This window comes from Tolypothrix campylonemoides VB511288_2, from assembly GCF_045999855.1.
GTDB classification, from domain to species: domain Bacteria; phylum Cyanobacteriota; class Cyanobacteriia; order Cyanobacteriales; family Nostocaceae; genus Scytonema; species Scytonema bouteillei_A.
Genome location: NZ_JBFPMW010000022.1, coordinates 1 through 57,671, shown reverse-complemented (window position 1 = coordinate 57,671; position 57,671 = coordinate 1). Strand labels below are relative to the sequence as shown.

The following is a 57,671-nucleotide window of genomic DNA, read 5'->3' as shown; positions in this document are numbered from 1 at the left end:
GGCAAACCAAATCCTTCGTATTTTGATGGATAAACAAGTGCTACTGCACCTGAATAAGCAGCTGCCAATTCTCGATCGTCAAGCTGCAATATATGAACAAGACTACCTGATGTGTAAGCTCTAAATTCAGATTCTAGTAAAGAGCCTCTTCCCGTACATACAATCTCAAAACCGTTTTGACTGGCAAGCTGGGAAAAAGCTTTGAAGAACAACAGACTATTCTTATAACCATCTGCTGGACCTACTAATATAAAGTACGGTTTGGTAATACCATACTTTGTTTTGAATTTTTGAATATTTTCCTGAATTGCAGGGCAAAATAATTGTCGATCAACTCCATTATTGGCAATTGTGACAGACTGTAAAGAAACTTTTGGGAAAACCTTACATAAATCCCGTGCCGTATTTTCTGAAACGGCAATAAAGGCAGAAGCATGCCGAATTCCATAGTGCTTCTCTCTCCACATAGGATGGCTTAAATTCCATCCCATCAGTTCCGGAATCATGTCATGTGCCAAAAACACTGATGGTGTTGAGAGAGGAGTTGTGTAGTATGTAGAAATAAATAAGTCAGCGCCTACCTGCTCACAAACTTGCTGTAGCATTTCGCGGTCATTGTCTGTAGTACCGTAACCATATGCTGGCGCTTTAATATAACGAATACCGGAAATAGAAGGTGCTGTTCCCGCTCGATCAAGTAAAATGATATGTTTGCCAAATTCATTGTTTGCCCATTCTTCAAGCAAGCTTGTCCACACACGAGCAATTCCTGCTTTTTCTATAATCTGGAAGACAACGCCATCAACAAGAATTGTTGGAATTGCAGTTCTTAAACTAACGGGTTCTTCCTCTAAAGCTTGATAAAGTTTAGTGAGTGCAGATTGGCTTGTTGAGGTTTCTGGTTTTTGAGCGGCGTAGTTAGAGAGATGACCTAAAACTTCTTCAGAGTCATTTAATTTGACAAAGTCTATCAAAGAATCAATGACTTCTGGAGCGTCACTACAACTTATTCCTTCCCAAAGTTGAGCGATCGCAGCATCCATGTCACCTACAGCTAACATTCTTTTAGCAGTATTAAGAGCTGCAAAGGCATAATTTATTCTAGATCGATTGGATAATTGAGTTGCGTACTCTTGTGGTAAGTACAATTCAGTAATTTCAATTGCTCGTCTTGCATTGGCAACATTAGACCCAGACTTTATTAACTGAGAAGTATGTGAAGCAGAGTGTCTGCGGTAATATGCTAGTGGTTGAGGTTCAAACCAAACTGGATAATGTACTGCTATTCGCTTCCACATTTCCCAATCAGCCGTGTGAAATAATTCGAGATTAAATCCCCCCAACTTTTCATAAACTTGACGTTTTACAACAATTGAAGGTGTTTCAATTCGTTGTCCGATAGCAATCTTCTCTATCCAATTTGGAAGAATACCAGGAGTTTCCCTTTCTAGTGCAGATAACCATTGCCACTGACCATTCTCATCTACGAAAATGTGTCGGCAAAAGGCTGCTCCAACTGTCGGTTCTTTTTCCAGAGATTTTTGCAAGGTACTGTAAAACCCAGGCAAAACCATGTCATCGCCATGTAGTATGTGCAGCCAATGACCTTTAGCACGTTGAATACAGGTATTAAAGTTAGGTATAGGGCCACCGTTTTTTGGTTGGCGAAAGAAAGAAACTCTACCTTTGCCCAGTTCCCTTACAACTGCTTCGGGATCGTCTTTAGTAGAAAAATCATCCACGACCTCTATCTGCATTATGTCTGAACCAGGGTCTTGTGCTAAGACACTTTTGAGGGTTTCTACTAAGAAATTAGCACAGTTATATGTCGGAATCATAACAGACCAAAACGGTCTGTTAACTTCTTCGGGCACTTGGTTGATAGCGGGTACAAAAACTCTATCTAATGTCATAAAATACTGCCTGTAGTTTAAGGATTGCTGATATTAGTACTTATCTGTTTTGTCGCTCAAAGATAGAAGCATTAGGATAGGTTGCTACTTTTCTTTGTTGACAGGAATGCTTTCAGCACAAACGGCAATGATAGCTTCTTTGTTTTCAGTTACCAATGGAATTCTTTCTTGTATGCTAGAAAGTAAGCTTTCCCACTGTAATTTACTAAGGTGACCAATGAAAGAAATTTGTAATTCCTCATCAATCGCGATATCTTCATCCATCATTAAATTCATGACTACGCTGTAAAAAAGCAATTCTGCCTCATCTTCAGCAATATTGCTCGTGTCTACAAGTAATGTCATTTGAGTTCTGAGAGTATGAGTTGATAGATTTCTCAGGATTTCTATAAATTCCTGGCAAAGCAGTTCTTCTGGCTGGGACCAATCAGGAAATATAATGAAATTTATCTCTCTTAGATGCAGGCGATCGCGAAGAAGACTGAGTTCTCTTTCCCGTAATTTTTCTTGAAAGAAACTAGCTATTTCTTTAGAGTAAGCAATCTTATCCAGTAGCTGTGGTTCTTTCAATGATAAATGATGGTCAATTGTAGAAATTGCCATCTCAGATAGAGGAGTCGCTGTAGCAACTTGGATTCTAGCAAGTTGATGGAAAGACAATAAATAAATGCAGTTTGTTATAGCTGAAGAATCTCCAGTAATGACTAGAATATCTAAATCTGCGCTACGTATAACATCTACTTGATGGGCTAAACCTTCTGGCAAAACTATGAAGTCACTAGCACAGCTAGCACAGTATCTTTCTAAATAACTACCTTCCCTGCTTAAGGCATACAGAGTAACTTCAAATTCTCGGCTAAGATACTCATAGACTGGCAGTGTTTTCCACGTATTAGGTTTATCTGCAAAAGTCGCCGCTAAAATACCTATTTTAATTTTTTTTCTATCGGTAAAATGTTCGGCGAATTTATGTGTAACTTCACATTCCTTAAGATGTAAAACTTTTTGTAAAACTTTTTTGTATTTGATATATACATCTTTTATTGCATTTTCTGGTGGAACAAAGCTAGCTGTTTCTAAAATAGAGTTAGCAACATTTCGAGATATATAAACATCTGTCATTCTGTCAAACCAATCGTATAAGTCTTGAATCCATTGTTGTTGGTAAAAATGATACTTTTCGACTTCGGCTTTGTCCTTATAGAAGTAAGATGAGCCAAACAGAAATGTAAGGTAATCAGTAATGAACCAATGAGGAATAATAGACAGTTCAGATTTGAGACTAAAAGTAGCAGGTAGAAAATAGAGCATTTTTACAAGTATATTCTTAATAATCTTGCCTTGCTCGACATTCTGATTTTTCCCTAGATTTTGACTCTCTAGAAACTCCTGTTCCATATTGGTCTCGGATGCTTTTTGAATACCAATCCTAAGTAGCATTTTATGTGCTGTACCTAGTTCTCCTCGATATGCGTCTTGAAGGTACTCGTGTGGTAAGTTTAACCACTGTTCAGCAATTTTCTGACGAGCTTGTTGAAGCTTAGCTAGTGTAAGTTGATTATTAGGGTAGGCCTGAAACTCTTTAATATCTTGTGAAAGAATAGCAAGAAACTGTGCTTCAGATAAAAATTTATCTAATGCTACAAATGGCAACAAATGATTATTATATAACAATCTAAATAAAATAGGTAAAATCTGGTTTAATGACTCAAAAATTCTTGTACTGTGACTGCATTTGATAGCAGCACGAAGCTGAGCAATTACTACTTCTAAATTGCCTTTTTCCAACATTTCTTTTGTGTTTTCGAGGGCATCAAAAGCATGAGCTTCTCTAGCTGCGTTCGATAATTCAGTAGCAACAAGAGCTGGTAAATATGTTTCAGCAATTTCGATAGCTCTACAGGCTTCGGTAATATTGTCACCGGATTTTTTAAGACGAGAACTGTCTGAAGAGGAATGCAGACGGTAACAAGCAGAAACTTGAGGTTCAAACCATATAGGATAATTTAGGATAATGCGTTTCCACATATCCCAGTCGGCGGAATGAAATAATTCTGGATGAAAAGCCCCTATTTCCTCGTAAACGCTACGCTTTACTACAATAGAAGGGGTCATGATACGGTTGACAACAGCCATTGGGGCTAAAAAATTAGAAAGAATACCAGGAGTTTCTCTTTCTACTGGAGAAATCATTTCAGTCCAATGACTATTGTCGTCAACTATGATGTAGCGGCAAAAAGCTGCTCCTAAATTTGGTTCCTGCTCAATACCTTGTCGCAAACGTTCGTAAAATCCTTGTAGAACACTATCATCACCGTGTAATATGTGAATCCAATGACCCTTTGCCCGTTGAATACAAGTATTAAAGTTAGCTATTGCTCCACCATTCTTTAGTTGGCGGTAGAATGAAACCCGCCCTTTCCCAATTTCTCTAACAACTGCTTCTGGATCGTCTTTAGTCGAAAAATCATCTACGACCTCTATCTGCATTTGGTCAAGACCGGGGTCTTGTGCCAAAACACTTTTGAGGGTTTCTACTAAATAATTGACACAATTATAAGTGGGAATCATAACAGACCAAAATGGTCGATGAATTCCTGTCGGTACTGGAGCAATATTAGGGACTGAATCACGATTATAACTTATCATAAATACTGTTAAATTAATAACTCTAATTACACTTAATTTACAAATTTTTTATTTATAGAGAAAATCTATAAATAATTATTAAATATCTTAAATTTGAAGATGGTGCTTCTAGGTAATATTGATAATATTACTAAATCTTTACTACTCGACGATTATTTCCGTATAGTCTTCTTCCCAAAGATTTGTAAAAATATGGAATTCAGATGTATGGAAAAGTTGACTCGCTAATATTCTGCAAGACTTGCTCCAATAAACAAGCCGTCTTTGATTGAATCTGCAATTCCTTGAAAGATCCAACGACCATATCGACCAATTAGGTAAATATCATGTTCTTCTAATGACTGAAGTGCTTGTTGTTTCCACCGCGAACCAGCCCAAGACCAGGTATAAGCCACATCAATCCAGGTAGGATCTACAACTTCTACTTGCTGAATATAACCCCAACTACACAATTCTTCTACAACGGCTTGACTGTAATTTCTTATCTCTACTTCAGTTGGTTTTGTACCTCCACGGTAGGCTTTTTCAACGTAAATACTTACACGATCTTGGTTAGCTCTAGAAGAGATCGGAAGAAAAGATACATCTACGTTGCTGTAAAATCCTACACGATGAAAACCAGATTTGCTATGGGGAATGTATATCCAGTGTTCATTAGGACACTTACAGCCTTTTGTAGCTCCAATATTAAGAACTAGCACAGATGTGTAAGGATCTGGCTCTGCTTCAACGTGTAATCCTGTCATTAACATCATGCGATTCAAGGGCAAAGTCGATATCATTTTGTCATATCGGATTGTCAAACCACCAGAGAAAATGACTTCTTTAGTTTTTACATCGATTTGTTCAACTTTCTTACCATAACGAACATCACAAGATTCAGCTATTTTTTGAACTAATGTATTTAATCCTTCAGTAGGATAGAGATAAGTTGTGTTATATCCAACAGGTGTTGGGCTTTCAAAAGCTCCTTGAATAACACTTGACAAACTTACAGGTGACTTGTAAGCGTCTTGAGGAGTAATTTCAGTCCAAAGACCAGCTGTATAAAGTTCATGGAAAGGTGCAAAAAATAAATCGGTCAATGTTTTACCAAAGTTCTGATAAAGCCAGTCTGCTAAAGTTTTAGGATGACCTTGAACGTTAGAAGCAATTTCTATTAATGCTTGAGATGCAATATTTGTACCTAAATAGCTAAGGTGATTTTGTAAAGGATAGGGAACGTATATATCTCGATCCGGAAAGTAGACAGTAGATCTGCGATTGTATGACTTGAAGGGTGTAAGCGATCGCATAAACCTCAATACAGATGGGTCGCCACCAAAAATCCAATGTCCTCCGCCATATTCAAAGCGATAAGCTTTTCCATCTTCTGGGCAATGGTTTTGTCTCTGACCATCCTGGGGTTTAATATAGTAAGAACCACAGATACCTCCAGGTTGCTCGAGTGCTTCAAATACAGGACATTTAGAGGACATACCTGCTGCCAATCCAGTAACTCCTGCACCTAAAATAATAGTATTATATTTTTCCATAAGCACCTTTTCTAATAACAAACTGACATAACAATACCTAATTCAAATCCAAGGAATAAACCTACTTCTGAGTTGGCTTAATGTCCTTTATCTGGTTCTTTAACTGTTCTAATGATTGTTTGTAATCTTGCCGTTCAGGATACAGCTTGGCTAGTTTCTCAAGAGGTTGAATAGCGCCGTTAAGATCCTTCAACTTAATACGTGTTAATACTAACCCCTCAAGCGCCACTCGGTTTTCTGGTTCTCTCTGTAAAACCAACTCGAAGCCATCCGCTTGATGTTGTAATGAAGTTGCTTCAGTATGAATCTTTGCTGACTTAGGACTTTGAAAAGCTTGTTGTAGTGTAGGAACAACTGCAGCTATCCCAGATCCAGCAAAAGATAGGATGGATATCCACGTTACAAGTCTTTTTCTTCGGTCAATCTGCTTCTGGCGGACAATTACGTATTCTTCCCCCGAACTAGCCATGCTTTCCGTATGTGATGCGGCGGTTAATACTTAAGTACCGCAACCCTCCCGTTATGAGAGTACCCACCATCTCAGATAAACTAACATCGAGTCAGAATTTTTCACATTTTGTGTGAAGGTTGTGTTCTTCTGTTAACCTTGGCAATATTGTCGTTGACCTAACTCAGGAATTTCCCAAAAACTGATTGTGCTTTTTTTAAGCAATAAGTATCTTTGCCAGTCCTTGTAGTGAATGGCGAGCAAGATAACACAAAAATAAAAGATTTGAAGCCCTTTCTATACTACTACCATTGATAGATGCAAATGTTGCTGTTGCTACTTATTTTTTTACTTAATTTGGATTTTGTACTGAGATAAATATTCTTAAGTAGACAATCATCCGGAAATGCTCACATTAGAACTGATGAACAGAGGTACGAATTCGTTATCCCATGCCCAATTCCCCCTTCCCAATGTCCCTGGCCCCAAAGAAAAATTAAATTTTTATAAAGTTTCATTTTAGTCCTATCCAATCTCAGATGTTTGCGATATCCTTCTAGATAACGTTTGATTCACAGGCACTATCCCCAACTTAGTTGCGAAATTCTCAATTCTTCGCTTGAAGTCTGAAACAGTCCCTTAATATATAGGTTTGAAAAAACTGCATAAATTATGGTGAAAAGACCAGATACTGTTTTGCAAGTCGTACCACAGTGGAACATCTGTGCAAGTAGAGGAAGGCTGATTCTTTTTAGCTTGGCATCCCCGATCGTGGAGTAGAGGCAAATTTAACCGAGTTGGTGGTAATTACCGTACAAAACCGACTTAAACCGCACCTGATTAGGGTAAGCTATGATATAGTTAAAAGGTTAAGACTTGCTTTGCCAAAGTACGAAACTCTACGCGACGGAATAATTCCAAAAAGGAAAGCAGTTTTGATTAAGCATTTACCAAACCAAATCTGAAACTAATTGAGGTTATGAGTAGTAAGCAACAAGTTATTCACCCAATGGTGAAGTTGCAACGTAATGTGCATTCACTTGTGGAGTCTAAAATTATTAAGCCCACAGATAGCATTTGGAAAATCGCTTTGCTCTTCGGCAACGACTGGCAGCATTGGAAACAAGAACTGCTGGATTACGGCTTTAGCATGCAAGATCCAGTGAGCGAATTGCTGTCTGTAGAAGCATGGGATGAAGAGTAAGAATGATTAGTGGTTGGTAGATATTGGTTAATGGTTAGGATTGCACAACCAACAACTAACCACTAACCCTTATTGACACCCATACAACGCTGCTGCTAATTCTTTGGCAGTTTGATAGCGATCGCGCGGTAAAGGCTCGGTAACGCGATCGATAAATTCCCTCAATTTGGGTGTAATCGTGGGAATACTTCCCACATCAAACCGAAAGGTTCTCCCCTTTTGGCGGTAGAACTTAAAAGGGCTTTCACCAGTTAGCAGAAAAATCAGCGTTGGACCGATGGCGTACAAATCTGATTGGGTTACGGGTTGTCCTCTCTCTTGTTCGGGGGCACAATACCCCTCTGCCCCAATGCGGGTACCGGGTGCTGTACCAATTTCCTTAACAGCTCCAAAATCCAGTACTACGATACGATTATTAGAATTGCGTACCATCAGGTTCGCAGGTTTAATATCTCGGTGGATAAGAGGAGGTTCTTGGCTGTGAATGTAGTCCAAAATATCACAAGTCTGAATCATCCAGCCAATGGCTTGAGATGGTGTAACAGGTCCTTTTTTATAGATCAGTTTCTCCAAATCCTGCCCGTGGACTAATTCCATCGCCAAATATTTCTTCCCGCCTTCCACAAAAAAATCATAATATTTAGGAATACCAGAATGGCTCAGGGATTGGAGAGTACGTGCCTCTCTCTCAAATAATTCTTGAGCTTTAGCAATTTTTGCCATATCAGCATTCATCTGCTTCAAGACAAGCAGCTGCGATAAGCCGGGTACGGCTTGCGCTGAGCGCGATCGCTCGGCAACGTTTCCCGTAGAATCCCAAGCCAAATAAGTTGTCCCCATTCCCCCCTGTCCTAAAATTCTCAATACCTGATATTGGCGAATGCTATGGAGGACTTTGAGCGGCTGACCGCAGTGGATGCAAAATAAATTGTTAGGAGAATTGCCTTCATGGGTGCAACTATAAGATGCAGCTTGAGGATGTTGCTGTACATCCCCACTGAGTTGGAATCTCAAAAGGGGACCCCCCTGTGCCAATTGCAACAAGGAATTATCAGGGACTTGCGCCTGAGTCACCAAAACTCCATTTAAAAAAGTACCATTTGTGCCTTTACTCGTCACCTGCCAAGAACCATCCCCAAAATTGCCAGCAAAAGCAAGACTCGTTTGTCTGAGTTCCAAATGGTGTCGTGACACCAAGCTATCACTTAAAACAATATCATTCTCAGCCGAACGACCAATCCGGATAACAGTTTCGTCCTGAAAGTGCCACTGCTGTAGGGGTATTTTTTGTTGTGGTTCTAACAAGGTCAGTGTGACCATAAGCGATATTTCATTCCCTAATACCTAATCCGAAATCCACTACTGTTGCTCCATATTCGGTCGCACCTTTGCCCGGATAACAACAGCAGTGATATTATCATGTCCATTGTAATTGTTTGCCAGATCGATTAGAGCTTTGACACCGTGTTCTAAATTAGCACTAGAACTGAGCAAAGGTTGTAAGTGAGTTTGCCAGTGCAATGTGAGTAAATTATTATCAGATAAACCATCAGAAGCCAGAATAAACAGGGTATCCTCATTTATTTCTAAAAACTTCACGTCAGGAATAATATAATTACCATCTCTAGGACCGAGAGCTTGTGTGAGTTGGTAAGCATCAGGGCGAGCATACGCCAAGTTAGGCTCAACTCCTCTGGCAATTTCCCGTTGACCCACTTCATGGTCCACGGTAATTTGTTCCAATCCTCTTTTGCGAGTTACGCGGTACAGACGGCTATCCCCCACGTGAGCCACAGCTACTTGAGTATCATAAACAAGCACCATCACTAGGGTTGTACCCATCCGCCCAACACCAGAACGGAAGTCTTTTTGATTGACATCGTAGATCGCCTGATTTGTCAGCCGCACGGCTTGAAGGATATCTTTTTCTGTTGGTAGTTGGTTAGACGCCCAGTGAGTTTGAAAGTATTGCCGCAAGGTACTGACTGCTAACGCACTCGCCACCTCACCGCCTGCGTGTCCCCCCATTCCATCACACAGAACATACAAACCCCTTGCTTGCAAAGTACGCTTACTTGGCAACTCTAACTTATAAATCTCTGTTTCAATGCCAAAGTAATCTTCGTTGTGGTCGCGTTGACGCCCCACATCAGTCAACCCCGCATAATCCAAGCTCATTAATTGCATGGGTAGAACAACTGTTGGCATATCATCGACTTTTGAGTCAGTATCTTCTTCCTCTTCCAATTGCAAGATAGTCCGTGAATCAGAATTTTGTAGCACTTCGGGAGCAGGAGAAGCACCCGTACTTGTTCCAGAAGAAAGACCTTGCAATTCACAAGAAATCGCTTCTAATCGCGATTGTAACTGTTCTAGAGAATGAACTTTACCAAGTTCCAAATCTCCTAATAAATGCAAGATAGAACCAAACTGAGTGCGTTGAGATTCTCTAAACAAAGCTTGCCACATCCTCCCTAGAGTTTGCACTGAGAATGGGTGCGCTTTCACAGCATCTGTTGACGCTTTTTCATCCCCCAATGGCACTTCTGTAATATCTTCATAAACTGGCTCGACATACAATTGCTGTAATGCCAGTGATTGGTCTTCATCCAGTCTTAAGTTAGACAATTCTAAAAGACTTTGACGGCAGCGAACTTTTTCCAGCACTGCCCAAAGTTGAGTCATTTGGTAAAAAAAGTTTACAATCTGCAACGAGCTTGTTGTTTCTTCATGCCAGATATCCAGTAAGGACTGTCGGTGCGATCGATCCTCAACAAGTACGACCTGCATACCATCACGCTGCCAAGTATCGTGAATCGGTGGTATTCCCAAATGGCACAACGATTGTAAGTCAATATACGGTCTCGCAAGGTTCGGAATCTCATCAGTTCCAAAAGATGAGTTTCCCGCTCCCTGTTCGTCATTCAGTAGCATCACTTCCAGAAGAGTTTTTTGGTAAGGTTGGCAATCTAAAACTCTCATCCCAACTTCTCGATCAAAGGGGATATCTTCCAGAATCAGTGATGGTTCTAAAATTTGATATCGCTGCTGTTCATCTAGATAAGACCGCATGGGGAGTGGGGAGGAAAGAGGGGAATGGGGAGTAGCGGAAAAATCTTCCATCTCCCCTTGTCCCCTTGTCTCCTTGTCCTGTTGTCCTACAGTCCCCAGTTTCCAATCCCCCGTTTTTTCTTTGATAACAATCGCCCACAAAATTGTTCCGCATTCGGCACCACAGTTATCGCAGTATTGTGCATCCAAAGCAACATCAGCACTACACTCGGGACAAACTCGATGAGCCAGCGACTCGCCACAATTTTGGCAAAATCTGTTGCTATTGGGGTTTTCAAAGTTACACTGAGGGCATATCAGCATTGTGGAAGTTCCTTCATTCCCGTTCCAAGGTGCTTCAGACCGCTACAATCCAAGGTGCCACAATTGTCAGCCCCTGCCTACAGTAGTCCTACAAAACATTGTGGTTCATATAGTGAATTTTTGTAGCGGTTCTTATTTTTACAAATATTAACTGTGAATTTTTTATATCGGCAAGCTTTTTATCGCTCAAAACCACCTAGCAATTCAGCTAGAGAGCTACACAGATGCGATCGCCTGCACTAGATTGTACTATAGCAAGAAACCCGGTATCTGGCAGATAGCGGGTTTGATGGGGTTCGGTATTTTTTCATAGAACTAAATGGTGTTGCCATATATTTTACTTCAATGAGATACTGCAAAATCTCCGACAACTTCTACAAATAAATTGGTTGGAAATTTGAGCAGAATTATGGCACAAAACTTATGAGACAGAGTTTAACAAGATTTTTCGTTCGTCTGAAGTCAAATCTCGCCATTGACCGGGTTGCAGTCCGTGTATCTTTAAGAGATCGATACTCACCCTAACCAACCGCAAAGTGGGAAATCCCACTGCCGCTGTCATTCGTCTTACTTGGCGGTTTTTGCCCTCTGTCAAAGTCATTTCCAACCAAGCAGTTGGCACGTTCTTACGAAATCTAATAGGCGGGTTCCGTTCTGGTAAATCAGGTTCCACAGGTAACAAGAAGACTTTAGCGGGGCGAGTTTGGTAGTTTTGAATTACCACACCTTTCTCAAGCTGCGTCAATGCAGTCGCATCAGGAATTCTTTCGACTTGTACCCAATAAGTTCGTTTGTGTCCAAACCGAGGATCGCTCAGGCGGTGTTGTAATTGCCCGTTACTGGTTAAAAATAATAACCCCTCGCTATCCCAATCCAAACGCCCCACGGGATATACGTCAGGAATGTTTATATAGTCCTTTAGAGTACTGCGATCGGGCGTGTCTTGAGTAAATTGGCAGAGAACTCCGTAGGGTTTGTTGAATATGATGTATCGGTGAGACTTGGGCATGGATTATTTGCCATGAGATATTGGGATGGGCAAGAAGTAGCCTGAACACTAGTTTCAGTTTTACCTATGTTACAAATTTATAAATATACAAGCTATACAAGCCTTTCAGAAGAACAATTATTCTTTCAGCAGCATGCGTCAAACACGAACATTGCCTGTACGCGAACCTATTTACAAGGTTAAATGGATCTACTGCTAAAGCCTTCTGCATGCGCTAAAGAGTGACTGCAAAAAAAATTGGCGAGATTTTAATTTTTGTACACATTTGTGTTTTTTTTTGCTGACTGACTTAAATTTTCGATTCTTGTGGCGCGGACATCCCAGCCCGCACAATCTACACAACAGGCTAAGAGGAATATCTCACAAGAAATAAACCAAGAATTTTCAATTTTGAATGACAAAAACCATCACTGGTCAAGGTTCGCTGCTCGTGATAGGATCTTCTACACAAGCTGGGGGTGCCTGCATGAAAAGGCTGAGATTACACCCTTAAAACCTGAATCCGGGTAATACCGGCGGAGGGAAGCTGTTTATAGAGGTAATCAAATATATGCGGACAGAATGGGTTGCCAAGCGGCGTGGGCATAGCAATGTGACACAAATGCATTATGCCCGTCAGGGTGTCATTACTGAAGAGATGCACTACGTTGCCCAAAGGGAAAATCTTCCCGTCGATCTCGTTAAAGACGAAGTGGCACGAGGACGCATGATTATTCCGGCTAACGTTAACCATACAAATTTGGAGCCAATGTGTATTGGCATTGCTTCCAAATGTAAGGTTAATGCCAATATTGGTGCTTCTCCTAACTCTTCCAATATTGAGGAAGAACTATCGAAGTTGCATTTGTCTGTGAAGTATGGTGCTGATACCGTAATGGATTTATCCACTGGTGGCGGGAATTTGGACGAAATTCGCACCGCCATTATCAATGTTTCACCAGTGCCAATTGGAACCGTACCGGTGTATCAGGCGTTAGAAAGCGTTTACGGTAGAATGGAGAACCTGACACCAGACGACTTTCTTCACGTTATAGAAAAACACGCCCAGCAGGGAGTGGATTACATGACCATTCATGCTGGAATCTTAATAGAGTATCTTCCTTTGGTAAAAAATCGCATCACGGGTATTGTATCTCGCGGTGGCGGTATTTTGGCAAAGTGGATGCTGCACCATCACAAGCAAAACCCTCTTTACACCCATTTCCGAGATATCATTGAGATTTTTAAGAAATACGACGTATCATTTAGCTTGGGTGACTCGCTGCGTCCCGGTTGTCTTCACGATGCTTCTGATGAAGCACAACTAGCAGAACTGAAAACTCTAGGGCAATTAACTCGTAAAGCTTGGGAACACGACGTACAAGTCATGGTTGAAGGTCCGGGACACGTTCCCATGGATCAGATTGAGTTCAATGTCAAGAAGCAAATGGAAGAGTGCTCTGAAGCACCCTTCTACGTATTGGGACCGTTGGTCACCGATATTGCCCCCGGTTACGATCACATTACTTCCGCAATCGGAGCGGCAATGGCTGGCTGGTACGGTACAGCTATGCTGTGCTATGTTACACCCAAAGAACACTTGGGCTTACCCAATGCTGAAGATGTACGCAACGGTTTGATTGCCTACAAAATAGCAGCCCATGCAGCTGATATTGCCAGACACCGTCACGGTGCAAGAGATCGGGACGACCAATTGTCCCATGCTCGTTATAATTTTGACTGGAACCGTCAGTTTGAATTATCTCTCGATCCCGATCGAGCTAAAGAATATCATGACGAGACCTTACCTGCTGACATCTACAAAACAGCTGAGTTTTGTTCGATGTGCGGTCCCAAGTTCTGCCCCATGCAAACCAAAGTTGATGCTGATGCACTCACAGAACTTGAGAAGTTTTTGGCAAAGGATAAGGAAGTGGTTAGTGGTTAGTTATTAGCGATTAGTTGTTAGTGGTTCTTAATATTTTGAGCTGCTAACAACCAACGACTAGCCACCAACCAATTCTCTATATGTCTGTTGAATATCCTCAATTGAGAACACGGCTTCAAATTGTAAACCTACAGATTGATAAAATTCTGCTCCGCCTTGTTTGCGATCGACTAAGGAAATTACGCGGTTAACCGCGTAACCTACAGCTTGTAGCCGTTCAACGGCTTTCATGGCTGATTTGCCTGTGGTTACAACATCTTCTAAAACAACGACTTTTGCACCTTCCGGTAAATTGGGACCCTCAATATACGCTCTTGTTCCGTGTCCTTTTGCTTCTTTGCGAACTATCAGCGCTGGAATTGGTCTGTTTTCACAAGCAGAAACAACGCTGACGGCACTTACAATCGGATCGGCTCCCAATGTTAAACCTGCGACTGCTTGCGTGTCTGTTGGTAGAAGCGATAGAAGGATACGACCAATTGCCAATGCTCCTTGAGGATGCAACGTAACTTGTTTGCCGTTAATGTAGTAAGAACTACGTTGCCCCGAACTTAAAACAAAGTCACCCTCCTGATATGCCAGTTGACAAAATAAATTGAGTAACTGTTGGCGCAGGATTGCCAAATCAGTAGTAGCAGCCCATATAGTTGACTGGGTAAAGGTTTCGGCTTGATAAGTCATGACAGCAGGTAAAAAATTATGCTACACCAAGAGGATGAACTCTGAGGAGTTCTGAAATTAAGCATAAGTTAAATTTCGCACAAATGTTGAGGAGCGATGAATGATGAGTACAAAATTTAAGTACTTTGGTGCTTTACTGGTGTTATTGACTACTATAAGTTTTCCTGCTGTTGTTACCGCCGAAACTGAAACACCTGACTACGAATCAACTAACGATGTCTTTGAACGGGCTTTTTTCAAAAATGACCCCAATTTTTATCGCAACCAGTCAATCTGGCGTCAGTTAGACTTGATTCTGGGTAAAGGGTCTTTATTTCGCAATTCATTTCCAGAACATGAAATTGCGCGAGATGCTGAGTTAATGAATATCCTGTATCGCGATGTTCTCAACCAACAAGCTACCCATGACCCTTATATTCGGACTCCAGATTTACCCAATCCCTACACTTCATCTATACTCATGTCCCCTGCACTCAACTCTAACAAACTCAAAACAGGAACTGAGTTTCGATTTGAACAGTGAGCGGTAATCAGTAACCAGTAACTAGTTTCCGGAAATCAGCGATCGCTGACCCATAACTAATTGCTGGTTATGGTTATAGATGACCGATGAAACGGTATACAAAGCTTTGCAGACCTTCATCTGACCCGAAATGAGGAGGAGTCTGTTGAGAAGGGGTTTCCAGGCAAAATCTGGGAATAAGAGTGAATGACAAATGAACTGGCGATCGCTGCTTGCTTGTCACCGTCCAATCCAGGGTGCAGGAGTTGAACCTGCCTGGGGCGAATTATGAGTTCGCTGCCTCAACCGCTCGGCCAACCCTGGTTAAATCTTATTAACTGTAGCACATGTCCGTAAAACATGACAACTAAAAGAGAACATACTTGGATTGTAGGACTTACGCACAACCCCGTTATGAGGAGTATATGGAGGCTCGACCACACGTGAAATACCCAAACTACAGTTGGCGCTGTGCAAGCCCCAGATGGGAATTACATTCAAATTTTAATACTGCACAATAATTTGACAGTAAGATAGGGCAGACTAATATTGATTATGTACTTTTAAGCTAGAAGTTAATAGCTTCAATATTTTTGAATATACCAGTACTCTTTGCGTCATATCTTATGAAATTGAATTCTACAGTATTTTTAACTTTGATTTTGTTAATCTTAATGTTGGGAGCTGGTTCTATAAGTGCTTTTTGGGGTTTTACTTTGGGTAGCGCTGCTTTAAAAGGTGTGACTACACCCGATGCCCGTCCTACAACTAAGTTCGCCAGCAGTAAGTCAGCTACTGCACAGCAAGCAGGAGTCACACTGCTTAGGGAAGATGAAATTCTAAAAGTTGTCAAGGCAAGAATTGACGGCAAAAAAGCGACTAAAATCGCAAAGCCGGACAAAGACGACGAAGAAACGAAAAACACCAAGGTTAAACCAGAGCAAAAACCTGTAGAAGTTGCTGAAGAAAAACCACAACAAGGTTTTCCAGTAAACTCGGAAAGCCAAGGTGTCAGTATGTCAGTACAATCTGCTCGTTATTCTGGAGGTGCTTTGCTTTTAAAGGTGAAGATGCAGAACAAGGGTAAGGATTCCGTGCGCTTCTTGTACAGTTTCCTAGACGTTTCCGATGACAAAGGACGAACATTAAGCGCCAGTACTGAGGGATTGCCTTCAGAACTACCTGCCAACGGACCAACATATTCTGGTACGATAAGCATTCCTTCAGCTGTGCTTGATGATGTGAAAAATATCTCACTTTCTCTAACGGACTATCCGGAGCAAACGCTGAAGCTACAAGTATCTAATATTCCTGTAGATAGGTAAGTGTTAGTGCTTAGCAGTTAGTTGTTAATGGTTAGTTGTACCACTAACCACTAACTAACACAAATTCTCATTAGGGGCGTCAGTTTAACACGAGCTTGGGCGTGAGTGGTTTTCCGAATCTAAGTTGGACAGATGTAGGGCTGCGGTTGTTGTCAGTACTGCTGCTCATTGCTATCAATGCATTCTTTGTAACAGCCGAGTTTTCAATGGTCACATTGCGGCGATCGCGTATCCGTCAATTAGTAGAATCTGGGGATATACAGGCGATCGCCGTTGAGGGTTTGCAACGCAGCATCGATCGATTGCTATCTACAACGCAATTAGGTATCACCCTTTCAAGTTTGGCTTTGGGTTGGATTGGGGAAAGTACTATTGTCAGTGCGATCGAACGGGGGCTGCTCTCTTTACCCTTACCTAAGGGTATGAATGGTATTGTCGCCCATTCTTTATCCATTCCGACTGCTTTTGTTCTCGTCGCCTACTTGCAAATAGTTTTGGGAGAACTTTGTCCTAAATCGGTCGCTATGCTGTATTCAGAACAGCTAGCCAAGTTTTTAGGACCATCTATTAGAGCAATTGTCAGATTCTTTAACCCTTTTGTTTGGATACTCAATCAATCAACTCGCTGGTTATTGAGATTATTTGGGATTCAATATACGGGTCAGAGCTGGCGATCCCCCGTTACACCTGAAGAACTCCAACTGATCATTTCTACAGAACGTGAATCTACAGGTTTGCAGGAGGAAGAGAGGGAATGGTTGAACAACGTCTTTGAATTTGGGGAGGTTACTGTACAAACAGTTATGGTTCCCCGCACCAGTATTATAACGCTACCCAAAAATGCTACATTCATTACTTTTTTGCAAAGAATGATATCCACTGGTCATTCTTGCTACCCAGTGACTGGCGAATCTTTGGATGATATTCGCGGTCTTGTCTACTTTAAAGACTTGCTAAAACCGCTTACTATAGGAAAACTGACCTTAGAAACGCAAATTCAACCTTGGTTGCGCCCTGCTAGATTTGTACCAGAACACACACCATTGAGTGAACTACTACCAGTTATGCAGCAGGAAAAACCAGCGATGGTGATAGTAGTTAATGAATTTGGTGGTACTGTCGGATTGCTGACTATTCATGATGTCATTGCTCAGATTATTGGCGAACCGGAAGAATTAGAAAATACCAATGACTTGCTTATCCAAAATGTGGATGAACAAACATTTCTAGTACAGGCACAAATCAATCTAGAAGATCTGAACGAGGTTTTGCATTTCAATTTGCCACTGAACAGAGAATATCAAACTTTAGCTGGTTTTTTGCTTTACCAATTGCAAAAAATTCCTATTCTTGGCGAAACCTTCCTCTATGACAATCTTGAATTTACGGTAATCTCCGTTACTGGACCTCGTTTGCATCAAGTACAGATACGGCGGGTTGAGGAAGGGTAATTGGGATTGGGGGAGATAAGGGAAAAAATGCCACCATACACGGCTAATCTCCCCTATTTCCCCATCTCCCCATTCCAAACCCCTAACGCCTCTGTTCATACTTCAAAGGGTCAACTAGCCCCAATTCTTTAAAAGCAGCGAGACGCAACAGACAAGAATCGCAAACTCCGCAAGCTGCTTCTCTTCCTGCGTAGCAAGACCAGGTTAGTTCCCATGGAACCCCTAACTGATTGCCAAGTTGGATAATTTCCGTTTTTTTCAGCTCGCTCAAGGGCGCAATAATCTTGATGGGATTCCCCAATCGCCCTTGTTTCGTTCCCAAACAAAACACCTCCTCCATAGCTTGAATATAGTCAGGACGGCAATCAGGATATCCAGAATAGTCCAAAGCATTAACGCCAATATAAACTCGTTCGGCAGCGAGTGTTTCAGCCCAAGCAAGGGCAAAGCTGAGGAAGATGGTATTGCGGGCTGGAACATAGGTAATCGGTATGTTTTGAGACATTTCCCCAAGCGATCGCTCTTGGGGTAAATTGATGGAGTTATCTGTCAGTGCTGAACCGCCCCATTGACTCAAATCGAACTTCACCACTTGATGCTGTACTGCCCCAACACGGGTAGCGATCGCAGATGCGGATTGTAACTCGCGTTGGTGACGCTGTCGGTAATCAAAGGAAAGGGCATAGCATTCACAACCATCAGCCATTGCTTGGTACAGAACAGTGGAAGAGTCTAATCCGCCTGATAACAGAATCACAGCTTTCATTTTCAAGAAAAGGTAATGGGAAATAGGGAATGGGGAAGCCGAAACTGAGCGTTAGGGATTGTTCAAAAACAAGTCCAATTTCCAATTTCCAATCTCCAATCCCCAATGTCGATTTTGCCAAAAATTCCTTTTTTTAATGCAACCTAAGGAAGTTCACTTACGTCATGGTTTTTTCTAACGTTAATAAACATAAAGTAAAAAAAGCCAAAAAGCATCATTTGAAACTAAATGCATAAAACTAACCCAAAGTGCGGGAACTCACATGAAACTTTGAAATTCTTCATAATAAGAACCTCTATGTTACCATCTGGATGGTTTTAGACGACTCATTATTGGCATTCTTAGTATGACAGCCAATGAGCGCAGCGTCTTTATATTTGGTGGTTGAGGAGATTATAAGAGTGCAAAATAGAAGTATGTTGCCAGGAGAACACAATGGTCAAGCACAGCGCAACTACCCACGTTCGGTCCGCATAGGCGTGATCGGTGTGGGCAATATGGGACAGCATCATGCCCGGATACTGAGTTCGATGAAAGATGTTGAACTGGTGGGTGTGGCTGATATTAACGTAGAACGGGGCTTAGAAACTGCTAGTAAATACAAAGTACGTTTTTTTGAAGATTACTGCGACTTACTACCCCTTGTAGATGCAGTTTGTATTGCCGTTCCTACCCGATTGCATTACGCCGTAGGTATCAATTGCCTGTTAGCGGGAATTCACGTATTGATTGAAAAACCAATCGCAGCCAGCATATCTGAAGCGGAGTCTTTAGTCAATGCCGCAGCTGAAACTGGTTGCATTCTTCAGGTGGGACATATTGAGCGATTCAGCCCAGCATTTTTAGAATTGACAAAGGTGCTGAAAACCGAAGAAGTATTGGCGCTAGAAGCCCATCGCATGAGTCCTTACTCAACTCGGGCTAATGATGTTTCAGTTGTTTTGGATTTGATGATCCATGACATAGACCTACTTCTGGAATTAGCTTCTTCCCCAGTTGTCAAGTTAACAGCTAGCGGCAATCGTACCTTGGATTCTGGTTATCTGGATTATGTCACTGCTACTTTAGGTTTTGCCAATGGTATCGTTGCTACCTTGACAGCAAGTAAAGTGACACATTGCAAAATCCGCCGCATTATAGCCCATTGTAAAAATTCATTTACAGAGGCAGATTTTCTTAAAAATGAAATTTTGATCCACAGGCAAACTCCTCCTGCGGGCGCAATGAATGATTATCGACAAGTGCTGTACAGGCAAGATGGTGTCATTGAAAGAGTGTACACAAGCAATACTGATAAGTTGGGGGCAGAATTAGAACATTTCGTTAACTGCGTGCGTGGTGGCAATCAACCCTCGGTTGGAGGAGAACAAGCGCTCAAAGCTTTGCGATTGGCAAGTTTAATCGAGCAAATGGCTTTAGAAGAGCGTGTTTGGAATCCGTTAGATTGGGAAGCTGAATCGAGAGTACAATCACTGACACCTATAGTTTAATTGGGAACTGGGGATAAGGAAGACAAGGAGAAATGTGGGAATGAGAACTTTTCGCCTTTGCCTGCTCCTTTCCCCCTTGCTTTAGAGCAACTATTTTTGATACCTTGACAAATACGGGGATAATATAGGCTCATTGCAATAGACTTTTAAGCAGCCCTCATGAACTGCGTATACCAGAACGCACGAGACAACCAATATACCTTCTACCACGCCAGTTGCTGTAGACTGTGGAACAACGCACGGCAACCGCTCGTAGGGAAAACACCTATCAGAGCGTTGCCTTACAACCGCATTAACTCCTCTGCCATCTACCTTTTTTCAAGCTGAATCTTATGAAATGTGTATACTGGAACTGATAAAAAAGGATTGGCGAGCGTGATGATTGGGGATTAATTTCCCAACCCCCATACCCCTAATTCCCACTGCGCGGAGAGCCCGAGTTCTCCAGTCCCGGTGTCCCTAGTTTCAAATCACTCACCAAGCAACTTTAGGAAACAATTTGATGACGGATTGGATAAAAGAGATTATTGAATCTCTAGGCTATTGGGGAATTGCCCTGCTGATGTTTCTTGAAAACTTATTTCCTCCTATTCCCTCGGAATTAATTATGCCCTTGGCAGGATATACATCTAATCTGCCAGGGGCTAAGCTTAATGTCCTTGGTGTATTTTTTGCAGGGCTAGTGGGTTCTGTGGCGGGCGTACTAGTGTGGTACTATCCGGGAAAATTTCTAGGAGAAAAACGCTTATCCTCCCTCGCAGATAAATATGGAAAATGGTTAAGTATATCGAGCAAAGATATTGTTAAAGCGAAAGGTTGGTTTGATAGGCAAGGTACAAAAGCTGTTTTGATTGGTCGCCTTGTACCGGGAGTTCGGACCCTGATTTCCATTCCCGCTGGGATTAGCAATATGCCCTTGCTCCCTTTTATAATTTACTCTACATTAGGTAGCGCTGCTTGGGTAGGTTTGCTAACATACTCAGGATATATGTTGGGGAGTCAGTATGAACTTGTGGACAAGTACCTAGCTCCTGTATCTAAAATTGTTCTTGTGATTCTCGTCGTGGCATTTGTTGCCTGGGTAGTGAAACGCAGGAAAAAACACAGGAGACGGTAAACGCTGTTGTCTGCATAAAATTATAAAAAAGTTATGTGTTGTTTCCCCAAAAGCAAGCGTAGCTAGCCCTCAAGCTAAATTCACTGTTTTCTCATTTTAGGGGAAGCAGTGAAAACTGTGTGTCAGAGTCTTTGCTTGGCTATTGTCTCGTATTCGGCAGAGTTTAAGCGAGTTAAAGCCGATCGGGGTTTTCTGATACACGCATTTTTGTAAGATGGGCATGATAACTTGTTAGAGCTAATAAACTACTAGGAGCTTTCATGACAGACCAACCATCCGCCGCCACCCCTATGAATGCTGCTGCTATCCCCATGAATAGGGTCTCAGCAACTACACCAATAAACGCAACTCCAACTCAACCCACCCCCAGTAGCACGGGGAAAAAGATTCTAAGTGTTGATTTAGGAAGAACTTCGACAAAAACCTGCGTCAGTCGCGAACCCGGTAACGTAACTTTTGTCTCCGCTAACGTTAAAGAAATGTCAATGGAACAGGTACGTGGGGGTGTTTTTGAAGCCCGTGCTACCGACCCGTTAATGGATCTTTGGCTGGAGTACCAAGGCAGTGGTTATGCTGTTGGTCAGTTAGCTGCGGATTTTGGAGCTAATTTAGGTGTCGGTCAATCTAAGGTAGAAGACGCCCTCATAAAAGTTCTAGCAGCTGCTGGTTACTTCAAACTTAAGGACGAAATCTCTGTTGTACTGGGGTTACCTTACCTTTCTCAAGAGCAATTTGAACGGGAAAAAGCCCAATTGATTAGCCAGCTTTCCGGTCCTCATATCATGAACTTTCGCGGCGAATCCGTAAGCCTCAACATTAACAAGGTTTGGGTTATGCCAGAAGGTTATGGCAGTTTGCTGTGGTGCGAAGCTCAACCCAAAAAGGGCGCGGTTATGCCCGACTTTACTAAAGTTTCGGTAGCAATTGTTGATATTGGACATCAAACAACTGATTGTTTGATGGTTGATAACTTCCGCTTTGCCCGAGGTGCTTCCAAGAGTGAAGATTTCGGAATGAGCAAGTTTTACGAACTCGTAGCAGCTGAAATTGAAGGCGCAGACAGCCAATCTTTGTCTCTCATCGCTGCAGTTAACCGTCCAAAAGGCGATCGCTACTACCGTCCGAGAGGTTCGAGCAAACCCACTAATCTGGATGATTTTCTGCCCAACCTAATTGAAATGTTTTCTCGCGAAATTTGCAGCCGCGTGTTAGCATGGCTGCCAGAACGCGTTACTGATGTTATCCTAACTGGAGGTGGCGGAGAATTCTTCTGGGAAGATGTTCAACGTCTACTAAAAGAGGCTAAAATCAATGCACATTTAGCTGCACCATCACGGCAAGCAAATGCTTTGGGGCAGTATATTTACGGAGAGGCACAATTATCCTCTGCACGCTCTGCTAGGGCTTAATACTGATGTTCCAATGGTCAAAAAAGGTAGTTAAATCCGTTACGTTCAATCCAGGGGTCGCTGACGAGAGCTTATTAGCCCTCGTAGAAAGTCAATTGGAAAAAGATCCAGAAAAGACTTTCAGCGACCTTTGTAAAGAAGCTTTATGGCAATCTTTGTGTGTACCGGAATCTGTAAGACCTACCCCCAAACCAGCAGCAATAGCACCACCAACACCAACACCAGCACCGACTGCATTACCTGTTGCACCAACAGCGATACAAGCAGCAACGCCACCAGGAGTTGAAACACAAATTGCGGAGCTGCAGAGTCAAATAACTGACCTTGAGGAACGTTTTTTTGCCAAGGAGTCTCATCGATTGGAGACAATGGAACGCCATCTGACACAACTCAGTCAACAAGTTGCACAGCTGGCAATCATGATAAATCAAGTCTCAACAGTACAGCCCGTAACCCAAGCGGTACCAATGGCTGAAGTTATCGATAGTACTTCTCCCCTTGCTAACGCTGCTGTCCCATCCCCTCCTCTAGAAGAGGTGGACCCCGTGATCAGCCGCCTTAGCCAGTTCCTGGATGATTTCTAGGGGAAATCCGCTGTGCAAACCTTTTACTGTTGTATGACCTCCTTAAGGGAATTTCCTATTAAGGAGGTTTAATATTTGGTAAATCATATTACGTACAGTTAAAAAAATCAACTATTCTTAAGTTATAAATGACTGAATCATTTGGTTTTCCCGGTACCCACTTTGCTACAGGACACGGTAACTTTCCCCACCCGTGCCATAAGTGTTTTTTCAGGTACTCCCAGATAAGCGGATATGGCACGCGGTAATCTTTCACTCAAGTTCATGCCTCTACAAGCAATGACATATGCCAGTCGATAGAGCCGGGATTGAGATCGATGCCCATGCAACCATATTAAATGGGTCGGATGACACGTTATACTGTATTTGTTATTCTCTCGTTACCAGGCTCTAGCTGTGAATGCATTTTGCCTTGCTATATCGAGGTGGAGCTTTCCTCAAGGCATTTCTAAGTGGGAGCCCGAGAACGAGGCGAAATCGCTGAGTGGGGACTGTCAGTCAATATCCAACGCGTGGCAGAGCAATCTCCACTAAAATTATTAATTATGCGGTCTTCTCAAACTCTTAACCTATGTCGGTAAGCCGTGCTTGTCTACACCTAGAGTTGTATGCTAATGAGCATTTTTAACAACTTCCTGACTCTAAGACTTGGTTGCAAAGCGGGTAACGCGATTCGAACGCGCGACATTCACCTTGGCAAGGTGACGCTCTACCACTGAGCTATACCCGCAATTCATTTCTTTACTTAATATCTCAGATTATTTTTGGATTGTCAACACCTTTTTTTGATTTAGTGAGTCGATAGTGGCTCTACTAACAACTAACCACTATCGACTAACAACTAACTCCCTGCAGCACTCTTGAGAGACGCAGGGGATAGTGAATTACCACCAAAAGGTTCTGTAAGGTTGGAACGTAACTGTCGCATAAGACTAGCCATTTCCAAAGCGCTCATGGCGTAATCCCAGCCGTGATTGCTTTTAATACCAGCACGTTCTAAAGCTTGCTGCATGGTATCGGTTGTTAAAATGCCAAAAATTACTGGTACGCCAGTTTGAAAAGCAGCAGCAGCAATACCTTTGGCAACTTCAGAAGATACGTAATCAAAATGAGGCGTTTGCCCTTTAATCACAGCACCCAAACAAATTATTGCATCGTAGCGACCAGAGAGTGCTAATTGACGAGCCACAACTGGAACTTCAAAACTACCCGGTACCCAAATATAATCTACTTGAGAGCCGTGCGGATCGGGATCTACGCCGTGGCGTTTCAAGCAATCTTGACAGCCTTCTAGCAACTTAGCGGTCACTAGGTCATTAAATCGACCAATCACCAATGCAAATCGCAAAGGTTCCGTCTGAGTAAAAGTTCCCTCGAAAACTGCCATGAGCTTTTAATTCATCTATGATTCATGTTCTTCGCCTATAAGTATAGGAGGAGAATTGGGAATTGGGGATTGGGTATTTTGGATTGGAGGTTCAGGAGATATTTAGACAAAGTAGCAAATTTCTCCTTGTCTCCCTTGTCCCCCTTGTCCCCAGCCCCCAGTCCTCGATTAAACTACTAAAAAGTTTAATGCGCCAACCAAGAACACTAAACCAATCCATACGCCAGAACCAATCCAAAGAAGTCTCTTAGATTCATTCCAGTTCTGTGGAGTGGCGTATGCAACAGGGACACCAATTACTAGCACAAAAGACATAGCAACTAGAGCCAACAGAGCAACTTGGAATACGATTGTCATTTTCCCTTCTCCCAAAACAGCAGATTACTAAAGTTAGAATATTGTACAGACCAGCACGGACAGTTTTTCCTTATTTGTTAAACTAGCAGAAATTGCAACACTTTAGTTAGTCATTTGTCATTAGTCATTTGTCAAAAGGCAATTAGACAAAGGGCACTCGTACAAAAGACACTCGCACAAAGGCAATGGATTTAATTCTTTGTCATACAACGGCAGATTTTGACTGCCTCGGAGCAGCAGTTGGGTTGTCACGCTTGCTACCGGGCAGTAAAATTGTACTGAGTGGTGGAGCCCATCCACCTGTTAGGGATTTTTTGGCATTACATCGCGATGAGTACCAGTTGATTGAACGGCGTTCGGTCAATCCCAAAACAATTCGTTCCTTGGTGGTAGTAGATACACAACAGCGCGATCGCTTGGGTAAAACTGCTGAGTGGCTGGATTTGCCTCACATTCAGGAAATTACAATTTACGACCATCATAAAGAACAACAGGGGACTATTCCCGCTACAGAGTTACATATCTCCCTCGTAGGCGCTACCACAACTCTCATTGCAGAGCAATTGCAGCAACAGCAAATTTCCCTCACAAGCGCAGAAGCAACTGTTATGGCTTTGGGGATTCACGTAGATACTGGTTCTCTAACATTCGATTATGCTACACCACGGGATGCCTTAGCTTTAGCTTGGTTGATGGAGCAAGGGGCTAGTTTAGCAATTCTGACTCAATACGTAGATCCTGGATTATCGCCTCAATTGCAACACCTATTAAAGGTAGCGCTGGAAAAATTACAAAAAATAGAAGTGAGGGGACAACAAATTGCTTGGGTGATTCTAAAAACAGATAGTTTCGTAGCTGGTTTGTCAAGTCTTGCTTCCCAATTAGTGGAGCTAACGGAAATAGACACCTTGCTGCTTTTTCATGAATCTCCCGTTGCGGAAGGTGAAACGCGCCTGACAGTTATTGGGCGTTCCCAAGTTAAAGGTGTCAATCTCAATGATTTATTTCTCCCTTTAGGTGGTGGCGGACATTCACAAGCAGCATCAATGAACCTGCGAGGAGTTAACACCGAAGAAATACTCCACCAACTTTTAGAAAAGTTAAAAGCAACGGTACCCCATCCACCCACTGCTAAAGATTTAATGTCTTCCCCAGTCCGTACCATTCGTCCGGAAACTACCATTGCTGAAGCACAACGCACTTTGTTGCGTTACGGACACTCTGGGTTGTGTGTTGCTGATGAGCGGGGACAACTATTAGGTATTCTGTCTCGAAGGGATTTGGATATTGCCTTGCATCACGGCTTTAGTCATGCTCCTGTTAAAGGTTACATGACAATTAATATGAGAACGATTGCTCCAGAGACTACACTGCCAGAGATAGAGTTTTTGATGGTAACATACGATATCGGACGCTTACCAGTGTTAGACAACGGGCAGATAGTAGGTATTGTCACTCGTACTGATGTTTTGCGGCAATTGCATCAGGATGGGAGAGGGGAAGAGGGGGATAGGGGGAGAGGAGGAGAAAAGAAACTAAAATCTCCCACCTTAGAAGAACTGAGATCGCGACTTGCTCCTCAATTATGGCAATTGCTAGCTAAGGCTTCACAAGAAGCCCAAAGGCGGGGTTGGCATCTCTATCTTGTTGGCGGAGCTGTTAGGGATTTACTGTTAGCAAAAGCAGTGACTCGTACTCTGCTGATTAAAGATATCGACTTGGTGGTTGATGGTTTTCACAAAGCGGCAGACGTTGGTGCAGGTGTAGAATTAGCAAAAGCTTTACAGCAAATTTACACAACAGCACGTTTAGAAGTTCATGGCGCTTTTCAAACTGCAGCTTTGTTGTGGCACAAAGATCCCGAATTAGATTCACTGTGGGTTGATATTGCTACCTCTAGAACGGAATTTTATCCTTACCCAGCAGCCAACCCCGAAGTTGAAGCCAGTTCAATTCGTCAAGACTTGTATCGCCGTGATTTTACTATCAACGCAATGGCATTGCGGTTAACGTCTCCCAATTCTGGTGAACTACTCGATTTCTTTGGTGGGTTGCATGACTTAGAAGCAAAACAAATTCGGGTATTACACGCTAACAGTTTTATTGAAGATCCTACGCGCATCTACCGTGGCGTGCGTTTTGCAGTCAGGTTGGGATTTCACTTGGAACCCCAAACAGAAGAGTATATCCGCTACGCGATCGACAGCGGTGTTTACGATCGCACAGCCCGAGAGAATGGCAGAGCACCAGCACTGCAAACCAGACTTAAGGCAGAATTAAAACATATTTTGGAAGCTCCCTATTGGAAATCAGCATTACAGTTGTTGGGAGACTTGGGGGCATTAAAGTGCATTCATCATACTCTCAGTTTAGATGAAAACCTCCTGCGGCAATTACGTCTGCTAGAACGCTGTTTGCGGCGTTACGATCCTCAAGGCACTCTTATCCATTGGCAAATGCGATTGGAAGCTTTGATTGCTTGTTTGGCGTCAGAATATAGAGGGGAAGTCGCAAAAAACCTTCAATTGCCAGATGACAGTATCCACAGGTTGGAAAATTTGGCAAAGGCTCGGGAAAATGTGGAAAAAATTTCTGTACTACCAGAGAATGGAAAAGCAGAAATATCTCCAAGTCAAGTCGTGCAATTGTTACGGCAATATGATTTACCAATGCTGATTTTAGTTGCCGTTCAAAGCTCGCGAACTATAAGACAAAAAATTTGGAAATACTTAACTGTTTGGTCACAAGTTCAACCTATTCTTAATGGTAATGACCTGAAAAAATTGGGCTACAAACCGGGACCGCATTTCCGGCAAATGCTTGATGATTTACTAGCAGCAACTTTGGATGGAAAGATTTGCGATCGCTTTGAAGCTGAAAAGTTTTTGATCGACCTTTATCCTCTTCATTAGTTGTGTTAATTATCATCTCATAGCAGTCCTAAATGAAATATAAAAATAAGAGTGAAGACGGCTAATAGCTAATTGCTTTTTGACCATTAGCTATTAGCCCTTCGGGTTCGCCAGTCCCCTACGGCGGGAAACCCGCCTACAGGGCTGGACTCACCATTAGCTATTAGCAATCCAAATTTTTTACAAATGATTTAGGATTGCTATAGCACGCAATTGGAGTTTACCATGTCTTTCCAGTTTTCCCCAGAAGTGAGTTCGCGCATCTGCAATCATATGAACGAAGATCATGCTGATGCAGTAGCGCTTTATGCCCGAACTTTTGGAGGTGTAGCGGATGTTACAGCAGCATCAATGATGTCTATTGACGCTGAAGGAATGGATCTCACAGCACAGGTGAATGGGGAATCCCTACCAGTTCGCATTCAATTTGACCATGTTTTAGCAGATGCAGAAGACGCCCATCACACTTTAATCGCGATGGTGAAGCAAGCGCGACTTAAGTAGAATTTCACAACTTGCCAATTGTCTCTTTTAAGAGAAATGGGGATATAACGAGGGAGTAGCATAATAAAAATTTTCTTAGTACTCTAATAATTAGAGAAACTAAGTATACTGAAATAAGCATAATTTATGACTCCTGCCGCTATCTGCCGTCGTTTTGACATGAATCTCAAATAGAGTGCAAATTGCTGACGATGGCAGGTAATCCATCGTCCCCTTTCTCTCAAATTTTTTATATAAACTGTTGAAGTTGTATGCAATTGGTTAAGACTTTCACAATACACGCTCGCGATCGGAACTTTAGGGGTAAGTTCTGGCTGATTATGCTTGGTCTGACCTACTTCTGTACTGCTTGTACGGCTTCTGAGGCTCAATCAAGTAAAAAAGACGCAGGCAAAAATCGACCCGTACCAGTGGTGGTGTCTGCCGCAACCCAGAAAACAATACCTCTTCAAGTCCAAACGACCGGGACAGTTGAAGCATATTCTACAGTTTCTGTCAAATCCAAAGTGGGTGGACAACTGACGGGTGTATACTTTCACCAAGGACAGAACGTCAAGAAAGGGGACTTGCTATTTACTATTGATTCTCGTGCCCTGCAAGCATCGCTCGTGCAAGCTCAAGCTAACCTAACAAAGGATTTAGCACAAGTCAACCAAGCTAAAGCCAATGTTGAGAAAGCGAAAGCGCAAGTCAATCAAGCTAAAGCCAATGTTGAGAAAGCGAAAGCGCAAGTCAATCAAGCTAAAGCCAATGTCGTCAAAGACGTAGCTGAAGCAACAAACGCCGGCATACAGGCTCAACGTTATGCCAGTTTGCTCCAGCAAGGGGCTATTAGCAAACAACAAGCAGAACAATATCAGACAAGTGCCAATGCTCAACAGGCGACAGTCACAGCAGATCGAGGTGGAGTAGACAATGCTCAAGCTGCAGTCGTTGCAGCCCAAGCAGATGTACAAAACACTCAAGCTGCGGTTGCAGCAGCCCAAGCAGACGTGCAAAATGCTCTAGCCGCCGTCGCTGCAGATCGAGCAGCAATTGATAATGCTAAAGTTCAGCTTTCCTACAGTTCTATTTACTCACCAATTGACGGTCGCACGGGTAGTCTAAAGCTCAATCAAGGCAACTTAGTCAAAGCGGATGCTGACGACCCTTTAATTAACATCAGTCAGATTCGTCCAATTTACGTGACATTCTCAATTCCCCAAAGGCTGTTACCCGATCTCAAGAAATACAGTGCAATCCATGAGCTAGAAGTAGAGGCTTTACCGCCCAAAGATACAGGGCTTCCGGTACGAGGGAAACTCACCTTTGTTGATAGCGGCGTAAATACACAGACTGGGACGATTCAACTCAAAGGCACATTTGCCAATGCTGATGAGCGGCTGGTTCCCGGAGAGTTTGTCAGCGTCGTTTTAAAGCTAACTGAAGAGCCCAATGTCATTACTGTACCTTCCCAAGCGGTACAAATGGGGCAGCAAGGACAGTTTGTGTTTGTAGTGAAACCTAACAAGACAGTAGAAGTGCGTCAAGTCACTGTGGGTGACAGTATTAAAAACGAAACAGTTATTAAACAGGGATTGCAATCGGGCGAGCAAGTGGTCGTGGATGGGCAATTCAACTTAGTCCCTGGGGCTACAGCGCAGGTGAGACCAGCAGTAGGAAGTCAGAAAGACGGAGCTAACCGATGAACATTTCCGAACTCTTTATCCGCCGTCCGGTGATGACGGTCTTAGTCACCATCGGGATGTTGATATTTGGGCTGATGAGTTACACAATGTTGCCAGTGAGCGACTTGCCCAATGTGGATTTTCCCACGATTCAAGTGACAGCTAATTTGCCTGGAGCGAATCCAGAGACTATGGCTTCTTCTGTCGCTACCCCTTTAGAACAGCAGTTTTCCAGCATTGCTGGATTGAGTTCGATGAACTCGACGAGCTCTTTAGGGACAACACAACTCACCCTGCAATTTGATTTGAGTCGGCAGATAGACGGAGCAGCACAGGATGTTCAAGCAGCGATATCTAAGGCGGCGAAGCAGTTACCGACTAGTATGCCTAACCCCCCATCCTATCGGAAAGTGAATCCCGCCGATCAACCGATTCTCTACATTTCTCTCAATTCAGGTATTTTGCCACTATCGACCGTAGATAAATACGCCGAAACACTGCTAGCACAACGCCTGTCAATGGTGGATGGAGTTGCCCAGGTGCAGGTGTATGGTTCCCAAAAGTATGCCGTGCGGATTCTGTTAGATCCCGAATCATTAAGTGCTAAAGGCATAGGCATTGATGAAGTGGCCACTTCTATTTCCCAAGGGAATGTCAATCTACCTACGGGCGTACTTTATGGCACAAAGCAGAATTACACAATTCAGGCAAACGGTCAGCTTAATGATGCTGCGAGTTATCGTTCCTTAGTTGTGACTTATCAAAATGGTGCGCCAGTACAGCTTGGGGAATTAGGTCAGGTGCTGGACAGTGTGGAAAATGATAAGGTGGCAAGTTGGTATTTTCCCGAAAAAGAAGATAAGAAAGCAGCAAACTCAGAAAGTCGTAAATCTGGAGAAAAGCCACAAACCCGTAGTTCCAGTGTTAGGGCTATTGTGCTAGCCATTCAGAAGCAACCAGGAACTAACACTGTGGCTGTGGTGGATGCTATTAAGAAACTGCTACCCACTTTCCGCGAACAGATTCCAGCAGCTGTGAACATGGATATTTTGTACGATCGCTCGCAAGCCATTCGAGAATCAGTTGACGATGTCCAGTTTACTCTGCTGCTGACCATTGGTTTGGTCGTGCTAGTGATATTTTTATTTCTCCGCAATCTTTCCGCGACGGTTATTCCGAGTTTGGCTGTTCCACTATCGCTGGTGGCTACCTTTGGCGTGATGCTACTGCTGGGTTTTTCTTTAGATAACTTATCTTTGATGGCATTGACCCTTTCCGTGGGCTTTGTAGTAGATGATGCCGTAGTTATGCTAGAGAATATCGTCCGTCACATGGAAATGGGAGAAAGTCGATTTGAAGCAGCACTCAACGCTTCTAAAGAAATCGGTTTTACAATTTTGTCCATGACAATCTCTCTGGTAGCAGTCTTTATTCCGGTGCTGTTTATGAGTGGGATTTTGGGGAGACTGTTCCGGGAGTTTGCTGTTACTATCAGTGTTGCCATTCTCGTGTCTGGGGTGGTTTCCCTCAGCCTGACACCAATGCTGTGTTCGCGCTTCTTGCGTCCGCCACATCACGGACAGGAGCATGAGGGATCTAGAAAGAAAAATTGGAAAACCAGTCTCTACGACCTTTCAGAAAACTTCTTTAATAGTTTGCTGGGCGGCTACGATTGGAGTTTAAAGCTGTCACTCAAGTATCACCGGACGACAATGGTCATTTCTGGTGCGATTTTAGTGGCAACGATGTATTTATTTATAGTTGTACCTAAAGGGTTTATCCCCAGTGCAGATGTAGGACAAATTACAGCAAGTACCCAAGCTGCAGAGGATATCTCCTTTGATGAAATGGTAAAACACCAACAAGCAATCGCTGCGATCGCTTATAAAGATCCCAATATTGATGCAATCAACTCTAGTGTTGGTGCAGGGGGACCAAATGCTTCTGCTAACGCCGGACGTCTGTTTCTCAAGCTCAAACCCCGCCACGAACGGGATCTCGGTGCTGATGAGATTGTCCAAGAACTTCGCCCCAAGCTATCACGTATTCCAGGGATGAAAGTTTTTTTACAAAACCCTCCAGCAATTAATATTGGCGGGCAACAGACCAAAGCCCAGTACCAATTTACATTGCAAAGCCCGAACGTACAAGAGCTTTACCAGTATGCTCCCACTTTAGAAACTCAACTCCGCGCTTTGCCAGATTTACAAGATGTAAACAGTGACTTGCAAATCAAAAATCCCCAACTTCGAGTTAATATTAATCGCGATTTAGCTTCATCTTTGGGTTTAACAGCCAATCAAATCGAATCTGCTCTCAGTGATGCCTATGGAACTCGCCAAGTTTCTACAATTTACGCGTCTGACAGTCAATATCAAGTCATTTTAGGAGTGGAACCCAAATATCAGCAAAATCCCACCGCTTTAGATTTGCTCTCGATTCGTGCGCCCAACGGTCAGTTAATCCCCCTAAACGCTGTTGCAAATGTAACAAAGGATGTCGGACCTTTGACCGTTAACCATACAGGACAACTAGCTTCCACTACCATATCTTTTAACTTAAAACCAGGGGTATCATTAGGTAACATTACAGATAAAATCGAGCAACTTGCCCGAGAAACACTACCAGCTAGCATTACTACAGGCTTCCAGGGTTCAGCCCAAGCGTTCCAATCTTCAATTCAAGGTTTGGGTTTGCTGTTACTGGTTGCTATTTTTGTCATCTATATCATTTTGGGGATTCTCTATGAGAACTTTATTCATCCCCTCACGATCCTCTCTAGCTTACCATCAGCTGGATTTGGGGCATTACTGACGTTGTTGCTATTCCATGTTGATCTAAATATATACGCGTTTGTAGGTATTATCCTCCTAATTGGGATCGTAAAGAAAAACGGCATTATGATGGTTGACTTTGCTATTGAAGCCCGTCAGCAAGGCAAAACTCCTTACGATGCGATCTATGAGGCTTGTTTGGTGAGATTTCGCCCAATTATGATGACCACAATGGCAGCACTTATGGGAACTTTACCAATCGCCCTTGGGTTTGGTGCTGGTGCAGATACACGCCGTCCTCTTGGATTAGTTGTGGTAGGAGGGTTGCTATTTTCACAATTCCTCACGCTCTATCTCACACCAGTTTTTTACACTTATATGGAGTCTTGGCAAAGTTCTCTACGAAAACACAATTGGCGCAAAAAGTCAAAAGCCGATTCTCCCGCAGTTTAACGACGCAATCTAAATGTCTCAGTCAAGGGTAGACTTTACAAACATCCTCTTAAATACGAGTGGATGAGTGTCCTTACCTACCCATTCCATAAAATCAGCTAGACGTCCTTCCCACAAGAGCAAAGATTGGGAGCGACATATCATATCAGAAAGTTAGATATTAATTTAACTTACAAGCTCCTCAAATTCAGAAGCCACTTTTTCCAATTCTGGTTCAACCACCGTGAGATGTTTTTCTAAAATTGCCAAATTGCGGATATTGGACTTGTAAAAAGCATCAAATAAATCGCCAATTAAAGGGACTGTACCAACAACGCCTTCTAAAGCGATGTTAAAAATCATTTGAGCTAAATCTTTTGAGGGTAAGTTAAAACGAGTTGCTAAAAAAATGATATAAGCTGAAAACCCCGTACTAATTAAATCACCAGCACCGGGAATTAAGCCAATAATTGGATCGAGTCCGATACGAAAGCCAATACCGGGGATACGTAAAGATGTATCCATGAGGCGACTGAGTCTGCGAATGCGGTTGAGAGTTGCTATACGTTTTGCACTATCCATGGAATTATGAATTGTGAATTATGAATTATGAATTATGAAACAAATCAGCGTCTTTTTCATCTTTCAAGATTCATAATTTGTTTAAAGAACTCGTAATACGCTGGGAATACTATCTATAGCCGGGAGGCTGTGAATTTCTGTTAGCGCTTCTCGGAAGTCTCCTTCTCGTACATCGTGGGTGACGACAACAATTTCTGCTAGTTCTCCTTGAAAACCTGTTTGGACGACTGATTCTAAGCTAACCCCGCGATCGCCAAAGCAGGTTCCTATTTTACCAATGACTCCCGATTGGTCTAAAGTTAAAAACCTGGCATAAAAACGGGTGACGAGTTCTGAAGAAGGTGTAATTTGGCAGTAATCTTGATGCCTGCAAGCAAGAAGTGGATTTGGTAATGCTGTATTGGTTTTCAGTGATGCTACTAAATTGAGTATATCAGATGATACAGAACTAGCGGTTGCACCCGCCCCTGCTCCTGGGCCAAATAACATCACTTGTCCTATGGGTTGTCCTTCAATAAAAATGGCATTATTCACGCCATTGATGCTTGCTAGGGGATGGGTTTTTGGCACTAAGGTCGGGTGGACTCTTACGGAAATGGGGGGAGTCGAGGAGAGGGGGAGATTGGCTGAGGGGGAAATGGCTGTTTTAGCGATCGCTAAAAGTTTTATGACAAATCCCAGTTTCTCGGCGTAGGCAATATCTGTTTTGCTAACTTGCCTAATTCCTTCACAATATACATCTTCTAGCTTGATTCTTCCATCAAAGGCAAGTGAAGCGAGGATGGCGATTTTGTCTGCTGCGTCTAAACCTTCTACATCGGCTGTGGGATCTGCTTCGGCATAACCCAACCTTTGGGCATCCGCTAATACATCGTCAAAATTGCTACCTTCCAACTGCATCCGTGTCAGGATGTAATTTGTTGTACCGTTGACTATACCCGTAACGCTTTGAATGCGGTTGACGCTTAGGGACTGTTTTAGGGGTTGGATAACTGGAATTCCTCCACCTACGGCTGCTTCTAGCATGACGTATACCCCAGCTTTATTGGCTGATGTGAAGATTTCTTCGCCAAATCGCGATATCACCGCTTTGTTTGCTGTTACTATATGCTTGCCATTTTCAATAGCTTTTAAGATCAGCGATCGCGCCGGTTCCAATCCTCCCAGGACTTCAACGACAATATCTACTTTTGGATCGTTGACAATTGCGTCTAAATCTGTAACCAAGACTGATTCTGGTAAAGTGACAGCACGGGATTTATCAAGCGATCGCACTCCGACTTTGTATATTTCTATTTCTTGTAGTAAGGGGTGACGACCGATACCGTCTTGCAATAGCTGCACTGTACCTGTCCCCACCGTTCCCAATCCAAGTATTCCCAGCTTTACACCCACAAGCTTTCACCAAATTTTTTTTGATTTTAAACAGCTGATGAACGCAGACGAACACAGATAATTTGTGTGCGCGACAACGTGTTGAAACTTACGCATAGCCCCCCTTTTTGAGAGGGGGGTTGGGGGATTTGCAACTCGTGAAATCCCAAAAAACCGTTAAAGTTGCGTAATTCCTGTATGTGCTTGAAAACACAAAATAAATAGTAGGTAAGGTGTATACCTTACCTACTCATTATATTATTAATGTAGAGACGTGTCATAGCGCGTCTTTACTAGATTGTGGCATGGCGCGTCTTTACAATTAGTATGTTTCAACGTGCCAGCGACCGGCTTTCTTGATTTCTTTTTGGTAGTTGCTCCAGGTTACACCTTCTTTAGCAGCTGCAGCACTGAGGGCTGCGTCAATACCATCTTCCATTCCGCGCAAACCGCAGATGTAAGTGTGGGTTTTTTCATTCTTAATTAACTGCCAAAGTTCATCAGCGTGTTCTGCTACACGGTCTTGGATGTACATTCTACCGCCTTGAGCATTTTTCTGTTCGCGGCTGATAGCGTAGGTGAGGCGGAAGTTATCGGGATACTTTTGCTGCATCTCTTCGAGTTCTTCCTTGTACAGGATATTGGGGCTTGTAGGAATACCGAAAATCAACCAAGAGAAACCTTTGAACTGGTATTCTGGATTAGCGGCTCTTTCGTTATCCTTAAACATCCGCCACAGGTAAGCACGCATGGGAGCAATACCCGTTCCTGTTGCCATCATGATGACGTTAGCATCATTGTCTGCTGGTAATAACATTTCTTTACCAACCGGACCTGTGATTTTTACGTCATCACCTGGCTTGATGTTGCACAAGTATGTGGAGCAAACACCATAGACTGTTTCGCCTGTTTCTGGGTGTTTGTACTCTAGCTGGCGCACGCAAAGAGAGACTGTTTTGTCATCTACATCATCACCGTGACGGGTTGAGGCGATGGAATACAGTCTGAGCTTTTCTGGTTTACCGTTCTTGTCTACACCAGGAGGGATAATGCCGATACTTTGGCCTTCGATGTATCGTAAATCACCACCAGAAATGTCAAATTTAATGTGTTGAACAAGACCAATACCGCCTTCTTTAACCAACGGCTCGTTAGAGATAACTTTACCGATATAAGGAGCGTTGGGACGGTAAATATTTACGGGAACGTCAGCGTGGGCGTCTTTTTTAGCTTTCGCTTGAGTCATGGTGTTGCCTTTGTTGTCCTTACTCTTGGGCTGTTGCTCAGCTACAGGTGTGGCTTTACCATTTGCTTTACTGCTAGCATTCTCACCAGATGTGGCGTTACTATTGGGAGCTTGCCCATTAAGCTGTTCTAAAACGTTTATGGGCTGGATGCTAACAATTTTGCCGCCAAGGCGAGTGATACGCCGCATTTCTTGGTTCATGCGGTTGTACGGCACTTTAATGAACACACTGCCACTTTTACGAATTGGGTAGTTCGTTTTATCAGTTTCTTCGCTCTGACGCAGACCCACCACTTCGTATACGAAGACGCGGCTACCTGATTCTGTGTTGGCAGCACCTTCAACGGCACCTTTGATGTACATTACTTCTACCACTCCGATCTCTACTTAACCTATTGTCATACAAACCCTTTTCACCACAATACCAGTGCAGTGCTCTCTCTTCTAGCAAGTTGGAGCAATTATCTGATAAATGGAAAAAGCGGTCTTTTTCTTGCCAATATCTGAATTACGTATACTCACCCCAGACATATAGGCATTGCAAAACACACCTGCTTACTGAAATTCTTCCCTGTAAAGAGCGAAGCTCTCTTATGGGTGGGAAGGGGCTATGGACGAATAGTCCTGTTCTCCTCATTGTTGGCGTTACCGCCATTTCCCTTTCACATTTTCCGCTTCGCCTGCAACGAGAAACTCTCTTGTAGGAACGGTACACCGTGTCTGGGTTAAAAACGAGTTCTCTTGGGACTTATGCTGTTCAGATTCAAGTCTAACAATCTCTTGGTTTTATCCTATGTAGATTGTTTAGCCCAGGATTTCCGACCATCCCTGACCTTCTAAGGTAGAGGATAAGCCCTTGAGAGAATGTTAATAATGAGTCAATTTAATGTTTTTTTTGAGAAGTACAACTCTCATAAGGAGGAATATCTTCTCATTTTTCACGGTTAGCACAGCCCCAAGGGCATTCAATATCGGGAAATCTCATCAATTACTCATTTTTTTGAAAATCGTAAATCAAAAATAATTGTAATTTGTTTGACTTTTCCAAAATTGAGTACCGCTGTCTTACTGTTACCTCAGAAATTCACTGAGGGTTTTCACACAGAACATTCTTTACTGAAACCTATATCCGCCATTGGGAGTAATTCCACAACACGGAGTCAGTGCAGTAACAAAATCCTGGTAGAAGTAGACCCAGCATACACAACTACAAATTAGTTTTACGCGAACTTAAAAATCTGTCAACCACCGTTAGTCTTTAGGGAAAACACGTACAATCCTGTTGGGCATGGACTTTAAAGTCACAAGACAAAACTTGGTGATTTTCATCACACCTTAATAAAATCCATAATTTTTGGCTTGAGATATCTGGAAGGTTGCTAAATAATTCAAGATTCTTAAAAACAAAAACTTCCATTGAAGACGACACATAGTAAACTGAAAGATATATCTTCACAAGCAGTGTATTTTTACTGGTATCCAACTCGTGTGGATATCAGAGTGTCACTCAAAATATCCCCCAATCTAAAAATTAGGGGATCAAATCAAGGTTAATCAACCTTGTATAGATAACACCCTTCTGTTACAATTCAATTTAACACTAGGATTAAATACTTACCAGCAACAAAGTTGACTATATCAGGCGGGTAAAAACTGCTAAAGTTTCATCCCGTCATACTTGTTAGTGCGTTGTTGGAGGGCAAGAACGCAGGATAAACCATTGGGGTACACTCCTGGCTTGAGGATTGAAACAAAACAAAACGAAACGCAAGAAAAAATTATTGAATCATTCATCTTTAGTATCAAGAGGAGATTTATGACTAGTAAGCCGGAACGCGTGGTGTTAATTGGAGTAGCCGGAGACTCCGGATGCGGTAAATCTACGTTTTTGCGTCGCCTAATAGATTTATTCGGTGAAGAATTGATGACTGTCATCTGTTTGGATGACTATCATTCTTTAGATCGCAAGCAGCGTAAAGAAACGGGTATTACGGCACTTGACCCAAGAGCAAACAATTTTGACCTGATGTACGAGCAAATCAAAGCGCTCAAAGAAGGTCAATCGATTATGAAGCCGATTTACAACCACGAGACCGGCACTATCGACCCACCCGAGAAAATCGATCCGAACCACATTATCGTAGTAGAGGGTTTACATCCTCTTTATGACGAGCGAGTCAGAGAGCTGATTGACTTTAGCGTTTACTTTGATATTAGCGATGAAGTCAAGATTGCTTGGAAAATCCAGCGTGATATGGCAGAACGCGGTCACCGCTATGAAGATGTCCTCGCTCAGATTAACTCCCGCAAGCCAGACTTTTCAAAATACATTGAACCACAAAGAGAATTTGCTGATGTGGTTCTACAGGTCTTGCCAACCAATCTTATTAAAGATGACAAAGACCGTAAAGTTCTGCGGGTACGGATGCTCCAACGGGAAGGGAAAGAAGGGTTTGCGCCAATCTACTTGTTTGATGAAGGCTCAACCATTCACTGGACTCCTTGCGGACGCAAGCTGACCTGTTCTTATCCCGGTATGCAGCTGTACTACGGTTCAGATGTATACTACGGTCGCTATGTTTCTGTATTGGAAATAGACGGTCAATTTGACAATTTAGAAGAAGTCATTTATGTAGAGACTCATTTGAGCAACACCTCCACCAAGTACAAAGGTGAAATGACTCACTTGTTACTCCAACACCGCGAGTACCCTGGATCTAACAACGGTACTGGCTTATTCCAAGTCCTGACTGGTCTGAAAATGCGTGCTGCTTACGAGCGTTTAACCTCTAAGGAAGCACAGTTGGCAGCTAAAGTGTAGTCTAACAAGTCAGATATCTGACAGCAGAAGGCAGCTATGCTAAAGGTAGAGGGTGACAGATTTGCTCTGAAATGCTTTACCTCAAGCATAGCTGCTTTTGCTTGGGGAGTTTCAAATGATTGAAGGAGCTAGGAAGCAGAGGGCAGAAAGAATTCATTGAATGGGGATTCACATCCCAACGCTTCAAGAGAAATTCCAGGTCGGACTAGCGTACAAGTTCCCGATCGCCAGTCCCTGATTCTCAGTAGTGTTAAATTCTTGACATTGAGATATCTTATATTAAGAATCCACGGCAACAAGGTAGGGTAGCGCTTCTCACTTTAAAAAAAATCGTGCTTAAGTAAGATTTTTGAGAAAATTAGTATAAAACTAATTACCGATCCTAAAAATATTGTTATGATTGCAAATCAAAGCGGTCGAATTAGACACGTTAGTTCAGTCCGCTCTTGTTACCTTCTTAAGGAGGAATTACATTGTCTCGTCGTTATCTATTTACCTCCGAGTCAGTGACCGAAGGTCATCCGGATAAAATCTGCGATCAGATTTCTGATACTATCCTAGATACCCTGCTTTCTCAAGACCCCAGCAGCCGCGTTGCTGCTGAGGTGGTTGTCAACACTGGCTTGGTTTTAATTACAGGGGAAATTACAACTAAAGCCAATGTTAACTACGTAAACGTTGCTCGTAAGAAAATTGCGGAAATTGGCTATACCAACGCCGATAACGGATTTTCTGCTAACAGCTGTGCGGTGATTGTGGCTCTAGACGAACAGTCACCTGATATCGCTCAAGGTGTCAACACCGCTCAAGAAACCCGCGAGCAAAGTAGCGATGAACTGTTTGACACAGTAGGGGCTGGCGACCAAGGAATTATGTTTGGTTTCGCTTGTAACGAAACCCCAGAATATATGCCCTTGCCTATCTGCCTTGCTCACCGTATTGCCCGCCGATTGGCTGCTGTTCGCAAAACGGGTGTTTTGCCATACCTGCGCCCTGATGGAAAAACACAAGTCACCATTGCTTATGAGGATGGACGACCAGTTGGTATCGATACCATTCTGATTTCTACACAGCACTCGGCAACTATCGGTGAAATTACAGATGAAGCAGAGGTGCAAGCTAAAATCAAGCAAGATCTCTGGTCGGCAGTGGTTGAGCCTGTTTTTGTAGACATTGATGTTAAGCCAGATGATGAAACTCGCTTTTTGGTTAACCCCACAGGTAAGTTTGTCATTGGCGGTCCTCAAGGAGATTCCGGTCTGACAGGACGCAAAATCATTGTTGATACCTATGGTGGCTACTCTCGTCATGGTGGTGGCGCTTTTTCTGGCAAAGACCCTACTAAGGTCGATCGCAGTGCTGCTTATGCTTGTCGCTATGTAGCGAAAAACATTGTCGCTGCTGGTTTGGCAGAAAAATGCGAAGTTCAACTCAGCTACGCGATTGGCGTTGCAAGACCTGTAAGTATCATGTTGGATACTTTTGGCACAGGTAAAGTTGAAGACGACACCTTGTTGGAATTAGTAAAACAGCATTTTGAACTGCGTCCTGCAGGTATTATCCACTCCTTCAATCTACGTAACTTACCAAATGAACGAGGCGGACGTTTTTATCAGGACGTCGCGGCTTACGGTCACTTGGGTCGTAACGATTTAGACTTGCCTTGGGAGCGTCTTGATAAGGTAGAGGCTCTGAAGCAAGCTGTTGAGCATCTTCTGTCAGCTGCTCTTGCATAAGGGATTTCCAAAAACGGCATCCTAAAATTTCTGAGGGTGGGAGCGGAAACGCCCCCACTCATTAAGGGCGGGTAGAGCTACCCGTCCCGCAATTCAAGGAAAATTTATTGTTTGAACACTCGTTCCACAAATTAGATATTTTTTTATTGAGAAGTCTTTTGTTTGTACCCAACAACTGTTAAAAATGTGCATATCCCCATCGCTCTCATATAATGGAGGACATGCCCGCTATAGTAATTTACTTGACATGAAAGAAACAGACACTCACAAGCGAAAAGCACAGCTTGCCATTAAGTGGGAGAGGTTAGTGAAGGCTGAATTCTAGCAAAAGAAAGCCAACAAGAAGTAAATTTTTTATAAAATTTTACGTACCCTCCAGCTGCAAAAGTAGAACCGGTCTAATTTACGAGTAATTTGTCATCTGTAAGAATAAAGGCACTTTATAGAAAATTCATCATATAGACTTCAAAACTTAGCCTTTATTTCACAAATTTCACCTACGCTTAAAAGCGGATAATCGCCTTAATTTTGAGAAAAAAGAAGATAAAGTGGTAGGTGTTAATCATAAGTTCATTAAGAAAATTGCAACCTCTGTATAGACACCCAGTTTTTTGCAGGAGGGCAAGGAGAATTTGAGGTATGCAAACTCAAAAACCAACCTCTGTTGACAGCAACATAGAAAGAAAACAAGTGTCAGCCGATCAGCCCTCTTCCGACGAACTCCCAACTATTGAGTTTCCCTCCCGAGGCAAACTCAAAGCCAGTTCTTGGCGAATTCATCAAAAGATTGGCTATGGCTACTTTTTAGCGATTGGCATTGGTTTTTTAGGGTCCCTAACCGGTGTGGCGATCGCTAACTACTATCGAGGAATAGAGACCGGACAGTTAAGTCATGCCCGGTATCAGACACATATGCTGGCTAGCTACAGAAATGCTTTAATAGGAGCGCAGTTACACAGCTCGAATATAATTGCTGTCATACAAGACTCAGAACGGCTTGCTGACAAAAGATTTGACCTTTTTAAGAATTTTGACAAAGCTAAAAATTTACAACAACAAATTATAGAGTTTTTAGACAGCAAACCAGGAAAGTTAGCCGCTACTGAAAGTACTCTCCGAAACGTCATACAGGAATATGAAAGTAACTTAGACTCCTACATTTGGCAAATAGAAGCTGTTTTACAACAGTATGAAAAGCAGCCACAACAGCCACAAAGTGCTGCGTTTGCGCGAGAGCAATTACTAGAAATCATGGGCGGTGAAACAGCCATCCGACTCGATCAGTTGCGCCTGCAATTGAGTAATATTTTGCAGACTGCGGAAGAACAAGAGGTAGAAATAGCAAAAGACGTAGAGATGGCAAAAGGAGTCGAGCGGTTAATTGTGATAGTCAGTATGCTGCTATCAGTAGCGATCGCTGCAATTATAGCTTGGCGAACTTCTAGAGCCATTGCCGAACCAGTCATTCTTGTCACACAAGTCGCAGAACAGGTGGCAAAAAAATCGAACTTTGATTTGCGAGCACCAGTCAGTACTGAAGATGAAATTGGATTGCTAGCCAAATCTCTGAACCGTTTAATTGAAAGAGTCTCCGAACGGACTAAAGAACTACAGCAAGCAAAAGAACTCGCAGAAGCAGCTAGTAAGGCAAAAAGTCAGTTTCTTGCTAATATCAGTCACGAGTTACGCACACCATTGAATGCCATTATTGGTTTAAGTCAACTGCTTAAAGACGACGCAGCTGATTTTGGCATGGCAGAAGATTTTATCAGTGACCTAGAATCTATTAATGGCGCAGGAAGGCATTTGCTAACACTGATCAACGATATCCTCGACCTTTCAAAAATTGAAGCGGGGAAAATGACCTTTTACCCTGAAACATTTGAACTAGCAACATTGCTTAATAATATAGTGATGACGGTGAAGCCGTTGGTAGAAAAAAATGGCAATGTTTTAGAGGTCTATTTTGAAGAAGAACTTGGTGTCATGCATACCGACCAGACTAAACTCAGACAAGTTCTATATAATCTGTTAAGTAATGCTGCTAAATTTACTAAAAATGGCAAAGTTAAGCTGTTGATAGAGAAAGACAAACAGGGCGTGTATGAAAATGGCTCTGCTAGAATTATCACTTTTACAGTTGAAGATAGCGGTATTGGTATGACATATCACCAACAGCAGCAACTGTTTCAACCCTTTACTCAAGGGGACGCTTCAACCACTAAAAAGTACGGAGGAACTGGGCTGGGATTGGCAATTAGCCGTCATTTTTGCCAAATGATGGGTGGGGAAATTACTGTCAGAAGCGAACCAGGAGTTGGGTCTGTTTTTATTGTTCGCCTTCCCATGACAGTTAAACATTAGTAGCGTATTTATAACCAATTGGTAGTGAGTCGTTAGTGGTTGTTTGTAAAACATCGCAACAATTTAGCCCGTACTGATGCAAAACTGCTTTGTACGGTACTCTGGCTGTGTCCCTAGCAACTACTAACTACCTACAAATCTTACAAAATAATACTGATGAAGTAGTTTTATAAAGAGCGTAGTTTTCGCTGTATATATATTGTTAAAAATTATGTGAAATATTTATGTGAGAATAAAAGCTATAGCGATCTTAATTTGTGCTTGAAAAGTCAAAAACCCAACCATTGAGAGAATCTTGGGTTCTAAACTTACTAAATTGTTACAAATGAATTGCTATAGTGACACTCATTAAATTGTCACAAATTAATCGCTCTGGTGACACATAGCAGCCAGATGTGGGCATAATTACCTTAAATATAATTTTTAAGCTATTTGTAACTCGTGTTTGCGAAATCAATTTAGCTTAATCTGTAGCACAAGTATTAGACAAAGTTATTAAAACACAGAGCTGATGAGCGCAACTAGCTACCGCCGGATCATTATTGGGGACGTGCATGGTCACTACGAAAGTTTGATGACTTTGTTAGATGCGATCGCCCCCATATCAGACGATAAAATATATTTTCTTGGAGATTTGATCGATCGTGGACCTCAAAGCTCGCAAGTTGTAGAATTTGTGAAGAATAACCGCTACGAGTGCGTGTTAGGTAATCACGAGCATATGTTATTAAATATTTTAACTAGCGGACAAGCTCCTACGTCAACGGTACAAGCGTGGCTGTGCAGTGGCGGACAAGCAACAGTCGCAAGTTACAAACAAGCCACCATCCCAGAAGACCATGTGGAATGGCTTAAAACTTTACCCACCTATATTGACTTGGGGGATGTTTTGTTAGCTCATGCGGGAGTCGATCCCTCAATGCCTCTTGTAGAACAAACAGCCGAGCAGATATGCTGGGTGCGAGACAAATTTCACAGTATAGATAAACCTTATTTTGCTGATAAATTAATTATTGTCGGTCATACAATTACCTTTACTTTACCGGGAGTTACACCCGGTCAGCTGGCGCAAGGCAAAGGATGGTTGGATATAGATACAGGTGCTTATCATCCCCGAAGTGGCTGGCTGACAGCGCTTGACATCACAAATAAGTTGGTCTACCAAGTTAACGTCTTAGACAAATGCCTCCGCACTCTACAACTTAAAGAAGCGTTGGCATTTGTCGATCCAGCCGAGTTCGAGGTGGCAAAATTTCAGAGAAGAAGAGCGTAATGAGTTAGTTAGGGACGAGCAATGTGTAGCAATTCAAAATCGATGCGATCGCTAACGTAATGCTCTAGTATTTGCTTGATAAGCTGCTTTATCCAAACCAGCATTACCACCACCAGATTGAGAAGCGATAGCACGTTCAAGGGCTTTAATGCGATCGCTTGTTGCGGGGTGGGTGCTCAAAAATGAAGGAGTTCCAGAACTTTGTTTTAAAAGTTTTTGCATAAAAGAAATCATACCCGATGGGGCATAACCACTGCGTGTTAAAGTTTTCAATCCTCTTTGGTCTGCATCGTATTCATCTTCACGACTGCGCGGACGGTTTAAGGCCAAATCTACACCTATCGACACTGCTTGAGAACGATCCAAACCTGCAGCAGATGCTACACCACTTGCAAGTGCTCTTTGCCGCATTTGCTTGACCAAGTGCTTTCCACCAATATGACCGATTTCGTGAGCCATGACACTTGCCAATTCCGCTTCATTGTCTGCTGCTTTGATCAAACCCGTATTAACGTATACAAATCCCCCAGTCGTAGCAAAAGCATTGATGCTGTCATCTTCAACAACTTGAAAGGTAAAAGGAAGATCGCTGCGATCGCTATTAGCTGCCAATTTTCTGCCAATTTGTTCCACATAATTGCTAATTGTGGAGTTACGATAAAATTTGACTTCACCACCTAGCTGTTGATTCATCTGCTTGCCAAGCTCAACCTCTTGGCGAGAGGATATGTTGGAAAGCTGAATCACTTGTACGCCTTGTATCAATGTCGGTATCCAGCGCTCAATCCCGGCCCAAGTTTTTACAGGTGTACTTAAGCACACACTTAAAGCAACTGTTAAGGAAATTAACGGATAAAACCAAGTCCGTCGCCAATAACGGGAGTTTGTAGAAAAGCGGTTCCTGTTCATAACAATCCGGTTTTAAGAGAATCTGAGTAGAAGTAAAACTATGTGACGAATTTCTCTTTCTTTGAGTTGCACACTAAAAGTAGAGACTGGGAAATGGGCAATGGGGAATCAGCACTTCTTCCTTGTCCCTACCCCCTACCCCCTAGTTGTGATAGACTATTGCACGATCGGCAGCGCCCAATAACTTTTCGTCCTGCAAAATAGATTAAAGTGCTGCATTCTTACTAAAGATATACTGCTACCATTATCAGAAAAACTTGTTATGGCTATTTTAGATTCCAAAGGTCGTTTATTCGGTAAAATTAGCATCCTCGATTTTGGTGCTTTACTTGTCATTCTGCTCGTTATATTCGGTATCTTCCTATTTCCTGGTGGTTCTGGTTCCGTTGCTCAGGTTGGAAGTCAAACAGTACCTATCGAAGTAGATTTAGTGGTTCGGGGATTAAATGTCCGCGATCCAGAACAATTATACGCAAAAGGGTTAGAAAAAGGTGGTAAGACGAAAGTGATTATCCGCAATCAACCCTATGGAACGATTGATATTAAATCGATACAAGTACTACCAAGAACAATTATGGTTCCCCAACCTGACGGTTCTGTAAAAGAATTGCCAGATAAAAGAGCTAATAATTTCAGTACTGATATGCTCTTGACTTTACAAGGCAAAGCCCAAATTACGCCAGATGGACCAGTACTGGGTAACAGTAAAGTCAAAATTGGCATGCCAATTGAGTTAGATGGCTTTAACTACAATTTTAATAGTACTGTCATTGATATCAGACTGCAGGAGAAATAAGTGAGTGGTTGGTGGTTATGGTTAGTGGTCAGTGGTTACCAACAACCAACGACTAACGACTAACGACTAACTACTAACCATTATGATAAAAACTCTTAAAATAATTGTCATATCATTAACGTGTCTTCCCATTGGCTGCAACCTAGTTAAGGCAGAAAATCAGTGGACACCGCAAATGGAACAAGAGTTTCAGTTGCGGTCTAAGGACGCTCTAACAAAATTGACAGATAGCAAGTATGGCACTACATCTTTTGAGAGTGAAAAAAGATCCTATCCTAAGGCAATGATTGATTTCCTTGCTGGAAATCAAAAAAAGGCTATTTCCTTTTTACAGTCCGAAGATGCAGATGCTAAAAGTCACGCTCATACATTGGGAATTGATTTTTACTCTGGTTTTACTCTCAAAGGTCAGGTCCGCAAATACTTTTACTTTGGTAAGTATCTCGAGCCATCGTATCTCCAGAGAATGAAACGGGCTATGAAGATCCTAACCGAAGTCGATCCGCTTACACGGCGCTTTCCAAATCGGCGTCAGTTTTGGGCAAACTCTACAGATAATTGCGATACTTGGGTAGACTGTCGCAATACGGACAATTTAAAAGCAATGCGGGAAATTTCCGTGTATTTATTTGCTGAAGAAACAGGAAATGAAGCAACTCGCAAGCTTTATAAAGAACGTATCAGCAGAAATGTTCGCACTCTTTACCAAATAGGACAGGGGGAGTGGGATTCCGAAAACTACTTGGGACACGCTATCTCAACTTATGTCAATCTCTACGATTTTGCCAAAGACCCTGAAGTCAAATCTCTTGCTAAATCCGCATTGGATTGGTTTGTGACGTCTGGTGCTGTTAAATATTGGCGGGGTGGATTTGGCGGTCCTTCTAAGCGCGATTACAGCCAGGGAAATTGTGTTTGGTGTTCTCTGGCTACCCATGAATTGGGGCTGTATTTTGGTGATTCTCCTCTTGCAGATCCCAATCCTTCGCCTGACTTAGTGCATTTAATGACCAGCACCTATCGTCCACCTTTAGCAGTTGTTGCTTTAGCAAGAAAGCAATTTCCCAAACCACTGGAATTGCTAAATTCCAAACCTACTTATGAAAATTGGAAACCGGGCGGCGATATTGCGCCAGCATTTTATGAAACTCTCTATTTTGGAAATACCTTCCAGATAGGGACTTTAGCTCAAGGTTCTGGCGGTGACTGGAATGGTTTTAAGATGATGGCGTTTAATTCTAAGCGTGGCGTTGATTATTTTATTGCAGCAACGGGGACAGATCCGACTCAAATCTCTTCTTCATCTATAGGTGGCGATCGCATTGCCCAATACCGTAATTTGATAATTTGGCTTAACAATAAACCTAAAGCACCATTTCAGTTTTTTTTACCTCAGTCAGTGAAATTAGAAACTAAAAAAGGCGTAACTTTTATTGGTTATGAAAAGACTTGGCTGGCACTTACACCAATTCATTTAACTCTTGAAGGAATTAACAGTACAGCAACTGAGAAAATTCTCAAAAAATATCCCGATCACCAAATTTTGACTGCCACAGGTAATGATAACATGAGCGGATTTGCTTTGGAAATAGGAGAAAAAGCAACACACGGTAATTGGGAGCAATTTCAACAATCTGTCCTAAAGACATCTCGCTTGAACTTAAGTGAAATTGACAATCGAACTGTTGAATATAAAGGTGTGTTGGGCAAGGTCAAATTACAGTATCAATCTCAAGGATTGCCAAAAGTTTGGCGCAATGGCAATTTTCAGGATTGGCGCGATCGTTACGCTGTTTATCAAAATTCTCAAGCTAAGAAAACACCAATTTACCAAGGTTGGAAACAAGGGACTCTTGAGGTGGTAGCAGGTGGATATAAATTTACCCAAAGTCCCTAATCCTTATAAATTTTCTCATGAATCCTCGTTATAAACCGATTGCTGGTTTAAAACTGGCAAAAATTTTCGGATCAAACCAATTGTCACTGCAGGTAGTTCTAACTGCGGTGTTAATCCCACATCATCAAGTTGTTGAAAAACACGAATGGCTTTCGGATTCATTTGGGCAAAGCGCTGACCAATTTCTGGACCTGTAAATTCGGACTTTTTCCCCCAAATAATTGCAGTAGGAGTTGTTAATTGTTGGATGTAGAGCGATAAATCAAAGGATAAATCCCCACGCACAAAAGACAGAGCTGCATATTCTGCATTGGGTTGCTGTGCGGATTCCAAGTAAGCGCTGACAATTTCCTCGTATACCCGATTGGGTTGGGCAAATTGCCTTCTCTCCAAGAAACTGCGAATACCTCCACTTGTCGCAATTCCCGTGTTGTAAAGTAACGTGTCAACTATAGGGATACTGACTATCTGAGCAAATATACTGCGCGAATAATCTTCACCAAAGTCAGCAAGCCCTGCAGGTGTTGTGAGAATGAGAGATTTAAACAATTCAGGATGGGCGATCGCAACTCTAATTGTAAATGCTGCCGTAAGAGAAGATGCTATAACTGTTACGGCGCGGTCGCAAGTTTTTTGCAAAAATTCCCGGATAGTGTCTAAATAGTGCTCAATTCTGTAGCTTTGTGGCGGATGCTCAGATCTGCCCCAACCTATCAAATCTGGTGCAACAATACGATACTCAGATGCAAATGCTGGGTAAACTTTTGACCACTCATAGGCAGACGATCCACCTCCAAAACCGTGTAAAAATACCAAAGTTTCCTTTTCTGTCTTATTCTCCCAAGGTTTACCCTCATTAGTATAGTAAGTCATTATACCTAATGAAGTCATTGTAGAACGTTGCTCAAATCCTAGTGGTTGATACATAAATTTTGGTAAGTTGTTAGTCGTAAGTTGTTAGTGGTGAGTGACAGCTACTAACTACTAACTTACTTCCAGTGTTCCACTGTCTTCTCAAGTCTGACCTACCTCCTTAGGAGGATGCAATCTACACACTACTTATCTGAAGCTAACTATATCTAGCAAATCTATACACATTATTACTTGTAACGAATAGTTCTTTTTTCTACGTAAAAAGGTTTTTAACTGTCTAATTTACAATTATATCAATATATTTACTGGTAGCCTATATAACTTGCGATGGAAGTTATTTAGTAACTTTTTATGTTAGTCTTTCAGAAACATTACTGATATTTGTGAAAGCCCTAGATATTGTAAATGGTTGTTTAAATTAATCACTAGTACAGCGCGACAGAAATACGCTTGTTAGAGGAGCCACTGTGGTGGACGGTAAGACCAGTTCTGATAGCGTCTAGCCCTTAAGGGCATAGCTTATAGGAACACGTAGTGTCTGCCTTGCACATAGAGTGTTGCACTAGCGACAAGAGCGTCTCAGTATAGCCATGCAGGCATAGCTTTGCATCGCGTAGCGTGCGCTTTGCACATGGGAGGTACCTAAAGGGGTTCCACAGGCTACAGCAACTGACGTGGCAGAAAGAGCAGAAGCTTTTCATTTAAGCTTTTTGTTTGTTACTAATAGATGCCTTATTTACGCCGCATTGTACTAGTGATTGGTTGAAGGATGTTTGGGAAAGTTGAGTAAGAAAGGGTAAAGTCTAACAGATGAAGACTTTATCATTTATAGTTCAAAGCTTTGCCTTGATTTCATACTTCATACTTTTCACTTCATTCTTCAGATGACATTCTATGTAATTAATAATTTAATTGTTCTCTAAGAAATGACAAGGCGGGGTGTCGTGGTAAAGCAAGCTAGTCTTCACTCGGAACAAAAGCTGAGTTTAGAAGACCGTAAATTTACTATTAACGACTTTGATTTCCCAAATCAAATAGATTCTTCTTCACAAGATCAAAGAAAATTAATTGTCAAGAATCAGGTAGTTGATGTACCTACCTGTACCTATTTAAATTTGGAGGATTTAAGATGTTTTGAAATCGTAGAGCGCCAGTACGAGCAGTGGGGCGTTATATTTAACAATTGTATAGCAATACAGCCTTCAAACCCAGCATTTCCCACGCACTCTGGTTTGGTAGTATTGATGGGGTCTCCCAAGAGCGGATTTTTAGAAGCCACTTTTCTACATCCGGTTCACTTTGTCAGTACGTTTGTCACAAGTTCACAACGGCTTGTTATGTCAGCATACGATCGCGAAAATCAACTCCTCGCGCAAACAATACTTCCTGGGGCTAACCTTGCCAATTCTGACGAGGCTACATTTCCCAATACCCTACTCTCTGTATCGGTAACTGACATTCACCGTGTCACTTTTAGCGCTTTTGACGGTCAATTTACTCTTGATGACTTTAGTTTTTGTTATTAATTAATGGCTAATGGCTAATGGCTAATAGCTAATGGCTGATGGCTAATGGTCAGTCCAGCCCGCTTGGCGGGAAACCCGTGCCCTGGAGACTGGCGAACAAGGAAGGGCTAATGGCTAAGAACTAACAATTAGCAATTAGCAATTAGCAATTAGCACTTTCTATATAATCTTCCATGTTGAACTTGAACCACAGGGCGATTGCAGCGCCGTACTAACTGCTCATCATGAGTTGTAACAATAACTGTGGCTCCAAAAGAATTTAATTTTTGGAGAATTTGCATAACTTGCCAGGAATTATCCGGATCGAGATTTCCCGTTGGCTCATCAGCCAGAACGATCGGTGGTGTTGCTACGATTGCTCTGGCTATGCTAACTCGTTGTTGCTCCCCTCCAGAAAGTTGGTCGGGAAAACAGTCTGCTTTGGAAAACAAACCTACGAGTTTTAAAGTAGGTTCTAAACGTCGTTGAATTTCTTTACGGGTATAGCCTTGAGCTTGTAACACAACTGTTATGTTCTCGGCTACCGTTCTTTGCAGAATTAATTTATAGTCCTGAAACACAACGCCAATGCGACGCCGAATGACTGATAAGCTATCCCCTCTTAAATTTGTTACGTCGCATCCATCAACAATCACCCGTCCTTGCGTGGGTTTCTCATCGCCATAAAGCATTTTTAAAAGAGTAGATTTACCAGAACCACTCGAACCCGTAACGAATAAAAATTCTCCCTTTTGGATCTCCAAATTCACGTCTACGAGAGCATGACAGCCGTTTGCATAGGTTTTTGAGACAGAGCGCAATTGTATGACAACTGCATTAGTCTTATCGGGCTGTTGAGTTTTGCTGTCTTGAACCTGTACGGACGCGTCAGTAGTTTCTTGAGTTTTTACAGCAGTTTTCATGAAGCGCAAATACTCCTCACATCACTTTTAGTCGGTAGTTTATGTAATCTGTTAGGTCAAAGTTTTATGAACCCGTAAAGGATTCATAAAGATAACAATAGAAGTCAGTACAAAATAGTATTCCCAGGTTTTGCCTGGGAATATCAAAAAAATAGATAACTAAATTTGTAAGTACTAAGTGGTGCGCTAAAGGCTTCTCGCTTGCAATGGCAAGTACTTGGTAGAGATATAACGACTAACCACTTACTAATGCACGAAAAAACCTGTAAACAAAAGCTTTGATGGCAAATTCTGGCAAAGCTAACATTCGCCGCCAACGCCAAGGTTCTTGGTAGAGACGATATAGCCACTCTAAGTTATTATTTCCCAACCAAGCAGGAGCGCGGGTTTTCAAACCCGACCAAATATCCAAACTCCCACCAACGCCAATCCATACTGCATTGGGACATAAATGGCGGTTTTGAGCAATCCACAACTCTTGACGCGGAACTCCCAACCCAACAAAAATTAACTGTGGCTGTAGTTGGACAAGAGTTTGTTGCAGTTGTTCTTCCTCTTCTTGTGAATGGAAGCCGCAATAAGTACCTACTATATTTAAATTCGGGATCTGAGAAGTCCAAAATTCTGACGCTTTTTGGGCTACCCCAGGTGCTCCGCCATAGAAAAATACTTTTGCGTTGGAGTTCTTCTTCCCCAGTTCTCGCAACAGTGCTTCTGCAAGTTCGATACCTGGGATTCTTTGAACATTCTGCCACAACAGCCACTGCAAATAAAGAACTACCCCGGCTCCGTCAGGAATGACTAGATCGGCATTCTGAATCACTTTAGCAAGGGGTGTGTGTCGCTCTGCTTGCACAGTCATTTCTGCATTGAGCGTTACCACATGAGTTCCTTTACTCTGTTGCAGGCGATGGAGCAACCAGCTTGGGTAATCGGTCATTACGTGAACTGGTAGCCCTAATATTGAAAACGCTTTCTTGCGTTCAGACATAGCTTATTTTATATGAGCTTTACAGCAAATTATATAGAACAATAGGTTAGCAGGTTGATTCTGGAAGCATTTACTCAAGTTCTAAAACAAGGATTGACTCTTTGGTAAAGGAGCAGTGCTTGCAGAATAAAACTTTAACCTATTTTCTCAAAAAATTTTTTCTTGTCCGGAAATTTTGCGCCCCCTCATGGTATGTGGTGCTCTATATTGACAGATACTTCAAGCCCGGATACAGTTTCTTCCCCTATAGCCCTTATAGTACGTAGCTGCTCTATACTTAAGGTGAGTGTGATGCATTAGATCCTACAAACCTCCGGCTCCTGTCGTAGGGTAACCCTACTGGGGGTAGTGTCAGCCCTATCCTATAAGGGTGAAAAATATCTTTTGGGCGAAATTTGTAAACTGCATCTTTCAAAACTTTCTAGTAAACTCTATCTTACAGCTAGAGTGTAGGGGCAAGAATTGTCATGGCTAAAATTCGTGTTGCGTTGATTGAGGATCACGATCTAACGCGTGTTGGTATTCGGACAGCATTATTGCAAAAAGAAGAGATTGAGGTCGTAGGGGAAGCTAGCAATGCGACTGATGGGTTAAAAATGTTAAAAATGCTACACCCTGATATTGCTATTATTGATATCGGGTTACCAGACAAAGACGGAATCGAGCTCACAAAAGATTTGAAATCGACAAGTGGGGATGAGTCAGCCACAAAAGTCCTGATCTTAACTTTGCGAGATAATAAAGAAGCTGTGTTGGCAGCTTTTGCCGCAGGGGCGGATTCTTACTGCATGAAGGATATTAGGTTTGATAATTTGCTCGAAGCTATACGCGTAACTTACAATGGCAATGCTTGGATTGACCCAGCGATCGCTCGAATTGTACTGCAACAAGCACGGCAAAACCCGCTCAGTTCTGATGTATCCTTAGCTAGCGTCAAGCCGAGTGTCACTGGTTCAGAAGCTGTTGAAGGACAACCAGAGGAAAATATCGATCCTTATATTTTAACAGAAAGGGAGTTGGAGGTCTTGCAGTTGATTGTGGAAGGTTGTAGCAATGCGGTAATTGCGGAAAGGCTCTACATTACAGTTGGAACTGTAAAAACTCACGTCCGAAATATATTGAACAAGCTGTGTGCTGATGACCGGACTCAGGCAGCTGTTCGGGCTTTGCGTTCTGGCTTAGTAGGATAAGAATGATTTCGGATTGTGGCGGGATTGAGGAATTTATAAGTAAAATATCCTCTCATAAGTAACAATTATTGCTTTGTTACGTATTTGATTAACCTATTGTTATCAAATAGCTGGTAAGGCCAATAGTGTTTTCTCTTTATTGAGTGTTAAATTGTCCTGTGTGGAGGAGTTCATTTAAAATCTTTTTGTTATTGTTGTTTTAAATACTAAGTGAGGCATCTTGCCGTTAAAATATTTTAAAGATTGAAGTCAAGTATGACTGATACAGAGGAAGGCAAACTGAGGCTCATGGTAGTAGACGATGAGCCAGATAATTTAGATTTACTTTACCGTACTTTTAGGCGAGATTTTCAGGTATACAAAGCCAGTAATGCCCTCACGGCCCTAGAAATCTTGGATAAAGAAGGCGAGATGGCTGTGATTATCTCCGATCAGAGAATGCCAGATATGAACGGAACGGAACTTCTCAGTCGTACTGTAGAACGTTTTCCGGATACTATTCGGATTCTCCTAACTGGTTTTACAGATGTCGAAGATTTGGTAGAAGCTATCAACTCCGGTCAAGTCTTCAAATATATTACCAAACCTTGGAAACCAGATCGACTCAAAGAAGTCGTCGAACAAGCGGGTGATATATATCGAGTTGTTAAGAAACGAACTCAAGAGTTAACTCATGCTTTGCGGCGAGAATCGCTCTTTAATGCCGTAACCACAGCAATTAGAGAGTCTTTAAACTACCACAGTATGTTGCAAAAGATAGTAGCAACTATCGGTCAAACCTTTGAAGCAAATTGCTGTCAACTGAAACCTGTGGAAAGCGATCGCCTGACCTTGGGTTTATCTTACTACCAAAATGCCAAATCGCTAGAAACGGATTTTGCCTGCGATCTCGATCCTCTGATAGAAAAAGTCTTAGAAACCAAGCAATATCAACTTGCACTTAATACCCAAGATGGTAAAGAGTACCAGCAATTAGTTGTGCCTCTTGTGTACCAACAACAGTTGCTTGCAGTCCTTACTCTCAATCAATACAAACATATCCGGCACTGGCAAGAAGAAGATATTAAACTTATTACGGGCGTTGCCGAACAAGCTGCTTTAGCCCTATTTCAAGCAAAACTGTACCAGAGCTTGCAAGAAAAACAGGAGCAGATTCATGCTGAGTTAGAGGTAGCCCGTCAAATTCAAAATAATATCCTGCGTCAAACCATGCCCGATATCAAAGGTTTGAACGTGCAAGCCTGTTGCTATCCAGCCCGAGAGGTGGGAGGGGATTTTTTTGAAGTTTTTGCCCATCCCAAAGGAGACTTATGGTTGGCAGTGGGTGATGTTTCAGGTAAAGGAGTGCCAGCTGCTTTGTTTATGGCTAGTGCCATTTCGGTATTGCGTCGGGAATTATCTCAAGAAAGCTCGCCAATGCCAAATATGGTAATGCACAATCTCAATCAAGCGATGTGCAACGATCTCATAAACAACAATTGCTTTATTACTCTGTTCTTGGCGCGTTACACTCCCAGCACTCGAGAATTAGTTTATGCTAACGCAGGGCATATCTATCCACTTCATTGGTCATCCCGAGGAAATTTATCAGAATCTCCCCAGTATCTTAAAACACGCAGCGTTCCTTTGGGTATCCTACCAGTATGGATGTCAAAGTACGGTCAATTAGTTCTTGCACCTGGAGATATCCTGCTGCTAGCAAGTGATGGGATTACTGAAGCTATGGTTTCGGAAAAGACCCCTTTAGCCGTAAATTCTTCGGGTAGCCTTCAACCAGCCAGCCGTTCTATGCTAAATCAAGAGGGGTTATGGCAGCTTTTAAAAGAAGAAGCACAACCTCTCAACCTCAAATCTCTACTTGCTCGCATCCAGGCAGATACCCAAGTGCAAGAGGACGACCAAACTATTCTTTCGCTGGAGGTTTTGTAAATCATGAAAAGTGAGCTTCACGTACCAAGCGACTTAAAATTTTTAACCATAGTCGAAAATTGGTTGCTCGGCTGCTTAGAAGTCCATCTTAAAAGCTCAGTTGACTGGTCAAAACAATCAACTCGCCTGCGCTTAGCTTTGGTGGAAGCCTACTCCAACGTAGTGCGTCATGCCCATAAAGACCAACCCTATCTACCCGTTTTGCTGCGTTTGGAACTAAAAGATAGAGATATTGCCTTGGAAGTATGGGATCGCGGCGAAGGCTACGATTTGTCGAACTACTTCCCTCCGAGTCCCACTGACAGACAAGAAGGAGGATATGGTTGGCTAATTATAAATCGTTTGATGGATAAGGTTGAATATCAACTACAAGTCAACGGGGGTAACTGTCTCAAGTTAGAAGTTACTTTACCAGAAACAGCACAAACCGTATCTCAACCTGCATCAGCAATTTAAACTCAAAATTATAACCTCGGTCATTTGGCTTTAGTCTTTTATCAGGAGGTTACCTATTTTAGTACGGCTGCATCCAGTCGCCTCAATCGTCACCCATTAGTTTATTAATAATTAAAGGCAGAAGTTCTATATTTCTATGTCTCAACACCTCAGTATATCTACTTATATAAGAAATATTAAGAAAATTAATAAGTTTTACTAAGTTTATTTGATTTATAAGCTCTTCACCATTAAATATGGGAGTAAGGTTTTGATAACAAAGTCATGGTTGCACCTATAGAACCCCCCTTTTGTTTGTCACCACGCTACCGTCTTGATGATGAATTACCCTGGCTAGAGGGAATTGACCCGAGCCGTCATTACTGGATCGCTGTAAACGGAGACACAAATCTAATAGTCGCAATACCAGGGTTGACGGTGTCTTCTATAGATGAGTTAAAACACTTTCTTCGGGAGTTCCGGGCACTACAACCTCAAGAAAGGATGACTTTGACCAGACTTGCAAGCGCTTGCACAATTTACTGTATTAGCTCTAACTGCTACGCCATAGAAAGAGAAATAAACGGTGCTGTAGTTTGGCATCTATTTGACCAAGAAACTTTAGAAAGCTTGTTGAGAACAGCACACCCAGATTGGCAATGTGCATCTAAAGATCTTGAGCTTGGACGCAGCTTGCTCATGCGCTCTTTTCAACAAACGGCTGCAATTAAGAGTTAGTTAGTGGTTGGTTAGCCATTAGCTAACAGCTATTAGCCATCAGCTATTAGCCATTAGCCATTAGCCATTAGCCACTAACTCTTCTGTAAAGCAAGTAACTCCTGCGGAGAAGCTAACAATTTTATCTTTGTGTAAACAATTTGTCGTTGTTGATTGAGGGTAAAAAACCACATAACATTAACACCGCACCAAGATGTTTGTGCTTTACCCGTCACTTGAAACTGAATTTGCTCCTCATTCAGTGCTTCGGAAATGCCTTCACGAGGCTCGGCGGTCACACCTTGAGCCTCCTGTTGTAAGTAACGAGCGATCGCATCTCGCCCTACGATACCAGATTCAAAAGGAGGATGCATAACACCATCTTCTGCGAACAAAGCAGCAGTTGCTTCAAACTCTGCCGAATTTAAAGCTTGAAAATAGCGCAATATAGTTGGCTCTGTAACTCCTTCAATGTGAAGTTGTTTGCTAACCTCTGTAGATGTGGATTTAGCAGCAGTCATAGATATACCTGTAGCGTATGGCTTAATTATTAAATTGAAGAAAATAGTAGTTGTTTATGAAAGCCGCTTTTGAGGTATTTACTTATAGGGGGATAAATCAATCTATAGATAGAAGTTGGCTAATGGCTAATGGCTAATGGCTAATGGCTAATGGCTAATGGCTAATGGCTA

43 protein-coding genes, 2 tRNA genes and 1 riboswitch (1 of these 46 running past the window's edge) are annotated in these 57,671 nt (G+C 42.3%); of the genes, 24 read left to right on the top strand and 21 right to left on the bottom strand.

From position 1 onward, the window contains the following. The 4 genes from AB0756_RS38450 to AB0756_RS38435 form a co-directional block, all read right to left on the bottom strand. Positions 1-1,913, bottom strand: the 5' portion of a protein-coding gene (locus AB0756_RS38450) for a glycosyltransferase (protein WP_050045745.1). 679 nt of this gene lie to the left of the window's left edge; only the first 1,913 of its 2,592 coding nucleotides appear in the window; the start codon lies at positions 1,911-1,913; its stop codon lies beyond the left edge, outside the window. Positions 1,914-1,997: 84 nt separating this feature from the next. Next, positions 1,998-4,562 carry a glycosyltransferase gene (locus tag AB0756_RS38445; RefSeq protein ID WP_063779493.1) on the bottom strand — a complete coding sequence of 855 codons (2,565 nt, stop codon included), beginning with the start codon at positions 4,560-4,562 and terminating at the stop codon, positions 1,998-2,000. Between the two features lie 224 nt (positions 4,563-4,786). Further along, positions 4,787-6,097 carry a protoporphyrinogen/coproporphyrinogen oxidase gene (locus AB0756_RS38440; protein ID WP_038079613.1) on the bottom strand — a complete coding sequence of 437 codons (1,311 nt, stop codon included), beginning with the start codon at positions 6,095-6,097 and terminating at the stop codon, positions 4,787-4,789. Positions 6,098-6,158: 61 nt separating this feature from the next. Continuing rightward, positions 6,159-6,566, bottom strand: a complete 408-nt coding sequence (locus AB0756_RS38435) for a hypothetical protein (protein WP_038079615.1) — start codon at positions 6,564-6,566, stop codon at positions 6,159-6,161. Between the two features lie 958 nt (positions 6,567-7,524). On the opposite strand from AB0756_RS38435, the gene AB0756_RS38430 reads away from it, so the two are divergent. Continuing rightward, positions 7,525-7,749, top strand: coding sequence for a DUF4327 family protein (locus tag AB0756_RS38430; RefSeq protein WP_038079617.1), 225 nt, complete (start codon positions 7,525-7,527; stop codon positions 7,747-7,749). A 69-nt stretch (positions 7,750-7,818) separates the two neighbouring features. Here the strand turns inward: AB0756_RS38430 and AB0756_RS38425 are convergent, their stop codons facing one another. The 3 genes from AB0756_RS38425 to AB0756_RS38415 all read right to left on the bottom strand — a co-directional run bounded on the left by AB0756_RS38425 (position 7,819) and on the right by AB0756_RS38415 (position 12,133). Beyond that, entirely contained in the window at positions 7,819-9,069 is a 1,251-nt protein-coding gene (locus tag AB0756_RS38425) for an FHA domain-containing serine/threonine-protein kinase (protein ID WP_038079618.1), read from the bottom strand. Between the two features lie 39 nt (positions 9,070-9,108). After that, entirely contained in the window at positions 9,109-11,124 is a 2,016-nt protein-coding gene (locus AB0756_RS38420; protein WP_038079619.1) for a serine/threonine phosphatase, read from the bottom strand. A gap of 421 nt (positions 11,125-11,545) precedes the next feature. Beyond that, on the bottom strand, positions 11,546-12,133 hold the full coding sequence (locus tag AB0756_RS38415; RefSeq protein WP_038079620.1) for an rRNA large subunit pseudouridine synthase E: 588 nt from the start codon (positions 12,131-12,133) through the stop codon (positions 11,546-11,548). Positions 12,134-12,577: 444 nt separating this feature from the next. Then, a riboswitch (TPP riboswitch) is annotated at positions 12,578-12,674 on the top strand. A 9-nt stretch (positions 12,675-12,683) separates the two neighbouring features. Between AB0756_RS38415 and thiC the strand changes: the two genes are divergently transcribed. Continuing rightward, entirely contained in the window at positions 12,684-14,060 is a 1,377-nt protein-coding gene (gene thiC, locus AB0756_RS38410) for a phosphomethylpyrimidine synthase (protein WP_038079621.1), read from the top strand. A gap of 57 nt (positions 14,061-14,117) precedes the next feature. Here thiC and pyrE read toward each other — a convergent pair whose 3' ends face one another. After that, complete coding sequence (gene pyrE / locus AB0756_RS38405) at positions 14,118-14,741, bottom strand: orotate phosphoribosyltransferase (RefSeq protein ID WP_038079623.1); 624 nt, start codon at positions 14,739-14,741, stop codon at positions 14,118-14,120. Between the two features lie 103 nt (positions 14,742-14,844). On the opposite strand from pyrE, the gene AB0756_RS38400 reads away from it, so the two are divergent. Then, positions 14,845-15,264, top strand: coding sequence for a hypothetical protein (locus AB0756_RS38400; protein WP_038079625.1), 420 nt, complete (start codon positions 14,845-14,847; stop codon positions 15,262-15,264). Between the two features lie 230 nt (positions 15,265-15,494). Here the strand turns inward: AB0756_RS38400 and AB0756_RS38395 are convergent. Further along, positions 15,495-15,567, bottom strand: a tRNA-Ile gene (locus AB0756_RS38395). Positions 15,568-15,869: 302 nt separating this feature from the next. On the opposite strand from AB0756_RS38395, the gene AB0756_RS38390 reads away from it, so the two are divergent. Together AB0756_RS38390 and AB0756_RS38385 are read left to right on the top strand one after the other, a co-directional pair. Continuing rightward, positions 15,870-16,568: a hypothetical protein gene (locus AB0756_RS38390; protein WP_038079627.1), complete on the top strand. Its 699-nt coding sequence runs from the start codon at positions 15,870-15,872 to the stop codon at positions 16,566-16,568. Between the two features lie 101 nt (positions 16,569-16,669). Continuing rightward, on the top strand, positions 16,670-18,019 hold the full coding sequence (locus AB0756_RS38385; RefSeq protein WP_050045743.1) for a hemolysin family protein: 1,350 nt from the start codon (positions 16,670-16,672) through the stop codon (positions 18,017-18,019). 82 nt (positions 18,020-18,101) lie between these two features. On the opposite strand, the gene queC is transcribed toward AB0756_RS38385, so the two are convergent. After that, positions 18,102-18,785, bottom strand: a complete 684-nt coding sequence (gene queC / locus AB0756_RS38380) for a 7-cyano-7-deazaguanine synthase QueC (protein ID WP_038079628.1) — start codon at positions 18,783-18,785, stop codon at positions 18,102-18,104. 395 nt (positions 18,786-19,180) lie between these two features. Between queC and AB0756_RS38375 the strand changes: the two genes are divergently transcribed. The 4 genes from AB0756_RS38375 to AB0756_RS38360 all read left to right on the top strand — a co-directional run bounded on the left by AB0756_RS38375 (position 19,181) and on the right by AB0756_RS38360 (position 23,385). Next, a complete protein-coding gene (locus AB0756_RS38375) occupies positions 19,181-20,275 on the top strand; it encodes a Gfo/Idh/MocA family protein (protein WP_137986341.1) in 1,095 nt (364 codons plus the stop codon). 502 nt (positions 20,276-20,777) lie between these two features. Continuing rightward, positions 20,778-21,392: a DedA family protein gene (locus AB0756_RS38370; RefSeq protein ID WP_202048609.1), complete on the top strand. Its 615-nt coding sequence runs from the start codon at positions 20,778-20,780 to the stop codon at positions 21,390-21,392. Between the two features lie 260 nt (positions 21,393-21,652). Next, the gene (locus tag AB0756_RS38365) at positions 21,653-22,801 is read left to right on the top strand and encodes a ParM/StbA family protein (protein WP_038079632.1); all 1,149 of its coding nucleotides are present in this window, start codon (positions 21,653-21,655) and stop codon (positions 22,799-22,801) included. Between the two features lie 5 nt (positions 22,802-22,806). Continuing rightward, positions 22,807-23,385: a hypothetical protein gene (locus AB0756_RS38360; protein WP_038079637.1), complete on the top strand. Its 579-nt coding sequence runs from the start codon at positions 22,807-22,809 to the stop codon at positions 23,383-23,385. A 658-nt stretch (positions 23,386-24,043) separates the two neighbouring features. Here the strand turns inward: AB0756_RS38360 and AB0756_RS38355 are convergent. The 3 genes from AB0756_RS38355 to psbZ form a co-directional block, all read right to left on the bottom strand. Continuing rightward, positions 24,044-24,115 (bottom strand) — tRNA-Gly (locus AB0756_RS38355). A 111-nt stretch (positions 24,116-24,226) separates the two neighbouring features. Further along, positions 24,227-24,772, bottom strand: coding sequence for a 6,7-dimethyl-8-ribityllumazine synthase (gene ribH / locus AB0756_RS38350; protein ID WP_038079640.1), 546 nt, complete (start codon positions 24,770-24,772; stop codon positions 24,227-24,229). Between the two features lie 168 nt (positions 24,773-24,940). Further along, positions 24,941-25,129, bottom strand: coding sequence for a photosystem II reaction center protein PsbZ (gene psbZ, locus AB0756_RS38345; RefSeq protein WP_038079747.1), 189 nt, complete (start codon positions 25,127-25,129; stop codon positions 24,941-24,943). 185 nt (positions 25,130-25,314) lie between these two features. Here psbZ and AB0756_RS38340 point away from each other — a divergent pair, with 185 nt between their 5' ends. The 4 genes from AB0756_RS38340 (at position 25,315) to AB0756_RS38325 (ending at position 33,439) form a co-directional block, all read left to right on the top strand. Continuing rightward, positions 25,315-28,041, top strand: coding sequence for a CBS domain-containing protein (locus tag AB0756_RS38340; RefSeq protein ID WP_038079643.1), 2,727 nt, complete (start codon positions 25,315-25,317; stop codon positions 28,039-28,041). 225 nt (positions 28,042-28,266) lie between these two features. Then, positions 28,267-28,545: a DUF2470 domain-containing protein gene (locus AB0756_RS38335; protein WP_038079647.1), complete on the top strand. Its 279-nt coding sequence runs from the start codon at positions 28,267-28,269 to the stop codon at positions 28,543-28,545. 251 nt (positions 28,546-28,796) lie between these two features. Then, entirely contained in the window at positions 28,797-30,233 is a 1,437-nt protein-coding gene (locus AB0756_RS38330) for an efflux RND transporter periplasmic adaptor subunit (protein ID WP_050045742.1), read from the top strand. Then, entirely contained in the window at positions 30,230-33,439 is a 3,210-nt protein-coding gene (locus AB0756_RS38325; RefSeq protein WP_038079652.1) for an efflux RND transporter permease subunit, read from the top strand. Before AB0756_RS38330 ends, AB0756_RS38325 begins: the two co-directional genes overlap by 4 nt. 165 nt (positions 33,440-33,604) lie before the next feature. On the opposite strand, the gene AB0756_RS38320 is transcribed toward AB0756_RS38325, so the two are convergent. From AB0756_RS38320 to petH, 3 genes are all read right to left on the bottom strand, one after another. Further along, on the bottom strand, positions 33,605-34,000 hold the full coding sequence (locus tag AB0756_RS38320; protein WP_038079655.1) for a DUF4112 domain-containing protein: 396 nt from the start codon (positions 33,998-34,000) through the stop codon (positions 33,605-33,607). Between the two features lie 81 nt (positions 34,001-34,081). After that, positions 34,082-35,395, bottom strand: a complete 1,314-nt coding sequence (locus tag AB0756_RS38315) for a homoserine dehydrogenase (protein ID WP_038079665.1) — start codon at positions 35,393-35,395, stop codon at positions 34,082-34,084. Between the two features lie 301 nt (positions 35,396-35,696). Continuing rightward, positions 35,697-36,983: a ferredoxin--NADP reductase gene (gene petH / locus AB0756_RS38310; protein ID WP_038079668.1), complete on the bottom strand. Its 1,287-nt coding sequence runs from the start codon at positions 36,981-36,983 to the stop codon at positions 35,697-35,699. A 1,453-nt stretch (positions 36,984-38,436) separates the two neighbouring features. Here petH and AB0756_RS38305 point away from each other — a divergent pair. The 4 genes from AB0756_RS38305 (at position 38,437) to AB0756_RS38290 (ending at position 44,814) form a co-directional block, all read left to right on the top strand. After that, positions 38,437-39,441, top strand: coding sequence for a phosphoribulokinase (locus tag AB0756_RS38305; RefSeq protein ID WP_038079753.1), 1,005 nt, complete (start codon positions 38,437-38,439; stop codon positions 39,439-39,441). Positions 39,442-39,914: 473 nt separating this feature from the next. Continuing rightward, entirely contained in the window at positions 39,915-41,177 is a 1,263-nt protein-coding gene (metK, locus tag AB0756_RS38300) for a methionine adenosyltransferase (RefSeq protein ID WP_167844674.1), read from the top strand. A gap of 639 nt (positions 41,178-41,816) precedes the next feature. Then, positions 41,817-43,541, top strand: a complete 1,725-nt coding sequence (locus AB0756_RS38295; protein ID WP_050045741.1) for a sensor histidine kinase — start codon at positions 41,817-41,819, stop codon at positions 43,539-43,541. Between the two features lie 511 nt (positions 43,542-44,052). Next, a complete protein-coding gene (locus tag AB0756_RS38290) occupies positions 44,053-44,814 on the top strand; it encodes a metallophosphoesterase family protein (protein WP_038079670.1) in 762 nt (253 codons plus the stop codon). Between the two features lie 51 nt (positions 44,815-44,865). Here the strand turns inward: AB0756_RS38290 and AB0756_RS38285 are convergent, their stop codons facing one another. After that, entirely contained in the window at positions 44,866-45,723 is an 858-nt protein-coding gene (locus AB0756_RS38285) for a M48 family metallopeptidase (protein ID WP_038079673.1), read from the bottom strand. A gap of 262 nt (positions 45,724-45,985) precedes the next feature. Between AB0756_RS38285 and AB0756_RS38280 the strand changes: the two genes are divergently transcribed. Both AB0756_RS38280 and AB0756_RS38275 read left to right on the top strand, forming a co-directional pair. Next, positions 45,986-46,519, top strand: coding sequence for a DUF4330 domain-containing protein (locus AB0756_RS38280; protein ID WP_038079676.1), 534 nt, complete (start codon positions 45,986-45,988; stop codon positions 46,517-46,519). Positions 46,520-46,694: 175 nt separating this feature from the next. Beyond that, the gene (locus AB0756_RS38275; RefSeq protein ID WP_038079678.1) at positions 46,695-48,416 is read left to right on the top strand and encodes a hypothetical protein; all 1,722 of its coding nucleotides are present in this window, start codon (positions 46,695-46,697) and stop codon (positions 48,414-48,416) included. Positions 48,417-48,431: 15 nt separating this feature from the next. On the opposite strand, the gene AB0756_RS38270 is transcribed toward AB0756_RS38275, so the two are convergent. Then, a complete protein-coding gene (locus AB0756_RS38270; protein WP_038079681.1) occupies positions 48,432-49,343 on the bottom strand; it encodes an alpha/beta fold hydrolase in 912 nt (303 codons plus the stop codon). An 872-nt stretch (positions 49,344-50,215) separates the two neighbouring features. On the opposite strand from AB0756_RS38270, the gene AB0756_RS38265 reads away from it, so the two are divergent. Beyond that, complete coding sequence (locus AB0756_RS38265) at positions 50,216-50,815, top strand: hypothetical protein (protein WP_202048608.1); 600 nt, start codon at positions 50,216-50,218, stop codon at positions 50,813-50,815. Between the two features lie 149 nt (positions 50,816-50,964). On the opposite strand, the gene ftsE is transcribed toward AB0756_RS38265, so the two are convergent. Together ftsE and AB0756_RS38255 are read right to left on the bottom strand one after the other, a co-directional pair. Next, the gene (gene ftsE / locus AB0756_RS38260) at positions 50,965-51,717 is read right to left on the bottom strand and encodes a cell division ATP-binding protein FtsE (protein ID WP_038079683.1); all 753 of its coding nucleotides are present in this window, start codon (positions 51,715-51,717) and stop codon (positions 50,965-50,967) included. 235 nt (positions 51,718-51,952) lie between these two features. Further along, positions 51,953-52,708, bottom strand: coding sequence for a WecB/TagA/CpsF family glycosyltransferase (locus AB0756_RS38255; protein WP_038079686.1), 756 nt, complete (start codon positions 52,706-52,708; stop codon positions 51,953-51,955). Between the two features lie 467 nt (positions 52,709-53,175). On the opposite strand from AB0756_RS38255, the gene AB0756_RS38250 reads away from it, so the two are divergent. The 4 genes from AB0756_RS38250 (at position 53,176) to AB0756_RS38235 (ending at position 57,000) form a co-directional block, all read left to right on the top strand. Further along, complete coding sequence (locus AB0756_RS38250) at positions 53,176-53,898, top strand: response regulator (protein WP_038079688.1); 723 nt, start codon at positions 53,176-53,178, stop codon at positions 53,896-53,898. A gap of 255 nt (positions 53,899-54,153) precedes the next feature. Continuing rightward, a complete protein-coding gene (locus AB0756_RS38245) occupies positions 54,154-55,827 on the top strand; it encodes a SpoIIE family protein phosphatase (RefSeq protein WP_038079691.1) in 1,674 nt (557 codons plus the stop codon). A 3-nt stretch (positions 55,828-55,830) separates the two neighbouring features. Further along, a complete protein-coding gene (locus AB0756_RS38240) occupies positions 55,831-56,283 on the top strand; it encodes an ATP-binding protein (protein WP_038079693.1) in 453 nt (150 codons plus the stop codon). Positions 56,284-56,559: 276 nt separating this feature from the next. Then, positions 56,560-57,000 carry a hypothetical protein gene (locus AB0756_RS38235; RefSeq protein WP_038079759.1) on the top strand — a complete coding sequence of 147 codons (441 nt, stop codon included), beginning with the start codon at positions 56,560-56,562 and terminating at the stop codon, positions 56,998-57,000. A 74-nt stretch (positions 57,001-57,074) separates the two neighbouring features. Here AB0756_RS38235 and AB0756_RS38230 read toward each other — a convergent pair whose 3' ends face one another. After that, positions 57,075-57,500 carry a nuclear transport factor 2 family protein gene (locus tag AB0756_RS38230; protein ID WP_038079695.1) on the bottom strand — a complete coding sequence of 142 codons (426 nt, stop codon included), beginning with the start codon at positions 57,498-57,500 and terminating at the stop codon, positions 57,075-57,077. Positions 57,501-57,671 lie beyond the last annotated feature (171 nt).

Bases quoted from the DNA above. Each gene is read 5' to 3' on its own strand.
- AB0756_RS38445 (WP_063779493.1), bottom strand. From the start codon at position 4,562: ATGATAAGTTATAATCGTGATTCAGTCCCTAATATTGCTCCAGTACCG.
- AB0756_RS38440 (WP_038079613.1), bottom strand. From the start codon at position 6,097: ATGGAAAAATATAATACTATTATTTTAGGTGCAGGAGTTACTGGATTG.
- AB0756_RS38435 (WP_038079615.1), bottom strand. From the start codon at position 6,566: ATGGCTAGTTCGGGGGAAGAATACGTAATTGTCCGCCAGAAGCAGATT.
- AB0756_RS38430 (WP_038079617.1), top strand. From the start codon at position 7,525: ATGAGTAGTAAGCAACAAGTTATTCACCCAATGGTGAAGTTGCAACGT.
- AB0756_RS38425 (WP_038079618.1), bottom strand. From the start codon at position 9,069: ATGGTCACACTGACCTTGTTAGAACCACAACAAAAAATACCCCTACAG.
- AB0756_RS38420 (WP_038079619.1), bottom strand. From the start codon at position 11,124: ATGCTGATATGCCCTCAGTGTAACTTTGAAAACCCCAATAGCAACAGA.
- AB0756_RS38415 (WP_038079620.1), bottom strand. From the start codon at position 12,133: ATGCCCAAGTCTCACCGATACATCATATTCAACAAACCCTACGGAGTT.
- thiC (WP_038079621.1), top strand. From the start codon at position 12,684: ATGCGGACAGAATGGGTTGCCAAGCGGCGTGGGCATAGCAATGTGACA.
- pyrE (WP_038079623.1), bottom strand. From the start codon at position 14,741: ATGACTTATCAAGCCGAAACCTTTACCCAGTCAACTATATGGGCTGCT.
- AB0756_RS38400 (WP_038079625.1), top strand. From the start codon at position 14,845: ATGAGTACAAAATTTAAGTACTTTGGTGCTTTACTGGTGTTATTGACT.
- AB0756_RS38390 (WP_038079627.1), top strand. From the start codon at position 15,870: ATGAAATTGAATTCTACAGTATTTTTAACTTTGATTTTGTTAATCTTA.
- queC (WP_038079628.1), bottom strand. From the start codon at position 18,785: ATGAAAGCTGTGATTCTGTTATCAGGCGGATTAGACTCTTCCACTGTT.
- AB0756_RS38370 (WP_202048609.1), top strand. From the start codon at position 20,778: ATGACGGATTGGATAAAAGAGATTATTGAATCTCTAGGCTATTGGGGA.
- AB0756_RS38365 (WP_038079632.1), top strand. From the start codon at position 21,653: ATGACAGACCAACCATCCGCCGCCACCCCTATGAATGCTGCTGCTATC.
- AB0756_RS38360 (WP_038079637.1), top strand. From the start codon at position 22,807: ATGTTCCAATGGTCAAAAAAGGTAGTTAAATCCGTTACGTTCAATCCA.
- ribH (WP_038079640.1), bottom strand. From the start codon at position 24,772: ATGGCAGTTTTCGAGGGAACTTTTACTCAGACGGAACCTTTGCGATTT.
- psbZ (WP_038079747.1), bottom strand. From the start codon at position 25,129: ATGACAATCGTATTCCAAGTTGCTCTGTTGGCTCTAGTTGCTATGTCT.
- AB0756_RS38340 (WP_038079643.1), top strand. From the start codon at position 25,315: ATGGATTTAATTCTTTGTCATACAACGGCAGATTTTGACTGCCTCGGA.
- AB0756_RS38335 (WP_038079647.1), top strand. From the start codon at position 28,267: ATGTCTTTCCAGTTTTCCCCAGAAGTGAGTTCGCGCATCTGCAATCAT.
- AB0756_RS38330 (WP_050045742.1), top strand. From the start codon at position 28,797: ATGCAATTGGTTAAGACTTTCACAATACACGCTCGCGATCGGAACTTT.
- AB0756_RS38325 (WP_038079652.1), top strand. From the start codon at position 30,230: ATGAACATTTCCGAACTCTTTATCCGCCGTCCGGTGATGACGGTCTTA.
- AB0756_RS38320 (WP_038079655.1), bottom strand. From the start codon at position 34,000: ATGGATAGTGCAAAACGTATAGCAACTCTCAACCGCATTCGCAGACTC.
- petH (WP_038079668.1), bottom strand. From the start codon at position 36,983: ATGTACATCAAAGGTGCCGTTGAAGGTGCTGCCAACACAGAATCAGGT.
- AB0756_RS38305 (WP_038079753.1), top strand. From the start codon at position 38,437: ATGACTAGTAAGCCGGAACGCGTGGTGTTAATTGGAGTAGCCGGAGAC.
- AB0756_RS38295 (WP_050045741.1), top strand. From the start codon at position 41,817: ATGCAAACTCAAAAACCAACCTCTGTTGACAGCAACATAGAAAGAAAA.
- AB0756_RS38290 (WP_038079670.1), top strand. From the start codon at position 44,053: ATGAGCGCAACTAGCTACCGCCGGATCATTATTGGGGACGTGCATGGT.
- AB0756_RS38285 (WP_038079673.1), bottom strand. From the start codon at position 45,723: ATGAACAGGAACCGCTTTTCTACAAACTCCCGTTATTGGCGACGGACT.
- AB0756_RS38280 (WP_038079676.1), top strand. From the start codon at position 45,986: ATGGCTATTTTAGATTCCAAAGGTCGTTTATTCGGTAAAATTAGCATC.
- AB0756_RS38275 (WP_038079678.1), top strand. From the start codon at position 46,695: ATGGAACAAGAGTTTCAGTTGCGGTCTAAGGACGCTCTAACAAAATTG.
- AB0756_RS38270 (WP_038079681.1), bottom strand. From the start codon at position 49,343: ATGTATCAACCACTAGGATTTGAGCAACGTTCTACAATGACTTCATTA.
- AB0756_RS38265 (WP_202048608.1), top strand. From the start codon at position 50,216: ATGACAAGGCGGGGTGTCGTGGTAAAGCAAGCTAGTCTTCACTCGGAA.
- ftsE (WP_038079683.1), bottom strand. From the start codon at position 51,717: ATGAAAACTGCTGTAAAAACTCAAGAAACTACTGACGCGTCCGTACAG.
- AB0756_RS38255 (WP_038079686.1), bottom strand. From the start codon at position 52,708: ATGTCTGAACGCAAGAAAGCGTTTTCAATATTAGGGCTACCAGTTCAC.
- AB0756_RS38250 (WP_038079688.1), top strand. From the start codon at position 53,176: ATGGCTAAAATTCGTGTTGCGTTGATTGAGGATCACGATCTAACGCGT.
- AB0756_RS38245 (WP_038079691.1), top strand. From the start codon at position 54,154: ATGACTGATACAGAGGAAGGCAAACTGAGGCTCATGGTAGTAGACGAT.
- AB0756_RS38240 (WP_038079693.1), top strand. From the start codon at position 55,831: ATGAAAAGTGAGCTTCACGTACCAAGCGACTTAAAATTTTTAACCATA.
- AB0756_RS38230 (WP_038079695.1), bottom strand. From the start codon at position 57,500: ATGACTGCTGCTAAATCCACATCTACAGAGGTTAGCAAACAACTTCAC.